The organism is Pedobacter rhizosphaerae (assembly GCF_900111155.1).
Taxonomy (GTDB): Bacteria; Bacteroidota; Bacteroidia; order Sphingobacteriales; family Sphingobacteriaceae; genus Pedobacter; species Pedobacter rhizosphaerae.
On sequence record NZ_FOGG01000007.1, the window covers coordinates 173,015 to 230,685 of the forward strand.

Genomic DNA, 57,671 nt, shown 5'->3' on the forward strand with positions numbered 1-57,671 from the left:
TGACCCGGAAGTATAAAATCTATCGTTTTATATTCCCTTCCTTCTACGGTGCTTTCTTTAATCTCTGCAACTGTAGGTTTGAGTGATTTGTCGTAAAAGAGGTTATTGAGTACAGATCTCAAAATATTACCTTTATCCATAGAGGCAGAAGTGTAAACCACCTTCACCGAATAGGCCTGCGAATTTACCTTTCGCTGTACATCAATCATGGCGTCGATATTGCCTTTTTCCAGTAGCTTGTCAAATTCAACTTTAGATTTTTCTTTTTTTAGCCGAATCATCCTGGTTTGCTCCAGCATGCCGATCACCGGATTGCTCATGTCTGACCCTGGCGCTATACCCACATCGATATGCGTTCCGCCACCACCTAAAAATCCAAATACCAGGATGAATATAAGTGGAAATGCAAGGGTGAAAATTACAGCAGATGGACTCCGCATAATGGAGCGGAAGCTGGCTTTCGCCAAGGCCAAGGTCGCTTTGGTATTGCTAAAGTTTACTGTCTCCGGATTTCCCTTCGCAGATTTGGTATCATTTTGCATATGTCTTGCCTGGTTATGATTTAAATTTTTCTATTTGGGTAGTTGTTAGATGTATTATTCTCGCCATTCCTGCCCTGTCAGGTTAATAAATACGTCTTCAAGATTAGCTTTTTTAACTTCTTTTTTACGCTCGAAGCCACTGTTAACCAGATTGTCGATCAAATTATCAGGCGTGTCTAAAGCGATAATCCGGCCGCGCTCTACAAAAGCTACCCGATCACAAAGCTGTTCTGCCTCATCCATATAATGGGTAGTAATAACCACAGTAGTGCCATTGTTTCTGATCTCCTTAATCAAATCCCAAAGGTTTCTCCGGGCCTGAGGGTCGAGTCCGGTAGTAGGCTCATCTAAAAATATAATTTTGGGTTGGTTGATCAAGGTCGTGGCAATAGAAAAGCGCTGTTTTTGTCCACCAGAAAGCGCCTTGTATTTCGCTTTTGCTTTATCTTGCAGGTTAACTTTTTCAAGCATCGCCATGGGCTTAATGTCTGCGCCATAAAGGCCGGCAAAGAGCTCTATCAGTTCAATAAGGTTAAGGTTAGGGTAATAACCGGCCGCCTGAAGCTGAACGCCTATAATCTGCTTAATTTCCTGTGCCTGCTTGTCAATTGAAAGGCCATCAACGGTAATCTCGCCAGAGGTTTTCTCTCTTAGGGTTTCTATAATTTCCAGCGTAGTGGTTTTTCCGGCACCATTTGGCCCCAAAAGGCCAAAAATCTCATGTTCATAAACATCAAAGGTTAAACCTTGAACTGCTTTAAAGTCATCGTAATTTTTTACCAGATTGTTAACACTGATAATGGCTTTTCTTGTTTCCATGTTGCGAATGTAAGAAGCTTAATATGAATAGAGAATGAATTTGGTCAGAATGAATAGAAAATGTCGGTTAAATGATCTTTTAATAGCTGAGGTAGGGCTTAAACAAAATCTGCGAATCAACAGCCTGAGTTTTGCTGTAGATCCGCAGATTTTATTATTTATGTTAGGCTTCAGCTCAGGATTACCAAACTAATTTACCTGTCATTACATCAACGAAGTCATCAAAAAGATAACGTGAATCATGTGGGCCAGGTGAAGATTCTGGGTGATATTGAACAGAGAATGCTTTTTTACCTTTTACACGGATACCTTCAATAGATTTATCATTTAGGTTAACGTGTGTAATTTCTACTTTATCAGAATTTCTAACTTCATCTGGAACAACACCAAAACCGTGGTTTTGTGAAGTCACTTCGCAGTGATCTTTAATGATATTTTTAACAGGGTGGTTTAATCCACGGTGACCGTTAAACATTTTCATGGTGCCAATACCGTTAGATTCTGCCAATAACTGGTGGCCTAAGCAAATACCAAATAAAGGCTTGTCTGCTGCTAAAATGGTTTTGATCGTTTCTACTGCATAAGGCATTACCGAAGGGTCGCCAGGGCCGTTAGAAATGAAGTAACCATCAGGATTGAATTTTTCCATTTCAGCAAAAGTCGTTTTCGCAGGGAAAACCTGAACATAAATGTCTCTGGCTTCGAAGTTGCGTAAAATGTTTTTCTTAATACCCAAATCTAAAGCAGCAACTTTTAAGCTTGCATTAGGGTTTCCATAGAAGTAAGGCTCCTTGGTGCTTACTTTTGATGAAAGCTCTAAACCTTCCATTGAAGGAACTTCGGCAAGCTTTTGTTTTAATTCTTCTAAATCTGTAATTTCTGAAGAAATAATGGCATTCATCGCTCCCTTATCGCGGATGTGACGTACCAATGCACGGGTATCGATATCAGAGATGGCTACCAGGTTATCATTTTGGAAATAATCCTGGATAGATTCTTTTGCTTGTTTACGGCTGTAAACGATATTATAGTTTTTACAAACCAAACCAGCGATTTTTATCGAATCCGATTCAATCTCATCGGCATGGATACCATAATTACCAATGTGCGAATTGGTGGTAACCATAATTTGACCAAAATAACTTGGGTCAGTAAAAATCTCTTGGTAACCTGTCATCCCTGTATTAAAACAGATTTCGCCTGTAGTGGTGCCAATTTTTCCGGCCGCTTTGCCGTAAAAAACCGTGCCATCAGCAAGTAATAGAATCGCAGGTAACTTGGTGTAGTTAGTCATGGTAATTACAATATGGATTTTTGATTAAAAAAGAGTTGAAAAAAGGGTAACTTTCGGCATTAAAGCCGTTTTTGCAGGGTGCAAAAAATGATGAACTAATCCCTTCCATTTCGGGGTACAAAGATAGAGTTTAAGATTGGTAATGTAAAATGAAATTTGAAATTAAAAATAGCTATGCCAAATAACCCCAACAGAAGCCATGCTGCATCAATAAACAAAATGACTTTTTATTAATAGGGTTTTGGCCTTTTAGCTAAAGCCATTCGGCTCGTTTTTAAAGAAAAAACAATACTTTTGGAGGCACAAAACAGATTATAATGTCGGTACACAAAGAAATAAAACGCGTTACCACGCACATTTTGCAAGAAATGAAACAACGTGGTGAAAAAATATCCATGCTAACCGCTTATGATTATTCCATGGCCACCATCTTAGATGATGCCGGATTGGATGTATTATTAGTTGGTGATTCTGCTTCTAATGTTATGGCAGGCCATGAAACAACATTACCCATCACCTTAGATCAGATGATATATCATGCTGCATCTGTAATCAGAGCGGTAAAACGTGCTTTTGTGGTGGTAGATTTACCTTTCGGATCTTATCAGGGGAATTCTAAAGAGGCCTTAAATTCTGCCATCAGGATTATGAAGGAATCTGGTGCTCATGGGGTAAAATTAGAAGGTGGAGAAGAAATTATAGAATCAGTTCAACGAATCATTACTGCTGGTATTCCGGTAATGGGACATTTAGGGTTAACACCACAATCTATCTATAAATTCGGAACCTACACGGTAAGGGCTAAAGAGGAAGAGGAAGCCAATAAACTTAAATCGGATGTCCTGGCCCTTCAGGCCGCTGGCTGCTTTGCTATTGTTCTGGAAAAGATTCCTGCTGCTTTAGGTAAAGAAGCTACCGATAGCTTAAACATTCCAACTATTGGTATTGGTGCAGGTCCGCATTGCGATGGACAAGTATTGGTGGTAAATGATATGATAGGTTTAACAAAAGGATTTAAGCCTCGTTTCTTGCGTCAGTATGTTAATCTCTACGAAGAAATTTACGGCGCTGCGCAAGCTTATATCCGCGATGTGAAAGGATTGGATTTCCCTAACGATAAAGAGCAATATTAAGATCATCTATGAAAAAAACGCTTCTCATAATTGCTTTTTTTTGTTTTTGTTTCCAGGCATTTAGCCAGGAGAATTTGGATCAGCAATCGGCAGCCATCATTAAAGAGGGGAAACTGCTCTACCGATCTGAAATGGCCTCCTGGTATGGAACTGATGTGTTCATGGAGAAATTTAAGGAGAAATCTGCCAATATTGGGGGATATTTATCTTATGCTGAAGGTGCGCAATATAAATGTGTATTCTTTTCGAAGGGAGAGGAACCAAAAGTAATCGCAACCATAAAATTTGATAGTACTTATAATGTTCAACAGGCCTTGGCTGATGGTAGCGAAAGAGTATTTGATAAAAATGAAGCGGATCTTTATTCCATTAGAAAGGCTGCGCTCCATGAAGTGAATACAGATACCATATTTAAGGTCGCTAAAAATATAAACTTAAATTTGGTTCCATTAATAATCGATGGACAAAGAAAAGTTTATATTTTATCCGGGCCACGCGAGAATGGATTTGTAATACTCGGTAATGACTACCTGATTACATTCGATAAGGACAATAAAATAATAGAGAAGCGAAAAATCCATAGAAATATGATCCCCATCGCTTATGGTAAGAAAGATGAGCCACCCATAACTGCTCATAGCCATTTGGCGCAAACGGGTGAGCTGATTACCGCTACAGATATTTGCACATTGATGTTATATGGTAAATTTGCAAACTGGAAACAACATTACGTTCTCACTCCTAAATATGTTTGCATATGGGATTTTGGTAAAAATGATCTCATCACCATTACCAGGGAAGCATGGGATAGAATAAATAAGGATCAGAAAGAACGCCATAAAAATTAAGAACAATAATGCCTATTACCGATAGAGATATTTTAGTTGAAGATAATCACCTCATTGCCATTAACAAAAGAGCTGGCGACATTGTACAGGTTGATGAAACCGGGGATGAGCCTTTGGATGAGCAGATCAAAAAATATCTTGCCCAAAAATATAACAAACCTAATGGAGCTTTTTTGGGTGTCGTACACCGGTTGGACCGTCCGGTAAGCGGGGTAATCTTATTTGCCAAAACCAGTAAGGCGCTAGAAAGGATGAATGCCGCTTTCAAAAACAGAGAGGTGAAAAAAACCTATTGGGCCGTTGTAAAGAACAGACCTGAAAACCCGGAGGGTAAACTCGTGCACTGGCTCATTAAAAATCCCAAAAAGAATGTAGTTACCCACTATAAAACGGAGGTGCCGAACAGCCAAAGGGCCGAACTTTCATACCGTTTAATTGCTCAGGTAGGAGAGTTTTTCCTTTTGGAAGTAGATCCTTTAACCGGTCGTTCACATCAGATCAGGGTGCAACTGTCATCTATGGGCTGTCCAATTGTAGGGGATAATAAATATGGCTACCCTCGGGGAAGTAAAAAAGGAAGCATCTGTTTACATGCACGCCGTTTACAATTTACCCACCCGGTAAAAAAGGAACCCGTAAATATCTTTGCCAAACTTCCAGTAGACGGTTTTTGGGAACGCTTTGAAAATTGTTAAGTCAACCACACTATTTACAGGATGTTTTTGAGAATACCAGGGCCTCGCCAAATTTTAAGGTACTGGTATTTTTGAATCTGGTTTTACCATCTACTTCCTCAACATCTCCAAAACCTTCCTGAAGTCTGTCTCCCTGTTTTAACCAGGCAACCTGGCGGGTAGAAGAACTGCCTTCCGATTGAAAGGTATATTCGGCAATCAAGGTATCTCCTTTAACGATGCCTGCAATATTGCCTGCATTCTTATCTTTCTCGAATAGGTTATAGCTCAAAGCGCCTGTAAATTGATCGCCGTCGATCTTTAAGGTCAAAAATGCTGAATCTCTGTTTTTAAGGTATTGGTAACATTCACTGGCAGAGGTGTTGTTTGTTTCACCGCTGGTAATGGTAGAGTCTATTTTAGATTTTGCTTCTTTAACCGAATTACTCTGGCATGCAGTAATAAACAATAAGCAAGCAGAGATAATGGAAACTAAGTTTTTCATATTTTACGATTAGGTATGTTATATTAAACAAAACCACCATTAAAAAGTTTAACCCAAAAAGAAAGCCCCGCAAAGCGAGGCTGACTTAACAATTAAACGAGATTTTTACCATACAAAGGTTGCAACCGCACCTTTTTCCAGGCTGCTGGTAACCATTTTTCCTTTGTACTTGATATTGAAGATGGTATTACTGTTGTTGCCGTTGCATACAATCAATACTATTTTCCCATCTGGCGTTTTATAGGCCACATTCTGCAGGTTATCTGTGATGTTTGAAGCTATCCTAACAGACCCTGTTTTCACAAATTTTGAGGCATGTGCAATTACATAATATGCTACATTTCTGCTAACGGCCGGTGCAATGGTAATGGCACCCAGGCATGATGTACAACCACCTTTATCGGTGTGGGGATTATAATTGGGATCTGCAGCCAGATTCCATTCCAATACATTTTTGCTCCAATTTCTTGGTGCACCAATCAGAAGCGTTGATACGTGCCATTTAAGGTCTTCAGCAAAATTACTTGGTCCGCCTACCCATTGCTCGGTAAAATACAGGTTCTTATCTGGATGGGCATCATGAACTTTGCTCAGTGCAGTGATACTTCCAGCATAGAGATGAAATGCTGATCCATCAACGTACTTTTTAGCTTCCGGATCGTTGAGAATAGTAATCGGGTATTCTGGCTTATCTGCATTGTGATCGTATACTATAATTTTGGTTGATATGCCAGCTTTCTCGAAAACAGGCCCTAGAGCCGTTTTAATAAAATTAGCCTGATCTAATGCTTCCATATACATACTTGGATTGTTTCCGGGATGTAATGGCTCATTCTGTGGCGTAATGGCATCGATAATAATGCCTTCAGCCTTCATGGCTTTGATGTATTTTACTAAATAGTTAGCATAGGCCTGATAATACTCTGGTTTTAGGCTTCCACCAATAAAACTGCCGTTGGTCTTCATCCAGGTAGGAGCGGTCCATGGTGAGCCTAGAATTTTGATCTTTGGATTAATCGCAACAATTTTCTTTAATACTGGTATTAAATCCTCTTGTTCTTTGGCAATGGAGAATTTTTCAAGATTTACATCCGTTTGGCCTGGAGCCAGATCATTATAGGTAAAAGGCGTAGCACTTAAATCAGAAGCACCAATACTGATCCGGAGGTAATTAATGCCAATGGCATGTTCTGCCGACCCGAATAATTCATTGATCAGTTTATCTTTTTCAGCAGCAGGCAAAGCATTAATTAAGCTTGCACTGCCCCCGGTTAAGGTATAGCCAAAGCCATCCATGGTTTGAAAGGTAGTATTGGGATCTACTTCAATGGTAGGATTGCTATTGCTTTCCTGAGTAAAGTTTAACGCAATATTTTGTTTTTGAAGAAGTGCTGTTTGATCTCCTTTGGTTAACCAAACATTTACATCTGTTTTAACTGGCGCTGAGGTTGTAGATGTGCCAGTTTCGTTTTTCTTTGTTTTTTGACATGCACAAGCGGCAAACAAAATACTTGTAGCCATGCAGATACTATAAATTGCTTTCATGAAAGGGTAGGGGATTGCATTCGCAGAAACTTAATTTCCCGAATATGGTTGATTAATGATCAATCCAATTGGATCTGTTTTTTAAATAAGGGGCAAACTAAGCCTGCCCCTTAATATATGGCTAACGAATGTTAGGGTTTCTGTCCAATTCTGCCTGCGGAATAGGAAATAACAATTTCGCACTGGTTACATTATAGTTTAGCGAATTACCTTTTCCATCTTTTTGCGCATTCATTACCGCTACTGCACGGTTTGTCCTTAACAAATCAAACCACCTGTGTCCTTCAAAAGCCAGCTCTAAACGGCGCTCTTTTTCGATAGCTAAGCGCATACTGGCCTGATCTGTAGCTGGGGTGCCGCCTAAATTTACACGGCCCCTGATCTGATCAACCAATGGCTTGGCTGTAGACCATCCACTTGCACTCTGCTCGTTCAAAGCCTCTGCCTTTAACAGGATAATATCTGCTAAGCGGATAAAATAAGAATCGCTCACATCATCTTTACGATATTTGTTAATGTATGGATAACTGGATTTCGTCCAGTAGTCATCAGACCATCCTTCGCTGCTGGCGTTATTAAAGGTCACGCTGGCGTTTTTACGGATCACATCGCCTTCAGCATCATATGCGGCTACTAAGTCGTTTGTAGGGGTGCAGAAACGCTTCCAGCCAGTCCCCACAATAACGCTTGGCATCCAGTTACCACGGCCATTAGGTCCGCCCCAACCATCATACTGCATTTCCCAGATGGCCTCGCTGTTATTTTTATGATTGCCATCAAATAACTGATCAAAAGATCCCATTAAACTGTAACCGCCTGAAATGGTTGCATCTGCATATTGCTGCACTTTAGCCCAATCTGGGTTAGGTTTGGAAGCATATACTTTGGCCAATAATGCATTTACAATTCCTTTGGTGATGATCCCTTTGTTTGCTGCGGTTGCGCGAACATTTGGTAAGGCAGATTCTAAATCTTTGATAATTTGTGCATATACCTCATCCACGGTTGAACGGGGCTTTTGCATCTCTTCCAGGCTGGTAGGCGATTTTAACACCAAAGGAACACCTCCCCATAATCTTACCAGATGAAAGTAGAAATAGGCCCTTAAAGCAGAGGCTTCACCCAAAATCTGGTTTCTTCTGCTATTAGCATCAAGAGTCGGATCCTGAATATTGGGAACATTTTCTAATACCTCATTGGCATTTTTAATGTTGGCATAAAGACCGCTCCAATCGCGACCAACGTTACCATTGGTAGAGTTGGTGGTAAAAAGATCAATCTGGATATTAGCCGGGTTATCTCCACCAGCATAGGCATTATCGGCGGTAACATCACCGTTAATCATATAATCCCAGATGTGGTAATCATTGTACATGCCACCATAAACTCCAGCCATTAATTTTTCTGCACCAGCAGCCGTGGTAAACGCTACATCACCGGTAACCTGGTTAAAGGGCTGCTTGTCCAGGAAATCTTTCTTACATCCGCTCTGCAAAGTAATGGTCAATGCTGCGGCTGCGACTAACGAATATATTTTTAGTTTCATTTTCTTAATTCTTAAAATCCAACATTGATACCAAATAAAAAGCTTCTGGATTGTGGATAGGTACCATAATCAACACCCATCGACGGCCCATTGGCATCATTCACATTCACCTCAGGATCTAAGCCCGAATATTTAGTGAAGGTTAACAGGTTATAACCTGTAGCAAAAACTGTTAATTTGCTTATTTTCAGCTTTTCAAGCGCAGAAGGGCTGAAACTGTAGGATAAAGTGGTTGTTTTTAAACGCAGATAAGAAGCATCTTCCACAAAGCGGCTAGAGGTTAACGAATTTTCGGAACTGCTCTTAAGTGCTTTAGGGATGGTGGTTAACTGACCTGGAGTAGTCCAACGATCCAATACTGCTGCCGATTGATTTTTCGAATCAAACATGCCTTCTAAATCAATTCTTGATGCATTAAACAATTGATTACCTTGTACGCCCTGGAAGAAAATATTCAGACCCCAGTTGCCCCAGGTTAAGTTATTGGTTACACCATAAATAAATTTTGGTTGGGCATTTCCAATGAATGTTCTATCACCAGGATCTGCAGAGCCAGTAACACCATTTCCATTAATATCTGCATAGGTAGCTGCACCATTTGCCGGATTAACACCTGTAAACACATAACCATAGAAACTTCCCAATGGTCTTCCTGTTACAATGCGTACGGCCGCATCTCTTTCATAAATACCTGCGAAATCTAAAGATTGAGTAGTGGTACCCAAATCGGTTACTTTATTGCGGTTAAGCGAAAAGTTTAAATCGGTACTCCATTTGAATTTCTCACGATCAAAGTTTTTTGTCGATAAAACAAACTCCAAACCTTTGTTTTCCATGGCACCAACATTATAAGCCTGGCTGGCAAAACCTGATGAAGGTGGCAATTGAACATTGATCAGCAAATCATTTGTTTTCTTCAGGTAAGCATCAGCAGTGAATGTAATGCGGCTGTTAAACATGCTTAGGTCTAAACCAATGTTGGTTTGAGTGGTTTTTTCCCATGAAAGTTTGTCGTTTGCAGGATTTTGAAGATTGTACTCGCCTTGTGCATTCACGCTGTAAAGCTTTAAATAGGCATAATCTCCAATACCCTCATCGTTACCAACCTTACCCCAACTTCCGCGAAGTTTCAAATCGTTGATGGTTTTACTGTCTTTCATAAAGTTCTCTCCAGAAATTCTCCATCCGGCAGAGAATGAAGGAAAGTAACCGAAACGGTTTTCTTTTGCAAATCTCGACGAACCATCTGCTCTAAAGTTCGAGCTGAACAAGTACTTGCTATCATAAGCATAAGTGATACGGGCAAGATAAGATTGCTTGGACCATTGCGCCCTTTGCGGTATGGTTAAGGCAATAGAGGGAGCAATAGGATTTCCTGATGTATCATAGAAACGCGTCTGCTCGTTGTTGTTATATTTCCAATCAGACGACTGAATGGTATAGCCACCCGTTGCAGTGAAAGCGTTTTTACCCACGTTTTTGGTGTAGTTTAAGATATTCTCATTCAGCCAAACCTGCTCATTGGTGGTGTTATCGCGATAAACACCTCTTTCCTGACGGCCATAGGTTGTTAAAAAGTTGTCGGTAAAGTAACGGTAGAACCTTTTGTTGTTATTGGTACTGATTGTCGACTTAAGAAATAAATCTTTAGTGAAGTTTACCTGTGCACCAAAGGCACCAATAAATCTGAAATTACGGGTTCTGTTGTCCGATCCATAAGCTAGCGCCAGTGGATTATCCCATCCACCCGCATTAGGGATAGTGGTATATTGCCCGTTAGGTTCAAAAATACCAATGGTTGGAGGAGTGGTTAAAGCGCCCAAAATTACACCTCCACGAGAAACACTGCTGTTGTCACCAACATCAATAGAATTACTGGAAGTTAAAACTGCATTTCCTGTTAATTTTAACCAGGGTGTGATATTTTGTGATCCATTGAAGTTCGCCGTAATGCGGTCCAGTCTGGCAGGAGAAACTACCCCTTTATCTTGCTGATAACCGGTAGAAAAGTAGTACTGACCACCTTTAACACCTCCAGATATAGAAGCCTGGTATTGATTTTGTGTACCGGTTCCAAAGGTTTCTTTTTGCCAATCTGTATTATAGTTACCGCCAAAGGTCGTGTATCCCAATTCTTTCATCAAGGCAATATATTGCTCACTATTGAGCACATCTTGTGTTTGCCAGAGATTTGAAAAGCCCGTAAATGCATTAAATGCCACTTTTAGTTTATCGGCAGATCCTTTTTTAGTCGTGATTAATACTACACCATTTGCACCACTAGAACCATAAATCGCCGCTGCAGAAGCATCTTTCAATATGGTCATCGATTCGATATCATTAGCGTTTAGGAAACTGGCATCTCTGGAAGTTACCCCATCAATTACATAAAGCGGGCTGTTTGAAGCAGTAATGGAGGTATTACCCCTAATGCTGATGGAAATGCCTGCTCCCGGCTTACCTGATTGTGAACTTACCTGAACCCCAGCCGCACGGCCCTGAACAGCCTGCAATGGGTTAGTGATAGGCTGATTTTCCAAATCTTTAGCAGAAACGGAAACTACAGCAGTGGTTAGATCTTTTTTAGTCGTGGTACCATATCCAATTACCACTACTTCATTAAGCTGCTGGTTATCGTCTGATAGGCTAACATTGATAGTCGTGCGGCCACCAATAGCTTCTTCAATTGTTTTGTAGCCGATAAAACTGAATTCTAATGTAGCATTTTGTGGCGCACTTAAACTGTAAGTTCCGTTGTCGGCAGTAGAAGCACCTTGGTTAGTACCTTTTACTTTTACAGAAACGCCCGGCAGGGGCAGACCTTGTTGATCTTTCACCTGTCCCTTTATGGTAATATTCTGAGCCACACTCAAGGAGATGTAGCATAAGAAACTCACCATAAGCAAAGTAAACTTTTTTCTCATAATTTTTGCTCTTGTTAAATATTATGATGTAAAGTTAACGCTGAATTAGTGTTAAAAGCAAGTTTTTTAGGTAAAAAATAATTCGTAACTTATTGATAATAAGGTTTTTGTGTTGTTTTTAATACGCTTTAATACCATTGTATAAATAAGCTGCTAAGGCCTGATAATCAGGGTTTAACTGCATAGTTTACTGAGTGTAGTAGCAGCATTTTGATACGGTTAAGTACCCTAGGCTTTCATGCGTTAAAAACATGCTTTTTTCTGCTTCAATGGCCAGGTTTTACTCAATTACCAGTTGGCTCCAGCCATTTTTAGAGTTTTTCTTCAGTGTTTTTTTCCTTTCCTCCATCACTTTTTTAATTCTGCTGCCAAATGTCCAGCACGTACTTTGTCTGATAGAAAGCAATTCTGAAAGCTTATGAGAAGATATTTTTCCTTTAGTAGAGTAAATCAGAAAAATCATATAGAAAGCCTTATTGATTGGTATGCGGGTATTGTGAAAAACAGTATAAGTGGTTACCGATTCTTCATATCCACATTTACTGCACCTCCGGCTGTGCAGGATATGACCATTAAAGAAATGATCGTTGTTACACTTACGGCAATGGTAGCCATTGGCCCATTTTAGCTGCGATAGAAACTCATAGCAGCTTTCCTTATCGGGATAAATCTTACTGAACTCTTCAAAATCCACATCGGTATTCATTACCCGGTCGCGGGTTACTTTCTCTACACTGGTTTGAAGCTCTTCATTATCTTGCTCTAAAAGCACATTCATCCGCGAAATTTCCTCTGCCTGCTGTTGTAGTAAGGCATTTGCTTCTTCGAGTGATTGATTTTTACTCTCAATAATAAGCGATTTATGGTAAACCTCTCTCGTACGTTCCTCCACCTTACTTTCCAATTCCTGGTTTAGCGTATCCTTTAACTTCGCATTAACAGCCATCTGGCGGATGATTTTTTGCTGCGCTTTATCTTTTTTAAGCTTCAGTATGCGCACTTTATCACCAATGGCAAAAGAAAGGAAGACCATTTCAAGAATAAAGCAAAAACTTAGGCTGTAATAACTCACCACACCAAAATTTAACCACGATATTCCCAGCATGATCAGGAATTTAAGGCAAAATCCCGCAAATAAAAAGCTATAACCCAATACAAAAAAACGAGCTGGCTGGTAACCATTTCTGTAAATGTAGATTCCGGTAAAGAAAGCCACAGAAAGCGGGATGGCTTCCAGAAATTTATAACTAAAGAGTTGTTGGTCAAATAAATAGCAATACAGAAAAAAAATAATTCTACCCGCAATTACCCATAAAATCAGCTTGTTAAGCTTTGGGGCTTTTGCTTTTACAAATAGAAGTTCTCTGGTAAATAGGAGGGCAAAGATACTCGTTGCACACAAGGCAAAAGCATATGATACCTGATTCCAGGCGGTTGCATTTGGCCATAAGTATTGATAGGCTATACCATCTGTACTCATTTCAAAAAAGCCCACACTTAAATTATACAGTACGTAATACAGGTATTGTTTTTGCCGTATGGCCACAAACATAATCAGGTTGTAGAAACTGAAGACCAGAATCATCCCATAGAAAATGCCAAAGTAAAAGTATTCATCCAATGCGTAGGAAATGAACCATTCGGCAGATCTAAGCACGATAATAATATCCGATATCTGGGAGGATTGTATTTTGAAGTAATATGTTTGAACGGAATTCCCTTCATTTTGTAAAGGGATTTCGAAGTTTTTATGATGGATTAGCCGCTTATCGAACGCATTTGCATCGCCCAGATGCTCTACTTTATAGGTATTGTTAGGCTGAGGGATGTAAGCTGTAATGTGATCGATGGTTTGATCGAAAAATTCCAATAGAAATGATTTTTGCAACAAATCATTGTGCTTAATCTTAATTCGGAACCAGTAGGTCTGATTTATTTTTTTAGTTTGAGGCGTACTGCTGCTGCTGGCTTTAAACTTACTGTCGAAAGCCTCGCTTTTAATATCGTCGAAAGAGAATTTTCCGGTAGAATCCTCAATTACTTCAATTTCTTTAAAGGTAAAGATGTGTTGAGCAACGGTATCCTGCATAGATACCACTTGCTGTGCCGATATTGGCAACCAAGCGAGTAACAGGCAGGCAATAGAAAGAAAAGACTTTTTGAAATGAATAGTAAGCATCTATCTGCAAAGGTACTAAATTGTTCATTGAGCATATGCAGGTTGCTTTACAGTGCTGGATAATCAGAATCTTATCCGAATTAATTTGTTACTATCCGTTAGTAGAGTCAACTCCAAAGATTAGCGAAATGCTGGTTCCTTTGCCTTCTTCTGATTGTACATCAATATCTATTTTATGGAATTTAGCGATACTATGTACAATGGCTAAACCAAGACCAAAACCATTCTCATCGGTGTTACCCCTTTTAAAACGGTCAAACGCATTATCCGCCAGTGCCTTGCTCATTCCAATACCCGTATCAATAATCTGAAGTACAAAACCCAGCGTGTTTTTTTGCCCCTTAATGGATATGCTTCCACCTTCCAGGTTATATTTTATGGCATTGTTAATGATGTTGATTAATAAGGTATGAATCAATGCTTTATTACCTGTAAACCTGAAATCTTCTTCAATATCTAATGAATATACAATTTTGCGATCCAGGATCCGATCTTCGAGATCTTCATAAATATCATCCAACTCCTGTATTAAACTGATTTCCTCTGTTTTTAAATATTGGTTATTCTCTACTTTGGAGATCAGTAAAAGGCTGTTGATAATGACCTTTAAACGGTTGAGCGTTTTCAATGAGGCATATATCTTATTTTCATGCTCTTCCGGGATACCTGGAGTATTAAGCATATTTTCAAAACGCGTACTCAAGATTGATATTGGCGTAAGTAGTTCATGCGATACATTGGCTATAAACTGCTTTTCAAGCGCAAATAATGTGTTTATTTTTCGCATTAACGAGTTTACACTATTATCGAGGATCTTAAAATCGTCTGTATTGGTAGGGATATTTTCGTAATTGAAATGCGCGGGATCATCCACACGGTTGATTTTTTTATCTATAATCAGATAAAAGGGTTTTAGCAGGAAGTTGGAAAACGTGAAATCAGCAATAAGTGTAATGAGTAAGGCAGCTACCAGAACGACCAAGGTATAGCCACGAATGGAGTTTTTAATTGAACCCAGTGCAGTCATGGTTTCACCAATCTCTAAGTTATACCAATTGGTGTGGTACAGGAACTTATAATTGAGGATCCGGTATACTTCAACATCGCCTTCAATTTCTCTCTTTTCCGTAAAAATTACCGCTTCAGATTTTTTCTGGTTATCCGGAATGTCTGTCAGGATAATAAACTCCTCCTTTAAAATGTTATAATCAGTGAAAGATTGTTCGTTATTTAACAGGCTGTCAATCTCTTTATCATTCAGATGTTCAATGATCTTATTTTTCTTTTTGAGAATTCGGTTATCGAGCTGGTTGTAGGCCAGTCTGTCCAATGAAAACAGAATAATCGCACCTAATACCAGAACAATTGTAATCTTGGTTATCGCATTGTACAACGAAAATTTGACCTGTAACTTCATTCAGCTGATTGTATTAGGGCCTTAGGTATAGTTAATCCTGTATCCAATACTTCTAACCGTTTCAAACCAATCTGTCGGACTAAGCGAAGAAAGTTTTTTCCGAAGGTTTTTAACATGAACATCAACGAAGTTAGAGTCTGAATTTACTTCCAGAATATCGCCCCATACATGCTCTGTTAAGCTCATGCGAGAGACTACTCTATTTTTATTCAATACCAGATAGTTAAATATTTCGAACTCTTTTTTGGTTAGATTTAACCTTTCCTCTTTAAAAGACACCGTTCTGTTCTGGATATTTAAGAGAAATCCATGGATATTGATCTCATTTTTCTCCAGTTTGTGTTTTCTTCTGGTGATGGCATGCATCCTGGCGAGGAGTTCGTTTAGGGAGAAAGGCTTTGGAAGATAATCATCTGCCCCTTCATCAAGCCCTTTTATACGGTCGTCTACCGCGCTTCTGGCAGTAAGGATAATAATGGCATCATCCCGGTCCTTTAAACTTTTCAGTTGTTTAAGCACTTCAAAACCATCCCCATCCGGAAGCCCTAAATCCAGAAGAATAAAATCATAATTGTTTACAAAGATCTTTTCCTCAGCGGAAGACTTTTTCCAGGCATGTTCAATAATAAATCCTTCGTTGCTTAAGAACTCATCCATTTCCAGGGCGAGGCTCTTTTCATCTTCAACAATCAGTACATTCATTATCGTAGGAGGGTTTGTTTTTAGGGTAAAATGCTATTAGTTATTGAGCCTTAAGCTGAAGCACTGAATTTACGTTTTTTAGGATAATGTTACAAGCCGCTTCAATTTCTTCTTTCGTAATGATTAGCGGTGGAGCAATGCGCATGGAATTGCTGCAGTGTAAAAACCAGTCAGAAATTACTCCATCTTCAATACAAGCATCGATAATTTGCTTGTTGGTTTCAAAATCTTCAAATTCTACGGCGAGCATTAAGCCTTTTCCCCGTATTTCTTTTATTGCCGGATGTTGTAAAAGATGTTTGAATAATTGTCCCTTTTCTTCAACCTGCCTAACAACATCTCCCTCAATTAAGGTGTTTAAGGTAGCTAAACCGGCGGCACAACAAACCGGATGGCCGCCAAAAGTTGTCATGTGCCCCAGGATGGGGTTGTTTGACAAAACTGACATGATTTCTAAAGAACTGATAAACGCTCCGATAGGCATACCGCCCCCAATACCTTTTGCCAGTAAAAGTACATCGGGAACCACGTTGTAATGCTCAAAGGCAAACAACTTTCCGCTTCTGCCAAATCCAGACTGGATTTCATCAAATATCAAAAGAGCGCCCACCGCTTCGCATCTTGCTTTCAATGCTTGCATGTACGCTAAATCTGCCACTCTGATTCCTGCTTCACCCTGTATGGGCTCAATAAAAACAGCTGCCGTTTCATCGGTTATTTTTTCCAGGTCAGCAGGATTGTTATGTTCAATAAAGCTTACATGTGGTAGAAACGGACCATAACCATTGGAATAAAAATCACTTTCCATTAAGCTTTCTGCGCCTTGCGTACTTCCGTGATAGGCATTTTTACAGGCAACAAACCCTTTTTTGCCCGTGTAACGCTTAGCTAATTTCATGGCTCCCTCAACAGCTTCTGCTCCGGAATTTACAAAATAGGTACTGCTTAAGCTTTCCGGTAAAACATCAGCAAGCGCTTTGGCAAAATTAACCTGTGGATTTTGAACATATTCTCCATAAACCATCAGGTGCATGTAGGTCTCTGCTTGTTGCTGAATGGCTTTTACCACAGCAGGGTGGCAATGGCCAACATTGCTTACACCGATGCCGGCAATAAGGTCCATGTATTTTTTACCTTCTGCATTATAGATGTAAATTCCTTTTGCGCTCACAAATTCCAATAAAAGTGGAGTAGGTGAAGTTTGTGCATTGTGTTGTAAAAACAACTGACGTTGAGTAAGCATGGTACAAAAATACAGAAAGGATGACTGCTATGGAAAAAAGAACTCAATTATAAATAATTCAAAAACTGTTCTTTGTTCGCGATTTGCGAACAAAGAACAGTTTTCAATATTTTCTTGCCTCCAAAATTGAGGCTTCTAAAAATCGTGGAGGTAATGATGGACGGTGGAGTACAGATTTTGAAGATATTACCTATCTACTCAATAATAGAAAAACAATATGGAAAGAAATAATAGAAATTAATTCGTCTGTGGCAGATTATCTGCATGATTTTTTCCTTTTATTGCTTAATAATAAATATTTAGACGAATACATCAGTGTTCATCTTGGGTATAGTGAACAACAACGAACAGACACCATCATAAGCAATATAGTTGAGCTTGTGGAAACAATGAAGCAAAGAAAAACAAGCCGGTAAATCGGCTTGGGATTTATTTCTCTAATTTCTCGGTCTGCCTTTAAACCTGTCGAGCAATTCTCTTTTAAATGCTTCCTGAGCCCTGTAAAACTTACCTACAGTTTTAATTGGAAGTGAAGATTTCAGTTTGTTATAATACTTTTTTTCCAGATTCAAGTCTTTCTGTCTCATTTCAAACTCACTGGAAATTAGACTTTGTATTTGAGAATCGCTTAAATTATCAATTTCGGTAGTTTTTTTGAAAGAAATCATTTTTTGGAAACGTTCCTTTCTAAGCGCATTTTGCTCTGCCTGCATATCATTGTATATTGGCCAAAAGACTTTTGCTTCCTCTGGTGAGAGATCCAGTTTTTGAGTAAAAAAAGCAATTTTTAATGATTCAATCTCTCCCGATTTTGGTCTTTGCGCCCAAAGCATACCCGGTAATGAAATCATTAAAACGGCAAAAAATAGGTTTTTCATTTTATCATTAATTTTTAAATTCCTGAGTTAAGTCATTCGAAGAGAAATTGTTCAGGATATAGTTTTCCATTTCTGTATCTGAGGCAGAATTAGTTTTTAATACTGTAGCTTCTTGAGTTTCTAAATGCTCGATAATGGTATTTTCGTCAATATCATATAACATCTGGTCACTAGCCATATCGGAAGCATGAAGCTGTGTATCTGTATTTTGATTGTTTTGGTATACGTATACCCCGAAGGTAGATACGAGTAAAAAGCAGGCTGCACTTGCATATTTAACCATTCCTCTTTTCCAAAGCGGAACAATTTTAGCCTCTTTTTTAGGTTCGGCGGCAACAATTTTGGCGTTTATTCTGTCTTGCAGGCTTTCGAAATATCCGGCAGGAACCTCAAAGCTATGGTTTACTTCTGGTAATTCACTTAGTGCAATTCTGGTTTCTATGCGTTCGCTTAAATCTTCAAAATAACCTACAGGTACTTCAAAACTATTATGGTTGGTTTTGTTTTTCAAGCCTTCCATAAATATAGCAGCCGAAATATTTTCATTGCATTGCTGAAAATACTGCTCTGGTACAGCAAAAGGATTTCTTCTACTCATCGCCGAGAGGGTAGGAGCTTCATTTTTCCAATCGTTATCTTCTATATTTTCGTTCATCACAGATATATGATACAATTAAGAGCAAAAGGTTTAATACGTAATATCATCATTTGTAATAAAAGCTTCGATTTTTTTTGCTGCAATATGAAAAGAAGCCTTTAATGCACCAACCGATGTGCCTAAAACCTCCGATATCTCCTCATACTTCATATCATCAAAGTATTTCATGTTGAAAATAATTCTTTGTTTTTCTGGAAGGGTGAGGATGGCTTTCTGGAGTTTCAGCTCTAGTTTATCACCGTTGAAGTACGAAGAAGCCACTAAATTTTCAGCAAGTTCTGTCGAAACTTCATCTAGTGGAGTGTTGTTTTTCAACTTTTGTTTGTTGAGAAAAGTGATGGACTCGTTGGTGGCTATGCGGTAAATCCAGGTGTAAAGTTGAGAATCGTTTCTAAACTTATCTAAATTCTTCCAAACCTTAACAAAAACCTCTTGCAAGAGGTCATCACAATCATCATGGTTAAGCACCAATCTGCGAATATGCCAGTAAATTTTTTGCTGATATTTTTTTAAAAGCAAGTTAAAAGCTTCATTTCGAGTTTTCTCGACAGCAAACATGGCCAATATTTCCGAATCTTCAACTTGTTTCATTAAGGCTGATTTTAAACTTAGCTAATGAAAGAATTAAAAATTTGTTCCATTAGTTTTAGTATTTAACCACAAAGGCACTAAGCCCAACAAGATTAACCTGCTGTTCCTGGTGCCTTTGTGGATTATTCTATTTAATATTAGGATTTTTTCCTTGCAATCACTTTTTGAACAGCTTCAACAATGTTTACTGCATCAAGACCATATTTCGACATCAACTGATCAGGAGTTCCACTCTCGCCAAATGAATCGTTTACAGCAACAAATTCTTGAGGTGTTGGAAGTTCTGTTACCAAAAGGCGTGAAACGCTTTCGCCCAAACCACCAAATTTGTTATGCTCCTCGCAAGTTACCACACATCCTGTTTTCTTTACAGATTTTAAGATGGCTTCATCGTCTAAAGGTTTAATCGTGTGGATATTTATAATTTCTGCATCAATACCCAATTCTGCTAATTTCTCTCCAGCTTCAATCGCTTTCCAAACCATGTGGCCGGTAGCAATGATGGTCACATCTGTACCTTCGTTTACCATCCAGGCTTTACCAATTTCAAATTTTTGATCAGGATCTGTGAAAACAGGAATTACCGGACGACCAAAACGTAAGTAAACAGGTCCTTCATATTCGGCAATAGCCACAGTTGCTGCTTTCGTTTGGTTATAGTCGCAAGGATTGATTACCACCATTCCTGGCAACATTTTCATCAAACCGATATCTTCTAATATCTGGTGAGTTGCCCCATCTTCCCCTAAGGTTAAGCCTGCGTGTGATGCACAGATTTTAACGTTTTTGTTTGAATAAGCAACAGATTGACGGATTTGATCGTAAACACGACCTGTAGAAAAGTTAGCAAAAGTTCCTGTGAAAGGAATTTTACCACCGATTGTCATACCAGCAGCTATACCGATCATATTGGCTTCGGCAATACCTACTTGTGTAAAACGCTCAGGAAAATCTTTAATGAAAGCATCCATTTTTAATGAGCCAACTAAATCAGCACATAAAGCAACTACATTTTCGTTTTTCTTACCTGCCTCATGTAAGCCAGCACCAAAACCCGAACGTGTATCTTTTTTTTCTGTATATGTATATTTTTTCATTGTTTTTTAGATATGAGATATGAGATTTTAGATCTGAGATTGATCGACAAACTGCCGCAAATCTCCCGTCTGTTGTCTCTAATCTGTATTAGTAATCCCCTAAAGTTTCTGGTAATTGAGCCAATGCCGCAGCCAGTTGCTCATCATTTGGAGCTGTACCATGCCATTTGTGCGTACCCATCATGTAATCAACACCCGCACCCATTTGTGTGCTCATTAAATTTAAGATTGGTTTACCTTTTCCTGTCAAAGTTTTTGCATAGTGTAAACCTTCAACAATAGCCTGCATATCATTACCATCTGTATTGATTACATGCCATCCGAAAGCTTCAAATTTAGCCTGAAGGCTATCTAAAGAAAGCACTTTGCTGGTAGGACCATCAATTTGCTGACCGTTGTAATCAACAGTTGCAATTAAATGATCAACTTTATTAAATGGAGCGAACATGGCTGCTTCCCAGTTTTGTCCTTCTTGTAATTCTCCATCTCCTAGTAATGCAAAAATATAAGATTTATCGCCGTTTAGTTTTTTCGCCAATGCAGCACCAATAGCAACAGATAAGCCTTGTCCTAATGAACCTGAAGCAATTCTGATTCCCGGTAAGTGTTCGTGCGTAGTTGGATGACCTTGCAATCTTGAATTTAACTTACGGAAAGTTGCCAACTCACTTTTATCGAAATAACCAGCATGAGCCAATGTGCTGTACCAAACTGGAGAAATGTGACCATTAGAAAGGAAGAATAAATCTTCACCAGCCCCTTGCATTGTGAAATCGGTTTTGTGGTTCAATATTTCAAAATACAAGGCAGTGAAAAAATCTGTACATCCAAGCGAAGCGCCAGGGTGGCCAGATTGACATCCATGAACCATTCTTACGATATCTCTTCTGATTTGAGAGGCAATATCTTCTAATTCTTTAATTGTATGTTTCATTAAAATTATAAAATAAGAGGTTGTGTTACTTAGCAAAGGTAATATTTTACCTGCTATAACCTAATTAGTTATTGATTAAATCGAGTACCTGTTGAGTGGCGTTTTTAGTATCTACTTTTTTGATAATATGGCTGATTTTACCTTCTCCATCAATGATAAAGGTAGACCTTACCGTACCCATATATTTCTTGCCATACATGTTTTTCTCCGCCCAAACTCCATAATCATTTACAATTTGTTGTTCGGTATCTGCCAGAAGTGTAAAAGGCAAACTGTGCTTGGTTACGAATTTCTGATGTGACTTTTCATCATCAACGCTTACACCTAAAACCACAATGCCTTTAGCTTGTAAACCTTGATAGTTATCTCTAAAATCACAAGCCTCAGCGGTGCAGCCAGGGGTATCATCTTTTGGATAAAAATACAGAACTACCGTTTTTCCTTTAAAGTCACTTAAAGAAACAGTATTACCATTCTGGTCTTTTGATGTAATTGCAGGTGCTTGATCACCTTCTTTTAGCTCTGCCATATTATTTTGTTGATTTTTAACGCGTATTACTATAAGCTAAGTTACTAATACATCTTGCATCCTGATAATAATTGGTCAATTATTGGATTAATTTTACCTAAAAAAGGAAATAGTATATTTTCTCTCGTTGTTTTTGATGTCAGAAACCACCAATTCCAGCGTATGTCTTCCCGGACTGGTTCGCTCATCGAAGTTATGCCAAAGTGTTGCGCTCTTTGTATCAAATTCCATGAGTATCCATTTTCCATCCAGAAAGCCATTAAAGCTTTTAATTCCAGATAAGTTATCACTGATTCTAAAGGCCATTTTTGGCAAACCTGCCATACTTTTGCCATTTGCAATATTTAAAGGAACAATTCTTGGTGCAATGGTATCGGCCGCAATGTAAAAACTACCGAAATTTCTAGGCGTTGCTTTGATGTAACCATTGTCAAAACTACCGCCTTGGGAAGAACCGTTTGAATTTACAATCAAAGCTTTATCTCTAAGGTTTTCAGGCAAAGCATCCGCCTTAATCCATAAATCGAAGCCAATATGTAGTGGAGTAAACCTGTTATGGATTTGATGAAGGGCTGACCATGCATTGCTGCTGGCTGGCTTGGGGAGCTTTTTGTAATTAAAGTTTAAATCATTGTACAGGGTGCCCTTTGGAAAAACCGCTTTAATTTCATCGGTGTTAAACTCGTTAACCTTATTGTAGGTCAGTATAGTACCTGCCGGAATAGCAGGTGTAACTGAAGGTGCTGAACCCGCGTTTACCGTAAAAGGCAAAACAGAGGAGTTACCCTTGGCATCAGTAATGATATACTTAAGCTGATGCGGTTGGCCGTCATTAAAGTTAATCCTACCATTATTGACCAGACTGCTGTAGATTTTTAATGGGTTACCAGGGTCGACAAAGCTTTTTTGGATACTTCTTTTGCTACTCATATAAGCTGGGTAGTCTATGTGAGCATTGATGGCCTTGCTGTCTTCAAAAGCAAAACGCTCCAAAGCGGAGGTGTAAATGGTTTTTCCATCTAATTCTAACTGGATAGAATATACTCCGTTGGTACCCGACATGCCATTGTGCCTATCGGTAGTGATTACGCCAAATCCCACTTCTCCGGTTAAACTGATAGGGGCAGTAGTTTTGTAATTGCCGCCAGCTCCTGTAATGGCGATAGCTTGCTTAGGCGTGTTTTCGTTAAAAGCTTTGCCATTTAGGCGATACACATATAGTCCGTGAATAATAGGAGGTATGTTATCTGGAATGGCGATACCAAAAAACTGTGGGTTGATGGTTTCCTCTGTCTTCGTATCTCGAATTTCGAAGTGGAGATGTGGCCCGCCTGAGCTTCCCCTGTTTCCAGACCAGGCAATAATTTCTCCTTTATGTACAGGAATTAATGTTGCATCCGGAAACTCATCTATCTCAAACGATTTTTTCTGGTATTCCAGGTTCTTAACAATCGTAGCAATTTTTGGAGAGAATCGCTGTAAATGCCCGTAAACAGTGGTGAAACCGTTAGGATGGTTAATGTAAAGCGCTTGCCCGAAACCGCTGTTTTGAACCCGTAACCTGGAAATATACCCATCAGCCACTGCATATACAGGGTAGCCCTCCCTTTGGTTAGTCCTGAAATCAATACCAGAATGGAAATGGTTGCCTCGAATTTCACCAAAAGATCCTGCTAAAGCGGGAGGGGTGATATCCAGAGGCTGTCTGAAGTCAGTTATCGGGTATTTATTAGTACTAAATATCTGCTGTGCCTGAACGGCTAAACTTGAAAAAAGTAGGAATGATAAAAATGCAAATTTGGTAATGTGTTTGGAATTCTCGTTTTTCTGCATCCTTATTTTGCTTCAAAATTTAATAGTTGTTTTCCTTCTAACCAGGCTTCTAACTTATCTCCTTTATTAATTTTCCCTACACCTTCAGGGGTGCCTGTAAAGATAAGATCTCCTTTTTTGAGGGTGATATATTGAGAAACAAAGCTGATTATTTTTTCAAACGAGAATAAGAGGTCTTTGGTATGGCCTTTTTGTCTGCTTTCATTATTAATTTTCAGTTCGAAGTTTAAATCATAAAGATTTTCATAATCAGTTTTCGGGAAAAAGACACTAATGGGAGCAGAATTATCGAATGCTTTGGCCAGTTCCCATGGTAAACCTTTTTCTTTATGCTTGCTTTGAATGTCGCGGGCAGTAAAATCAATCCCCAATCCGATCTCATCAAAATAATTGGCTGCAAATTTTTCTGCAATATGCTTACCTTCTTTACAGATTTTCAATACCACTTCTAATTCAAAATGAACGTCATCAGAAAAATCGGGTATATAAAAAGGTTTGTTGTCTTTAAGAACTGCGGTATCTGGCTTTAAGAAAATGACAGGGGTAGTAGGTACTGGATTGTTAAGTTCTTTGGCATGTTCTGCGTAATTACGTCCAATAGCAATGATTTTCATTCTTTTATAATTTTGAATATGAGGAATTAGATTTGACAGCGATCAAATCCTTTCAAAAATAGAAAAGAAAATGGTGTTATAAAACTGAGATGCGTTTTACCTGGCTTTCAGAGCCTGCTACAACGCGCAAAAAGTAAATTCCCGCATTTAATCTGCTTGGGATTGTAAAACTTTTGGTTTGTTCACCGGCATTAAGACGTTCATTGGCCAGTGTAACTACTTCATTGCCCAATAAATCAATTATTTTAATGGTGGTTTGCGTACCGTCTTTACCAATGCTTAAAATAATATTTAATTGATCCTCAACTGGGTTTGGATAAATTTTTACGATAGATAAAAGTTTATCTTTTCCGTTGGCTGTGGTTGCACTTTTAGGAATTGTAGAATAGGTATTGAACATTCCCGATCCACCGATAGACATGTAAGAAGGTTTGTACGGCTGGATATTGGCTTTAATTTCGGGCACCCTACTTACTTTTTTTGTTCTTGATTTTAGGGTAAGGCGTATAGAGTCAGTTTGTTGAGACCAAGAATTGCTGTTGCACAACAAAACCATACACAGAATGCATAGGATTTTAGTGAGTAACGTTATCTTAGTGTAGAGTTTCATCAAATTGTTATACAAATGTATTAATTTAAAACAAAGAAATTAAACATTTTGTTCAAAAGCCATATTTTAACACAATTTAACAATAATTTTTAAAAAACAAAGTGTTAAAATTAACACAATAATTTGGTTGTTAATTTGTTATAGTTAGTTTACTTTTGCCGCACTAAATATCATAAAGGTGTCAAGTCATAAAAATGTCAATGCATTAACCGCCGGTGGGGTTCTAATTAGTTTAGGAATTGTGTTCGGCGATATCGGTACTTCTCCGTTGTATACGCTAAATGCTATCTTTACTACTATTTTAGGCGGGAAACAGGATATCAATCCTTTGAATGTACTAGGAGTTCTTTCTTGTATTATCTGGACTTTAACGCTACAAACAACAGTTAAGTACGTAATTATTACTCTTCGTGCGGATAATAAAGGTGAGGGCGGGATTTTCTCTCTTTTCTCTCTTGTACGGAAAAAGGCCAAGTGGTTGGTTTTGCCTGCCATAGTAGGAGGATGCGCGTTACTGGCCGATGGTATCATAACCCCCAGTATTACTGTGACTTCGGCTATTGAGGGTTTAACGAAAAAATTCGACGTGCCGGTTATTCCAATCGTGCTCTCGATCTTAACGGTTTTATTTATCATCCAGCAATTCGGAACCAATTTGGTTGGCAAGTTATTCGGGCCTGTTATGTTTGTTTGGTTTGCTGTGTTGGGTACATTGGGGCTCAGCTTTATTGTTAAAGATTTTACGATTTTAAAGGCCTTTAATCCATATTATGCCATTCACCTGTTAGCAACTAACAATCTGGCTTTCTTAATTCTGGGAGGCGTTTTCTTATGTACAACCGGAGCTGAAGCACTTTACTCTGATTTAGGTCACTGCGGAAGAAATAATATTCGCATCAGCTGGATTTTTGTGAAGCTAACCTTAATCCTCAACTATCTCGGGCAGGGGGTATGGATTTTACAAAACAGTTCCTCTTACGTTCCGGGAGCCAAGATGAATCCATTCTTTCAAATTGTACCCGATCAGTTTCAGATCCCAATGGTGCTTTTGGCTACGATGGCGGCAGTAATTGCAAGTCAGGCGCTAATTAGTGGCTCTTTTACGCTAATCTCAGAGGCTGTTAGACTCAATCTTTGGCCGAAAATCAGGATCGTTTATCCATCGGTTTCCAAGGGGCAATTGTATGTGCCTTCTATTAACTGGATGCTATGGATAGGTTGCTGTGGCATTGTATTGCTTTTTGAGAAATCAGAAAGTATGGATGCTGCTTATGGTTTATCTATTACCATAGCCATGTTAATGACCACTATTCTGGTTAGTTTTTATTTAAGGAGTAAGCGTTTTCCTAAATATATTGTCGCAACATTCTTCTTTACGTACGTTATTATTGAAGGAACGTTTTTGATCAGTAATTTAACCAAATTTCTTCATGGAGGTTGGGTAACCGTACTTATCGGTTCACTTCTTTTTACCATTATGTGGAGCTGGTTTGTAGCACGTAAGATTAAAAACAGGTTTGTTAAATATGTGGAGATCGAAGATTATTACGAAATTTTAAGTGAATTAAGTGGTGATGAAACCGTACCAAAATACTCATCACAATTGGTTTATTTAACCAGTGCCAACTTCAAAACTGAAATAGAATCCAAAATCATATATTCTATTATCCAAAAGGAACCTAAAAGGGCTGATGTATATTGGCTGGTTCACGTAGATGTGATGGATGAACCTTATACCATGGATTATAAGGTAGAATTCCTTATTCCTGGTAAATTGATTCGAATAGACTTTAAACTAGGATTCAGGATCGAACAAAGGGTAAATCTACTTTATCGTAAAGTGGTTGAAGAACTGGTAAAAAATGGAGAGGTAGACATTACCAGTCAGTATACTTCCTTAAATAAACATAAGATTGCCGGCGATTTTAGGTTTGTACTTTTAGAAAAGCATCTTTCTAAATTTACCAATCTAAGCTTCTACGAACGCACCATTATGGATTACTATTTTGTGCTGAAGCGCTTGAGTTTATCTGAAGAACGAAGTTTTGGACTAGATAGCAGTTACGTAGATGTAGAGAAGGTTCCATTAATTTTTGTCACTCCTGATGCCATAGAGCTAAACAGGCTTCCGGTTTAATATGAGAAGTGTACTGCTGATTATAGCCATCTGTTTGTTTTTGATAGGTCCTGCCGCGAAGATTTACCAATGGAACAATGCTGATAAATATTTATTGGTCTCGGGACTGGGCCTGGTAATTATTACAGCCATGGCATTTATTAAAAAAGACTGATTTTTCGACTAATCCAGGTAGATAAAAGTAACCCACTTAACAAACGAGTTAAGTGGGTTTTTTATTGGAAATGATTGTCCTCTTTTTTAGTTTCATTATCTTTTCAATGCTTACTGCTGTTGTAATTTTTCTTTGAGTGCTTTAATTTCTTTTTCTAATGTATCGATGTATTGCTTTTGTGGCTCAAGGAGCTCTCTTATTTCCTCTACAGTATATTTCGGGTTGATATGTTGCGGGCAATTCCAATCGTAGGCATTAATTTTAAAAAGGATCATTCTTTCTGGCTTAAACTTATAGTCCTTCGGGCGTAAAAAATCGTAAAGATTGTTGTCTTCGCTGAGTTCCACAATTTCAGCCTCGGCATAAATTTTTAACCGGGTGCGTAAGGGGTAGGAGAGTAAGATCAGTGAAACCTTAGGGTTCATAGAAATATTTCCGGCAGAAATGTACTGTCTGTTTCCAACAAAATCTACTATGCCTATGGTAGATTTGTCTATTACCCTTATAAATCCCTTAGGCCCACCACGATGTTGGATATAGGGATAACCATTTTCACCGAACGAAGCGAGGTAAAAGCTATCGATCTCTGCGATAAAGTCTGTTTCAGCTTCGGTTAAGCCATCAACATAACTCGATTTTTCCATCCGTTCGTAACTCAGGCGGCTTCCAAGCCTTTCCTGTAAGTTTTTGATGACATCAGTAAATGCCAGTTCAGCATAATTCATCTTTTTTAGAATTAATTCTTTATTGAAGATAGTTTATGTTTCTCAAATTTTAATGTAAATACCCCCGAATGGGAAAATATGTATGCTGAATGTTTTATTTGGTAATAAATGCTACAATAAAAAATGATTATTGATAGATTTATATCAAAAGATAGATTGTGCTCTTAAATTTAAAATAAAGCAATTATGGAACAAAAACTTCCTCTTCCACCCTTTAATTTTGAAACTGCAACACAGAAAGTGCAGCTGGCAGAAGATGCCTGGAATAGTCAGGATCCTGAAAGAGTTTCTCTGGCATATACCAAAGATACAGAATGGCGTAACCGCTCAGAATTTATTAATGGGAGAGAAGAGGTGGTTAAATTTCTTTCCGCAAAGTGGAAAAAGGAATTGAATTACAGACTTAAAAAGGAGCTTTGGGCTTTTACAGATAATCGGATTGCAGTGAGATTTGAATATGAATATTGCGATGTTAATAGCCAATGGTTTAGGGCATACGGAAATGAAAACTGGGAGTTTGATGAAAATGGCCTGATGCAGAAGAGATTTGCCAGTATAAATGATCTTGCTATACAAGAAAGCGAACGGAGAGTAAAATAGGGCCTCTGTTTGTTTGGAACAGGCATTTCAGCGTCATTAACCTTGTAGTATATTTCTATCAGTACGAGGGCATATAAATATCAAAGATATTTGGTATACATTTGTAATCGTATTACTAAATGTAGGTATGTCATGGCAGAAGAAAGTAGATTAAAATTAGCCAAGGAAGTATTGTCTGATCCGAGAAATCAGAAGGAAGAAGTACAAGCTTTACAAGATACTTTATACGTTTTGGGGGGTAAATGGAAATTACCCATTATTAATTCCATTTGCAATGGTAACCGTCGGTTTAGAGATATCGAACGCAGTATTCCCGGCATTACTACGCGAATGCTTTCCAAAGAACTTAAAGAAATGACTGCAAATCAACTCATCAAGCGAACGGTTATTGATGATACCCCTGTTGTGGTCGAATATATTTCAACCGATTATTGCGAATCTTTTGGAGATATTATCCTGGAAATGATAAAGTGGGGCAAAGAGCATCGTAGCCGTTTAAAGGGAAGCAAAGGAGAGTAATAGTTTAAAGTTAAAAGTCGAAAGTGAAAAGTTTTGATTGTCACTATTAGATTATTGGCAAGTATTGGAGTATAATTTTACCATGTAATTTTAGATCCTAGCTTTAATCTTTCCATATTTTGCTTTCCGCTTATCCCTTCAGTCTTCCCCTTTTAATTTTCATAGCGCTCACCGTCTATTTCCCGATCTTATTTGTCCATTACAGCTATTTGTTAATGGTTCAGCAGGCTATAGGCCAGTATTTTTGATGAAAAAGAAATACGAATTATGAAATCATTTGGAAAAATAGCACTCATAAATGCGATCATTATTGCAGTTGTTGCACTAACATCGTTTATCTGGACAAGCTCTGCCACAAAGAAAGTTGTTCAGCAACCCATTAACGGAAAAAGTTTTGTGGTACTCGAACTGTTTACTTCAGAAGGATGTTCAAGTTGCCCTCCTGCAGAAGAACTTTTGGCTAAAATAGATCGTGAATCTAAGGGTAAGCCAGTTTATGTTTTAGGTTATCATGTAGATTATTTTGATAATCTGGGTTGGAAGGATGTTTTTGGAAGTCCAGAGAATACCAAGAGACAGCAAAGATATAGTAGCTGGTTAAATTCCCAGGTTTATACACCTCAGCTTGTGGTTAATGGTGCCGAAGAATTTATTGGTTCTGACGAGCCGAAAATTAGTAAGGCGATCAATGGGCAGTTGCTTGTAAAACATGCCGCAGATTTATCGCTTAGCAGTCAGCAAGATGATAAAGCGGTAACTGTAAAATATGAAGCGAAAGATGTTCAGCCTGGTGAAGACTTAGTATTGGCATTGGTGCAAAAAAATGGGCATACAGATGTTATACGTGGAGAAAATGAAGGACGTAGTCTTTCGCACATTCAAATCGTTCGCAAAACTGCAATGGTTGCTTTGAAAGAAGCACACGCTGGTACTGCAACATTAAGCTTTCCTAAAGATGCAGAGAAACAGGATTGGGAGGTAATTGGAATGATCCAGAATACCAAAACGGGCGTAATCTCTGCTGCAGCAAAGATTGAGGTAAATCCTTAAAATTTAAAACAGACAACTAATGGCAAATCGAAATAGAAAACAGGTTAATAGTCTGCTGGTTGGACTGGCGAGGCTTATGTCTGAGGTTTTTCCGATCAGCCCTCCATTGAATAAAAATATTGGACAAGCTGGTGAGATGAAGGGAACGCTCAGGAAAGAGAAAAGTTCATCCTCCATAACTTAAATCAATAAAATATAGATGCAGTTTTGCAGTCTATTGAACTAAGATAAGCGATAAATATTGAGCCTTGCAGGATAACTGCAAGGCAATTATTGTAAAGAAAATACGAATCTTTGTTTTATAGGTTTAATTAAACCTTATTTAAATCTGCTTTAGCTAGCTCCAGGTCCTCTTTAATGAATATCCATTCCTTACACATTAGGCAGATTGGGTCAAAGTCATTATCTGCAGAAGTAAATTGAGTGAGATTTTGTAGGATTAGTGATCTGTCGTGTGTCCACTCAAACCGCTTCCGGTGAAGTTCAATCATGGTGGCTAAGTCATAACGGTCAAGCAACTGATGTAAATCCCAAAAATCTTTCTTTCTTCCCAGACGCTGAATCACATCAACCTTCATCGCAATTATCTTTTCTACCGTGGCAAGTCTAATCCCTTCTAAATTAATAACATCCTGAAAAAACGGATCCATGGAATAGTAAATATCCAACTTAAGCACATTATCTTTATCTGAGCCTATCAAAAAGGATTTACCCATGGTAGGACTACAGCCAAAATCCCCAGAGACAAATGGAAAATTATTTTTTAGAAGATTTTCTATTGCTATAAAATCAATTGAACCATAAGCAGCATCGGTAAATAGATCAATGTCTACTGACATCCTGTGGCCCATGTGCAGGCTTAGTGCTGTGCCCCCAACCAAACGAAATTCTTGCAATTCAATGGCCTTCATTAGTATTAGCAAGTAGTTCTTCAGCTGCTTACTAACTGTATTCCAATAGAGCATTTCTAATGTGGTTTGTTTGGTTGCATAATCGGTAAATTATTATTGATTATACGCTTACTTCCGGTAACCTCCTGTATCTTATCTTCCCCATAAAAATCTAATAGGGCCTTCTTCTCTTGGTTATTTCCACGCTCAAATATCCTTTTGATGATAGAAACATATTGTTTCTGCCAGTCAAGCTTTTCCATGTCTGTATCCCAGAATAGAACCTTACGAAAAAGATTTAAGTCTGGATGTACCTTAACTTGCTCTTTATGAATTTCTTGTTTGATATTGTAATAAGCCTGGAGCAGGTACATCGTGCCTTCTTCAAATCCTAAGGCCCTGTCTATCTTCAGCGAAATCTCTGTCGTTAGCGCCCGCCTTCCCTTCGTTATCGCAGTAATTGTCTGTGGATATTCTGGCAACATAAGTGCAAAAGGCCCTTTCTTAAGCTTTCTTTTTTTTAGTTCGCGCTCCAAAATCAAGCCTGGATGAATTCCCCTATATTTTTCGAGTGATGCTTCCATTATACAAAAGTAAACATTTTTGTTTATTTTTTCTTGTTTAGTCAAGTTTGTTTATTAGTAATAATATTGTAATCACCAGACGAGGCAATTTTCAGATCGTTTGCTAATATATTGGTCGATCGAAAAGTAAGAAATCGATTAATTTAAAGGAGATAGGGCAAAAAGCCGAGCAAAAAAATGAGATAAAATATTGAAAAATCGATACACTTAGGGTAGGTACTCCTCAATTTTATACTCTTTCTTTGTGAACGTCAATTTTCTTTAAACAACCAAATGCCTCTAACCAAAGTCACCGGGCCTACATTAAATACCCGACCACATTTTGCCATTTTAGATGGCCTTCGAGGAATAGCTGCCATTGCAGTGGTTATCTACCATTTTATGGAGATAGCTGTGCCTGATTATCACCAAAGTTTTATTGCTCATGCGCATTTGGCTGTAGATTTTTTCTTCTGCCTGTCGGGATTTGTAATTGCCTATGCCTACGACCATAAATTGAAACAGTTAGGTTTAGCTCTATTTATGAAGTTAAGACTCATCCGTTTACATCCCTTGGTTATCATCGGATCGGTTATTGGTCTCTTAGTATTTGTTTATGATCCTTTTAGTAATCTTTATCAGGCTTATGCCGATCGTACCCCCTTGATGTTTATTACTTCATGCCTGATGATTCCCTATCCATTGGTTCATGAGCGTTATTTTAATTTGTTTCATCTCAATCCGCCTACCTGGTCGCTTTTCTGGGAGTATATTGCCAATATGGTGTACGCTTTAGTTTTGATCAGATTACGGAATAAAGCGATGTGGGCATTGGTGGGAATTGCTGCTGTGGCTATTTGTTATGAGTCTTTTCATGCCGGTTCTCTCGCCGTAGGGTGGGGAGGTGATAATATTGTAGGTGGTGGAATAAGGGTAGCTTACTCTTTTCTCGCAGGAATATTGGTTTATCGTTCTAACTGGGTAATCAAATCTCGATTGGGTTTTTTATCTATTGGACTTTTCTTAATAGCTGTGTTTGTCATTCCATTTTCGGAAAAAACAAATGCAGTGGTGGATATACTCCTCGTGCTGTTTTATTTCCCTTTTCTTATTGCTCTTGGGGCTGGTGCTCAGCTCAAAAAAAGGTTTTCAAAAATCTGTAAGTGGTCTGGAGAGATTTCTTACCCACTGTATGTTATACATTACCCATTTATATGGTTATTTATGAGTTATGTGGAGCAGACTAAGCCCAATATGCAACAGATGAGTGGTATGATAATTTTTGGAGTACTTGCATTAATTACTCTAGCTTATGGAATTCTAGTTTTTGTAGATATTCCGATTCGTAATTATCTTAAAAAGGTGTGGATAAAGGATTCGCCGCGAAAAACAGAAAAAAGTGTAGTGGTTTTTTCTGTTGGTAGGGAACCGATTGATAGTTAGGTGTTTTTCTAAGCTGATTTAAGAATTGTTTAGGTTGCTGAAAGCCCAAAGCAATAGCATTATTCTAGAGTTTTGAAAAAATACAATACCCTGCGGCACTGTGAACCACAAACCAGCGGGGTATTGATAAGGCCATTAATTACCGGCAGTTGCCAGTTTACTGTGTCTGTAACCATAGGCAAAGTAAACAATTAGTCCGATCACCAACCATACGCCAAAACCAATCCAATTGGTAATGCCCAGTTCGCACATCATATAAAGGCAACTAATTAATCCCAATACAGGAATTAAAGACAGGTTCTTGGTAATACTATAGTAGGTGATGATTACGCAAATGATCAGGAAAATCCACATCGGGATTTTATGTTTGAACAGTCCCCAACCACTTTCATATTTTTTTTCGACTGATATTTTGGAAGAAGAAATAAACTGCTCATAACGATCGGCAGGGAGATTACTTAAGTAAGATTCTGCATCTACCTTATCTGTTAGGATTAACTGAGGGGCAGCATCTTTAATGATTTCTTCTTTAACGATTTTAAGTTCATCACCGTTTAGGGAGGTTACAAAAGTTACGGTTTGAATGGTTTTTGGACTGTTAAATAGGAAAGCTTTAGTTTCCTTGCCATATTGTGTAAATGCAAATACAATAGCGGCTATAAATAAAACAGGAATAATAAATTTACTATTTACATAAGGAATTTTAAACTTTCCTCGTTGTACGTCAGGACGGTTTTGAAGCACCAATACCCCAGCGCATACCAACACGAAAGCAAATAGTGTCCCGATAGAACATAGATCGGTTACAATTGTTAAATTCATGAATAATGAAGGTACAGCCACAACAAAACCTACTACAATCGTAGCAAAGGAAGGAGTTTTATATTTCGGATGGATCTTGGAAAACGATTTGGGTAATAAACCATCACGGCTCATGCTCATCCAGATACGGGGTTGGCCCATTTGGAAAACCAGTAATACGCTGGCCATGGCAAAAACGGCACTTACAGCAATAATTCCACTCATTAGCTTAAGGTCAATCTGATCAAAAACAAATGCTAAAGGATCACCTACAGCTAAGGTATCTGATTTAACAATACCGGTTAAAACGAGTGCTATAGCTACATATAATATCGTACAGATAATAATGGCCCACATCATGCCTCTGGGAAGATCACGTTGAGGGTTTTTACATTCTTCGGCAGTTGTAGAAATGGCATCGAAACCGATATAAGCAAAGAAAACCGCCGAAACGCCCTTTAAAACTCCCGAAACCCCATTGGGGGCAAATGGGTCCCAGTTTTTGGTGTCTACATAAAACACACCCACTGCCAATACCAACATAATTACTGCTAGTTTAACCACTACCATGGCATTGCTGGCATTGCGGCTTTCTTTCATGCCACGATAAATTAACCAGGTAATCAGAATGATGATACCTAAAGCAGGGATATCAGCTACAAAGTGAAAGCCTAAAATCTGTGGCGCTGTAATCCAGGCATTGTTTGCCAATGAAGTTGCGGAATCTAAATTTGATATATTTTTGCCAGCCGCCAATAGCGCCTCAGCATGCTTATGCCCGTTAAAAGCGGTGAGGTAATCCATGGTCATCCAATCGGGAACATGAATACCATTTATGCCTAAAAAGGGTATTTTTATAGTAGATAGCAGCCCGGTAAAGTAATCGGACCAGGAAATGGCGACTGTAATATTGCCTATAGAGTATTCCATAATCAGCGACCAGCCAATAATCCAGGCCACCAGTTCGCCAAAAGCCACGTAGGAATAAGTGTATGCACTTCCTGAAACCGGAACCATAGAGGCGAATTCTGCATAGGCAAAGGCGGCAAAACTACAGGCCACAGCTGTAAAAATAAATAAGAAGATTACCGCAGGCCCACCATCAGCACTTGCTTTTCCAATCGTGCTAAAAATCCCGGCTCCGATAATGGCGGCAATACCAAATGCGGTTAAATCGCGTATCCCCAGTGTTTTATGTAAAGAACTTTCGTGGTCGCCATAACCCTTGGCTGCATCCTGTAATATCTTTGAAATGGATTTCTTTCTAAAAAGCTTTTCGAACATCTGTGTTTCGTTGAAGTATTCTTCAAACTTAAAAAAATATCGGCTAAAAACGTTTAACGCCTCATTAAAAAATAAGATGCCTTTAGCAAAACCGGGATTTTTGAGCCCTTCTTCCCTCAGGTTTGTTGCGACTGGGTCATTATATCGATTTTATGACCTCAGGCATTGCCAAAGTGCTAATTTTGCATCCCATTCCAATCTGCCAACCTTTTAAGGGTAGATTTTTTACAGAATAATTCCATATGAATACCAGCATTATATCTCCCTCGAACATAAAAGAAAAAAATCAAAAAATAGCCACCATTCTCGCTTTTGCCTTGATCCCATTATCTGGATTTGCAACTGACATTTACATTCCATCTTTGCCAACTATGGCAGGAGAGATGCAGGTAAGTAGCGTTCAGGTGCAACTAACCCTGAGTATATTTTTGATCAGCTATGGGGTTGCACAACTATTTATTGGAAGTATTCTAGATAGTTTTGGCAGATATAAGATCGGGTTGTACTCTTTGTTAATCTTTGCAGCTGCAAGCGTTGTTATTGCCATTACCCATAATATTTATCTCATTTATTTGATGCGAATTATTCATGGATTAACTGTTGGAGCTATTGTAGTAGCCAAAAGAGCTTATTTTGTTGATCTCTTCGAAGGTGAACAACTCAAACATTATTTAAGCCTGTTTTCAATCATCTGGTCTACCGGGCCAATTGTAGCGCCATTTATTGGAGGCTATCTGCAGAGTGCTTTTGGTTGGGAATCTAACTTCTACTTCCTCGGCGGATTTGCCATCGTTTTCGCCGCTTTGGAATTTATTTTTAGCGGAGAAACCTTAAAACATTTTACTGATTTTCAATTGAAAAAAATAGCCAATATCTATCTGGATATGATTAAAACTCCCAGTTTTACATTGGGGATAGTAATGTTGGGCTTAGCTTATTGTATGGTAATGGTGTATAATATGACAGGGCCTTTCATTATCGAACATCATTTGCACCTTTCGCCTATAATTGCTGGCTATAGTTCTTTAGTGTTAGGTTTTGCCTGGATGGTGGGAGGCTTTATTGGCAAGGCAACCATTAACAAGCCATTTTTTAAAAGATTGGCCATCAATACAATATTACAATTGGCTTTTGTTATTGTGATGATACTGAGTCTTAATTTTGTTAGTAATCTTTATTCGCTAATCTTTTTTGCCTTCATTATTCACATTGGTGCAGGTTTTACATTCAATAATTACTTTACTTTCTGCTTAAGTAAATTCCCAAAGAATGCGGGAATTGCAGGAGGTTTAACAGGTGGTATTACTTACGTGATTGTTTCCTTTTTAAGCTATGGCATCGTAAATGTTTTTCCGGCCAAAGATGAAGGTAATTTAAGTTACAGTTATCTGATTATGATTTTGCTGTCGCTTGTCGTGATGTATGCCATTCTGAAAATTAGAAATAAAGAGCAAAGACCGATAGCAGATTAATTGCTTCCCAACGTTAAGCGGTATATTGAAATGATTGTCGCCTTGCATCATATCAATATATAAGAAACAAAAAGAGGCTGTGCCATAAAGTTAATTTCGATCCTAACCAGTCACGAACCAACATTTATGATACAGCCTCAAATTACCTTTAAGATAAACCGGATTTTAACCCAGTTTATCTAGTTCTTCCTTTACAAATGCAGCCAATTCCTTCACATACTCTGCGCTGAAATCAAATTTGATTCCTGCGGTTTCATAAATTTCATTCATCGGCTTGGTGTAGCCTAAAGAAAGTGCTGCAAGATATTGCTCTAATGCCTTTGCAGGATTTTCCTTATAGTTTTTCCAAACGGCAATTGCACCTAATTGAGCAATAGCATATTCGATATAATAGAAAGGCACTTCAAATAAATGAAGTTGTTTTTGCCAAACATTTCCAAATTCTTTTTCCAAGCCCTCCCAATCGGTAAAACCTGCTCCAAACCGGCTATAAATTTGTTTAAAAGTTTCTTCCCTGTCTGCTGCGGTATGATTGGGATTGGTATAAATCCAATGCTGGAACTGATCGATAACGGCTACCCAAGGTAAGGTTTTAAGTACGTCAGCCAGTTGCTCTTTCTTAGCCCGGTTAAGTTCCTCCGGATTATCGAAATAAACATCCCAATTATCCATAGAAATGAGTTCCATACTCATAGAAGCCAGTTCTGCAACCTCAGAAGGACAGTGTTTAAAATCGTTAAGTTCGAGGTTTGCGGTTAAAAAAGTATGTATAGCATGTCCACCTTCGTGTACCATGGTTGTCAAATCCCGCAAGGAATTAGCAGAGTTCATAAATATAAACGGTGCCCCTGTTTCTGCCAAAGGATAGTTGTATCCGCCTGGTGCTTTTCCTTTTCTACTTTCTACATCAAAAAGATTATTGGCTTTCATTGTAGCAAGCTTTTCGCCAAGCTTCGGGTCGATCGCATTAAAGCAGGCAATGCTTTTATCAATGAGTTCAGCGCCATTGTTAAACGGCTTTAAAGCCGGTTTTCCACTTACACTCACCTCCATATCCCAGGGTTTTAAAACGGTTAAGCCCAAAGCCTCCCGTCTTTTTTCTGCCTGCTCTTTTAAAATGGGTACGATTTCCTTTTCTATTGCACTGGCAAAATCATAACAATCGTGCGGAGTATAGTCAAAGCGACCCAATGCCTGGAACATATAGTCGCGGTAGTTTTCAAAGCCGGCATTTAATGCAACCTGGTTACGTAACCGAACCAGTTCATCAAAGAGGATATTTAAATCATCTTTATCAAGCAATCTACGCTGCTGTACCGTTTTCCATGCCTGTTCGCGCAATTCCCGGTTCAGGTCTTTTATCAGCACAGAGGCTTGCTCTAAAGTATATTCCTGCCCGTTAATTTCTACGCTCATGGCACCGGTAATACCCTGATATTTTTGTTGCTTAACCTGTAGTGTTGTGAAAAGTTCTATGTTCTCCTCTCTGTAAATCTCCAAAGCCTTTTTAATGGCCCTGCTGTAAACAAAATATTTTTGTTTATCCAAATGATCCATGTAAGGACTATCTACAAATTTTTTATTCAATTCATTAGATAGGGGAGATACTTTTGGTTCGATCTCTGTAGCAAAATATTGAAAACTTTTAACGAGTTCCTCATTGGCTGTATCGCAACTCATTTTAATGTATCGCCAGGCAAAATCTTCCTCTAAAGCTGCTTCCAGCTCAGAACGATCTTTTAACCATTTCTCCAGTTCATCAGCATTGCTGATTTCGCGTGATTTTAACTCGTTAAAAAGAGGCTCGAGGTTTTCCCAGGTGATGGTTAAATCGGCAGGGATATAGGTTCTTTGTTTTTTATTTATAATTAAGCTCATAGTAATAGTTATATTCAAAAGACAGATCAGCGAAGTATTAGAACGCTGTATTGTCTCCGCGCTTTTATCTTGTTCTTAAAAAAGTATCAATCAAATAACAAAGGGCAAAAACAACAGATGCCATCCCATTTGTAGTTGCAAAGGCCTTGTTAACTTTGCTGATATCGGTTGGTTTAACCAATAAATGTTGATATATCAACGCAAAGCAGAAAAATACTACTCCTAAGTAATATACCCAGCTAAAGGCATCAGGCATTAAAAATATAGGGGCGATTACGCATGCAGCTGAAAAAATATGCAAAATCACAGATACGTTTAAAGCATTTTTTATGCCAAGTGCAGAGGGGATGGAGTGTAATTTCTCTTCACGATCAAAGTCTTCGTCCTGAAGGGCATAGATAATATCAAAGCCACTTACCCAAAAAAGAACAGCGAAAGAGTAAAGTACTGGTACAATTGAAAAATGGCCGGTAACCGCAATATAAGCGCCTATTGGAGCCAAAGATAAACCTAAACCTAAAACCAAATGGCACAGTGCGGTAAATCTTTTGGTATAGCTGTAAAATAAAACTACAAACAATGCAACTGGTGAAAGATAAAGGCAAAGTGGATTAATGAAAAAAGTGGCAACCACGAATAACAAGCAGTTGATAATTACAAATGTTAAGGCCTCTTTGGCTGAAACCTTTCCTGCGGGGATGTCGCGCATTTTGGTGCGTGGGTTCTTAGCATCAATATTTCTGTCTAAGTAACGGTTAAAGGCCATAGCAGCGTTACGGGCAAAAACCATACAAAGTAATACCAATACCAATTTATGCCACATAAAAGGACTATCGGTAGTGGTTACCCCTAAAAAAAAACCAATCATAGCGAATGGCAAAGCAAATATGGAGTGCGCAAATAAGACTAGTGAAAAATATTTCTTCATTTTTAGAATAATGTCAGGTATTGAGTATCAAGTATCGAGAACCAAGTAGCAAGTATCGAGTAGTAAGTATCGAGTAGCAAGTATCAAGACTGATTTTTAGCTTTTAAGTATTAAGAATAGGTTTTACAAAATCCTTATTTACTTCCTGAATAAAGTGTAAAACATCATCTTTTCCTAGACCTTTTTCTGCTGAAGTAACAAACGTAGCAGGGATCTCTTCAAACCACTGGCTTAACGACTTTTTAAAGGCGGCCACATTGTTCACCGTAACGTTCATGCCTTGTTTATCTGCTTTGGTAAAGATTAATGAAAATGGAATTTGTTTTTCCCCTAGCCAGTAACAAAATTCAAGATCAATTTGTTGTGGCTCAAGGCGGCTATCAATCAGTACGAAAACACACTGCAAACTTTCTCTCTTGGTAATGTATGCACGGATAAATTTCTCCCATTTCTCTCTGCTTGTTTTAGAAACCTTCGCATAACCATAACCGGGTAAATCGACAATATACCAGGATTCATTGATCAGAAAGTGATTAATTAACTGGGTTTTGCCAGGACGCTGAGAGGTTTTAGCTAAACCATGTTTGTTAACCAACATGTTGATTAACGATGATTTACCTACATTTGAACGGCCAATAAAGGCATATTCGGGCATAACTGCCGGTGGTAATGCCGAAACCTGTGTGTTGCTGCAAATAAAATTTGCCGTTTTTATAACCATATTACAAAGGTAACAATTAGTTTTTAGTCTTTTGCTGATGGAGCTGGCCTTGAAATTTAGTTGAAATGTCAAATTCGGCAGATGCGATCTCAGTTCTGGGTTCAGACTACTCACTTCCGACTTTTTCTCTATCTTTGCCATGTATCATGAATCAGAACATCACTCCTTATCAAATCGAAGATGCAACCAAAAAAGAGCAGGTTGCAGATATGTTTAATAACATTTCTAAAACTTACGACTTTTTAAATCATTTCCTTTCCTTAGGAATCGATGTATTGTGGCGAAAAATGGCAATCAAGGAATTGGTGTCTATTCATCCGCGTATTATGCTCGATGTAGCTACAGGTACTGGTGATTTTGCTTTCGAGGCCATTAAAAAATTGCGCCCTGAGAAAGTTATAGGCGTAGATATTTCTGAAGGTATGCTGGAAGTAGCCAAGAAGAAAATCAATGAACGCGGCCTGAGTGAGGTTTTTACGGTTCAGCTTGGTGATTCTGAGGGACTTCATTTTGAAGACAACACTTTCGATGCCATTACTGTTGCCTATGGCGTGCGTAACTTTGAACATTTAGAAAAAGGTCTTTCAGATATGTTTAGGGTATTAAAACCGAATGGGAAAATTGTGGTATTGGAGTTCTCTAAACCCCGTGTTTTTCCAGTGAAACAACTTTATAATTTTTACTTTAAACAGATTACACCTTTTTTTGGAAAACTTTTTTCTAAAGATAGCAGAGCTTACACTTACTTGCCAGAATCAGTAGCGGCTTTTCCTGATGGAAAGGATTTTACCGATTTAATGCAAAAAGTTGGATTCAAAAGTACCAAACAACGAATTTTAACGTTTGGAATAAGTTCGATTTACACCGGAACTAAATGATAAAAAAATTAAGCCTCATCATCATCCTTTTTACGGTATCAACAACTGCTTTTTCCCAAAACTGGGGCGGCGGAGTTGATGATGAAGATTGGAGCTGGGGTTTTAATTTTCAATACATATCAGCAGAATACAAAATTCTTAAAAAATCAGATTGGAGATCTCCCTTTTACGAAGTTCCCAATACTTTGGGCGTGTCAAGAGATCCTGCATCAGGTGATTTAGTGGCCAATTCTCTTAATTCTATTTCTAGCCCTCCATCACAGGGATTTGGTTTGGGCTTTGTAATGAACAGGCGAGTGGCAGAGAATTTTGATATCCGTGCAACACCTTCTTTGATCTTTAGCGATCGCGTGGTTCATTACGAATATGAACCTACACCAGCTGTTGGTCTTCCCAACGGACAAACCAAAAACTATCAGACGGCAATAGACCGAAAAGTACAGGCTACGATGTTCGAGTTCCCTATAGGTATTAAGGTGAAATCTAACCGGATGAACAATTTCAGGGCCTACTGGCTTGGAGGTGCCAAGTATTCTATTGATATCGCTTCCAAAAAGAAAACCTTCGACGAAGGCGAGTCTCCAATGAATAAGTTCCTGAAAAACAAACGGAACTATTTATCCTACGAAACAGGAATTGGCTTTGATCTTTATTTTGAATACTTTAAAATGTCGCCCGAAATCAAACTATCTTATTCTATTGATGACTTACTGCAACACGACAATACGGTATTTGCAACGCCAATAGATAAGTTAAAGCTGCGTCAATTAACGTTCAGTTTGATATTTCAATAGTCTTAAAAAGCCAAAAAAACTTACCTTTGCTTACAATGACAAAAGTCTTTGATGACGGTTGTCAGAACTTAATTTCATAGAAATGTCCAAAATAGCACTCATAACAGGAGCCACATCAGGTATAGGCGAAGCTTGTGCACATACCTTTGCACAACAAGGTTATAACTTAGTTTTACTTGCCCGCAGAGCAGAAAAATTAGCTCAGGTTGCTCATCACCTGGAAGATAAATATGCAATAACGATTAAACAACTTATTGGAGATGTTCGGGATAGAAAGCAAATTACTGAAACACTGGAATCTTTACCGGAAGAGTGGAAAAAGATTGAGGTTTTGGTAAATAATGCCGGGCTAAGTCAGGGTTTAGAGCCGATTGACAAAGGAAATGTTGATGATTGGGACAACATGATAGATACCAATGTAAAAGGGCTGCTCTATGTAACCAAAGTGGTTTCTAACTGGATGATTTTAAATCAATCCGGACATATTGTTAATATTGGTTCAATCGCAGGAAAGGAAGTTTATCCGAATGGAAACGTATATTGTGCCAGTAAACATGCAGTTGATGCCTTAAACCAGGCCATGAGAATAGATCTTTTACCCCATGGTATTAAAGTTACAGCGATCAATCCTGGCATGGTAGAAACGGAGTTTTCTTTAGTACGCTTTAAAGGCGATGAAGAACGGGCAAAGAAAGTATACGAGGGCGTGGAGCCGCTTATTGCTGATGATATTGCTGATGCAATCTGGTACGTAGTAAGCAGACCAAAGCATGTAAATATTAATGATATGCTCATTATGCCAACGGCACAGGCCAGTGCGACACAGGTAGTGAGGAAAGGGTAATAGCGTCCTAAGTCGAGAGACTGAAGTCTTGAGTTCAACTCAGCACCTCACCAACTTGCCAATTAACCAGCTCACCAATAGAACAATTAAACCATTAAACATGATATCAACTACAATAGATCAGGAAATAAAAAAAGCCATGTTGGCTAAGAACAATGCGCAGTTAAGAGGTTTAAGAGCCATAAAAGCGGCCTTACTTTTAGCTAAGACAGAAAAGGATGCCAGCGAAGAAATTACAGAAGAAGGGGAGTTGAAGATTCTTCAGAAGCTGATTAAGCAACGTCGTGAATCTGCGGATATTTATAAACAGCAAAACAGAGAAGATCTTTTTCAGGTAGAGCAAGAAGAGATTGATGTAATAAATCAGTTTTTACCTAAGCAGTTAGACAGAGAAGAAGTAGCTGTAATTATTGAGCAGGTAATCAAACAATCGGGCGCAACATCAGTTAAAGATATGGGGAAAGTGATGGGATTGGCCAATAAAGAACTCGCTGGGAAAGCGGATGGCAAACTGATTGCAGAAATAGTAAAAGAGAAATTAGCTTAAGGAGCTGAAAGGAGTTAGGAGTTGTAAGTTAAAAGTTAAAAGTGAAAAGTTGAAAGTGAAAAGTTTAAAGTAGAAAGTGAAAAGTAAAACGGTTAAAGGGATTGCAGTGTTTAAATAATGTTCCACACGCCAATCTTGATACTTGCTACTTGGCTCTTGCTACTAAGATCTTGCTACCTGGCTCTCGCTACTAAGATCTTGCTACCTGGCTCTTGCTACTTGATACTTTACATGAGCATCTTGATACTTGATTCTAACTTCTTGATACTTATAGAAAGGTTTTTGTACCGTTTTCGTTTTTATTTCAATAAAATGGCAAAGAAATGCAAAAATTTAACATTACTCTATTAACTTAGTAGCACAGTACCATCTAGAATATATATGACACACCAGATAAAAGAAGAAGACGGATTTAAATACATCGAAGCTGGAAAAGGCGAAACCCTGGTATTGCTGCATGGCCTAATGGGCGAATTAAGTAATTGGGAGCAGGTAATTGATCGTTTCAAAGACCGTTACCATGTTGTTGTTCCCATTTTGCCTATTTATGAATTGCCTATATTAACTTTAGGAGTGAAGGCACTTTCAAGATACGTTCATCGTTTTTTAAAATATAAAAACTTTAACCAAGTTGTTCTCGTAGGTAACTCTTTAGGAGGGCACGTAGGTTTAGTGTTTACAGTGGCGCACCAGGAATTTGTTAAGGCGCTGGTACTTACCGGAAGTTCTGGTTTGTATGAAAATGCTTTTGGAGGCTCTTTCCCACGTAGAGAAAGCTACGATTATGTAAGGGAAAAGGTAGAATTTACTTTCTATGATCCTGCAACAGCAACAAAAGAATTGGTAGATGATGTGTTTGCTACCATTAATGACAGATCAAGGGTGATTAGAATCTTAACCATGGCAAAGTCTGCAATCAGACATAACATGGCCAAGGAATTATCTAAAATTACTATCCCCGTTTCATTGATTTGGGGCAAAAACGACAAGGTAACACCGCCAGAAGTGGCTGAAGAGTTTCATGAACTGCTTCCCAACTCTGAGCTGAACTGGGTAGATAAATGTGGGCACGCACCTATGATGGAGCAGTCTGAAATATTTAATAATTATCTGGAAAAATTTTTAGATAGAATATTGCTTAAATAATGTTTGCTGAAGAAATCATATCGAATGGTATACTTCCATTAAGAACCGATGACTCGGTGCAAAAGGCTTTAGATCGTATGAACGAATTTAAACTAAAGCACTTGCCTGTTGTTAACGAAGGGGCTTACTTGGGCTTAGTTGCCGAAGATGATTTAATCACCATTCAGGATCATGAAACTGATCTGGCACATGCCGGATTGAACCTATTGGCAGTTTTTATCCTCAATGATGCGCATACTTATGATGTAATTCGGTTATTGAGCCAGTTGAAACTAACGGCCGTAGCTGTTCTTGATCAACAAAAAAATTATAAGGGGCTTATCTCCATAAATAATATGATTAACGCTGTTGCGCAACAGTATGCAGTGAACGAACCTGGCGGGATTATCGTATTAGAAATCAGTAACCGTGATAATTCTTTAGCGCATATTGCACAGATTGTTGAGGCAGATAACGCTCAGATCTTATCTTCTTATGTGAATTCATTTGAAGATTCTACCAAACTAGAGGTAACCCTTAAAGTAAATAAAACAGAAATAACTGGCCTTGTGGCTTCTTTTGAAAGGTATGATTATCAGGTAAAAGAAGTTTATAACAATACTCAGGTTGATAACGGAACGCAAGAACGTTACGATTCCTTTATGAACTATCTAAATGTATAAAACCAACGTATGAGGATTGCAATTTACGGAAGAGACTTCAATGATACAGTTTTGCCCTATGTACAAGAGGTTTTTAACCATTTAACAAATCACAATATCCAACCCGTAATCTATTCAAAGTTTAAAAAATATCTGGATGGAAAGGTAGAGTTACCTCATCATACGGTTGTTTTCCATAATCATGAAGAACTTAAGGCATCTGCAGATGTATTGCTGAGTTTAGGTGGAGATGGAACCTTATTAGATACCCTTTCATTGATCAGAAACTCTGGTATCCCCGTAATCGGGATTAACTTTGGTCGTTTGGGATTTCTGGCCAGCATCAATAAAAATGAAATTGAATCTGCCTTAAATGCACTTATTCAAGGAGAATATACACTGGATAGCAGATCGCTGCTTACATTAGAATCAGATAATGGATTGTTTGGCGAAGAGAACTTTGCTTTGAACGACATTACCATTCACCGCCGTGATAATTCGGCGATGATGATTATTCATGCCTCTATGAATAATGAGTTTATTAACTCCTATTGGGCTGACGGATTGATTATTGCAACGCCAACAGGATCCACTGCTTATTCGCTAAGCTGCGGTGGCCCGATTATTTACCCAGATTCGGAAAATTTTGTGGTCACACCAATTGCCCCGCACAATCTTAATGTAAGGCCAGTGGTATTGCCCGATGATAATACTTTATCTTTTGAAGTAGAGGCCAGAGAATCAAAGTTTTTGGTTTCTTGCGATAGCAGGACCGTTACAGTAGAGCGTTCGGTAAAGATTAGCATAAAAAAAGCCGATTTTTGCGTAAATCTTGTCCGTCTAAACAATGAAACATACTTAAACACGTTAAGGAATAAATTATTATGGGGCATTGATACCCGTAACTATTAATTATGACGCTAAACAAACTCCTTGTAATCCCCTTATTTATCCTTTTTTCTAACCAGTATCTTGCCGCGCAAGAGGCAAACTGGGAATTGGGTATTATGGCAGGGGGAGCGGGTTACATGGGAGATTTGAATCAAAATAATCCTTTGCAAGTTAGTGGTTTATCGGGCAGCTTGTATGCCAAAAGAAACTTTAATCAATATATTGGTATCAGGTTAAATTATACCTATGGGAAAATTAAGGCCGATGATGCTGCATCAAGTAATGCCCAGTTCAGGGAACGGAATCTAAGGTTCAAAACATCCCTTAATGAGTTAAGTACCTTAGTAGATTTCAACTTCTTTAATTACAACCTGGGCGGTGGCACCAGGCAATTTACACCCTACCTGTTTACCGGAGTAGGTTTTGTTGTTTTTAGACCAACTGCAGAGTATAATGATACAAAATATCGGTTAAATAGATTTTTAACTGAAGGGCAACAGGAGAGTTATAGTAATGTAGCTTTAACCATTCCTTATGGTGTTGGACTGCGTTATAATTATAAAGGAGCATGGAGTGTTTTCTCTGAAATTGGCTACAGAACCGCCTTCACAGACTATTTGGATGATGTTAGTGGTCTATATCCTGTAGAACAACGCATTGTGGGAGATTCACCTAATCAAATTAATTTATCTGACCCCTCACTGCATCAAACGGGGTATCCGGGCACACAAAGAGGCGATTTTAGAAAAAGGGACACTTATCTATTTGTTAGTGTTGGCATATCTTTTACCTTTGTATCCTCAAAATGCTATTCCTTTTAAGCTGATTTTGACATAATTAATGGGATTTAAAGAACAAATAGATTATAATCGTTTGCCAAAACACATTGCCGTAATCATGGATGGCAATGGTAGATGGGCAAAAGGACAAGGTAAGGTAAGGGTTTTCGGACATGAACAGGGTGTACTTTCTGTGAAAGATATTGTAGAAGGTTGTGTTGAAGTGGGTATAGAATACTTAACACTTTATGCCTTTTCTACAGAAAACTGGAACAGGCCCAAGGAAGAGGTAGATGCCTTAATGCAGATTCTGATTTCTACCATCAACAAAGAAACCGAAACCCTTAATAGAAATAATATTAAGCTTAACGCAATAGGCAATATCGAATCGTTACCACAAGAGTGTATTAATGATTTGAAAGAGGCCATGGCTAAAACAGCACATAACGAAAAATGTACGTTAACTTTAGCTTTAAGTTACAGTGCAAAATGGGAGATTGTGGAAGCGGCAAAGAAAATTGCTGCTGCGGTTAAAGCCAATGAAATTGACTTAAATGATATCAACGAGGAGCTCTTTTCCTCTAAATTAACTACGGTAAATGTTCCCGATCCAGAACTAATGATCAGGACCAGCGGAGAGCACCGCATCAGTAATTATCTGTTGTGGCAAATGGCTTATACCGAGTTTTATTTCACCGATGTTTTATGGCCGGATTTCCGAAGAGAAGATCTTTTTGAGGCCATTGTAGACTTCCAAAAACGCGAACGTCGTTTTGGAAAAATTAGCGAACAATTAAACTAATTTTTCTTTTAACACTTTTTAACAAGCGTTTAAACTAACTTAGCACCACTTTTATACGAAAAATGAAATCAAGGTAAGGAGAAATAAAAAAGGAAATTGTATCCCATTTTCCGTTACCCTGAACATTACTGAACAAATTATTTTGATGAAAAGAATATTTCAAGTTTTAATCCTTCTAGTTTTAGCCGCTCCGGCCTTCGCTCAGATTCGCCCTCAAGGTCAGGCACCGGCAACTCCCTCATTAAAGGTTGGTGGCTTGGATGTCGATTACTTTAGTCCTAAAGAATATATTATTGGTGGAACCACCGTTACCGGAACACAATATTTAGATAAAGATGTATTGGTAACCCTATCTAAATTAACTAAAGGAGATAAAGTTGTTCTTCCGGGCGATGCGACTTCAGATGCAATTAAAACCTTATGGGCTCAAGGCTTGTTCGATGATGTTAAATTGAATATCGAAAAATTTGTAGGTGATTCTGTTTTCTTTGAGATAGAGGTGGTAGAACGCCCAAGATTAAGCTCTATTGATTTAAAAGGAGTGCGTAAATCTGAAAAAACAGCTATTCAGGAAAAACTTAATGATAAAACCGGAAAAATTGTAAATGATAACCTTTACAATACTACATCAGCGGTTGTAAAAAAGTATTTGCTGGATAAAGGTTTCTTCTTTACTAAAATTGATTATAAAACACGGAAAGATCCAAATGCAGAAAACAGTGTGGTTTTAGAGGCCAACATTGATAAAGGGCATCGTGTTAAAGTTCAGCATATCGATTTTACGGGAAACAAAGAATTTAAATCAGCAAAGCTTAGAAAGTTTTTGAAAAGTCCTAAGCAATTTGCCTGGTGGCGTTTTTGGGGTTCTGGAAAGTTCTCTAAAGAAAAATACGAAGAGAATAAAATTAAGATGATAGCTAAACTTCATGAAAAAGGCTATCGCGATGCTGAATTATTGAAGGATACCATCTATCAGCATAATGCCAAGAAGGTAAACATCAGAATGGACATGTATGAAGGTAAAAAATACTATTTTGGTAATATTACCTGGGCAGGAAATGCGATTTATCCAGACAGTATCTTAAGAAAAGTATTAACCATTGAAAAAGGTGATGTTTTTAGTGAAGAACGCTTAAACAAGAAATTAAACGGTGGTGGTGAAAATGGCGGAGATATCAACAGTCTTTATACTGATAATGGTTACTTAACTTTTAACATTGATCCGGTTCAAACCCGTATTTACGGTGATACCGTTGATGTGGAATTGAGAATGTATGAAGGACCTCAGTATACCAACAACCGCATTACTTTAAAAGGTAACACCATTACTAATGATAAAGTTGTTTTAAGAGAGATCCGTACCAAGCCGGGACAGAAATTCAATAAGAGTGATTTGATTCGTACCATTCGCGAGATTGGTCAGTTAGGTAATTTTGACGAATCTAAAACTGTTCCTACCCCTCGCCCTAATCCGGCAGATGGGACCGTAGATATCGAATATGCGGTAGAAGAAAAACCTTCAGATCAGATCGAGTTATCGGGTGGTTTCGGTGGTGGCCGTATCATTGGTACTTTGGGCTTAACTTTTAATAACTTCTCTTTACGTAATTTATTTAACCTTAAAGCTTACAAACCACTTCCTAAGGGGGATGGACAGAAATTAAGCTTGCGTGGTCAAACCAACGGTAAATATTACCAGTCATATAGCTTCTCTTTTTCACAACCTTGGTTTGGTGGAGAGAAACCAGTTAGTTTTGGTATCAGTGCATTTACTTCACTACAATCAAACGGCTTAAGTTCTGACAATGCACAGTTCATGAAAATCCGTTTAAATGGGGTTACTGTAAGTTTGGGTAGAAGATTAAACTGGCCAGATAACTACTTCCAGTTAAGCCACGCCATTAACTTGCAACAGTACATCTTAAATAACTATACTGGTTATTTATTCCAAACCGGTACTTCATATAACTTAAACTTGTCGCAAGAGTTAAGCAGAGACTCAAGAGATTCGCCTATCTTCCCTAAATCGGGTTCATTTATCCGTTTTACAGTACAGGCTACCCCTCCATATTCATTGTTTAATAAAATCAACTATTCAACAGCATCTGATAAAGAAAAATATCGCTTCACTGAATATCACAAATGGAAATTTGATTCGCAATGGTATCAACGTGTTGTAGGTAACCTGGTTGTTAAGGCACAAGCTCAATTCGGTTTCTTAGGTCAGTATACTAAAGCCGTAGGTCAGTCTGCTTTTGAGCGTTTCAAATTAGGTGGTGATGGTATGCAAGGTTTTGACTTCTTACAAGGTTCAGAATTAATCGCTATGCGTGGATATGCAAACAATACGGTTATCCCGGTAGGTTCAGATCCAAGCATTGCACAGCAATCTGGTAGCCCAATTTATACCAAGTATGTTTTGGAGGCGCGTTACCCGGTAATTGCTAGTCAGCAGGCAACAGCATTCGTTCTTGCTTTTGCTGAAGGTGGTAATACGTGGAACAGATTTAGCGACTTTAATCCATTTAACATTAGAAGATCAGTAGGTGTAGGTGCCAGAATCTTCTTACCAATATTTGGTTTGTTAGGAATTGATTACGGATATGGTTTCGATGCTATCCCAGGTTTGCCAAGCTCTAACAAAGGACAGTTCCACTTTAGTATCGCACAACAATTAGGTGGATTTTAATTGATAAAGAGTAAAAATTTAACTAATTATGCAATAAAACATGGCAAGTTGAGTTTAAAGAAAGCTTAGGTTATTAACTAAATCATTAAAACACACACACAATGAAAAAGTATCTTTTTATCGCATTTCTACTTTGCACAAGCTTTGGTGCTTTTGCCCAAAAGTTTGCTTATGTAGACACAGAGTATATTTTAAAGCATTTACCAGAATATAAATCGGCCCTGAGTCAACTGGATGTTGCTTCAAAACAATGGCAACAGCAAGCTGATCAGAATTTCTCAGAAATCGACCGTATGTATAAGGCCTATCAGGCAGATCAGGTTTTATTAACTGATGATATGCGTAAGCGACGTGAGAACGAAATTATCGAAAAGGAAAAACAAGCTAAGGAATTCCAGCGCCAGAAATTTGGTCCGGATGGTGAATTATTCCAAAGCAGAGGCAGATTAATTAAGCCTATTCAGGATAAAGTAGCAGAAGCCATCAAGCAAATTGCTAAATCTAAATACTTAGACTTTATCTTTGATAAAAGCAGCGAAGCAACCATGATGATTTATGCCAGCAGCAGCTACGATTTAAGTAATGATGTTATTGTTAAATTAGGCTATAAACCTGGAGCGGCAAATTAGTATATTCGCCCATTGATCAAAAAACAATTAGAAAAAATAAAAAAGTAAAATAGAAAAGATGAGAAAGTTAATTAACGTATTCTTTGTAGCAGCAGGGTTATTGTTTACAGCGAATATGGCAAGTGCACAACAAAAGGTAGGTCACATTAATTCTGAAGAGGTTTTTGCTAACCTTCCTGAAGCTAAAACCGCTCAAACAACATTAGAAACTTTGGGCAAAACTTTACAAACAGGTATTGATGGTATGATTAAAGAATACCAAACCAAGTTAGCAGCAGCCCAAGCTAAAGAAAAAACTTTAAGTGAGGCTAACAAAGAAGTTGTGGGTAAAGAATTACAAACTGCAGGACAAGAATTACAAGATTTAGAAAAACGCATTACTGATGCACGTACAAAGGCATCTCAAGATGTAGGTACTAAACAAGGTGAGTTATTTCAACCTATTCAAGCTAAAGTAGCAACAGCTATCTCTTCTGTAGCTAAAGAAAAAGGTTTGGCTTACGTTTTCGATATTGCAAACGGTCAAGGTGGTAACAACTTAGTTTTCTGGGAAGGTGGCGATGATATCACTGCTGCGGTTAAAACTAAACTAGGTATTACAGCTACTGCTGCAAAACCAGCTGCACCTAAAAAATAGTCAGAAGCCTTGAGTCATTTACTCAAGACAACACGATAATAATTGCGGAAATAAGTTTATCTTATTTCCGCTTTTTTATTTTAAAGCGGTTATATTGCCAGTGTTTAAAACAAGCATATTAGCCGGAAATATTACCGCATAATAATGGAGAACACATCACCTATTGGTATTTTCGATTCAGGTTACGGTGGTTTAACCGTGTTTCGTGCAATTGCAGAGCAGTTACCCGAGTATAATTATATTTATTTGGGAGACAATGCGCGTTCTCCTTATGGGGATCATTCTTTTGATACAATTTATAAGTATACACTGGAATGTGTAGAATGGCTTTTCGCCAAAGGATGCCATCTGGTAATATTGGCCTGTAATACCGCTTCTGCAAAAGCGTTGCGTACCATTCAACAACGAGATTTACCGGTAAAATATCCTGGTAGGAGGGTGCTTGGTGTAATTAGACCGACTGCTGAAGTGATTGGTAGCTATACCCAAACCAAGCATGTAGGGGTGATGGGAACCAGAGGTACTGTAAATTCAGAATCATATCTGCTAGAGATCAATAAGTTTTTTCCAGAAGTTAAAGTTCATCAGCAAAGCTGTCCGATGTGGGTTCCGTTAATAGAGAATAATGAACATCTACAGCCTGGCGCAGATTTTTTTATTCAGGAATACTGTGGTCAGTTGATGCAGCAGTCAGATGATATAGATTGTGTTTTATTGGCCTGCACACACTATCCTTTATTACTTCCTAAATTAAAAAAGACTTTCCCCGACTATATTAAAATATTGAGCCAGGGTGAAATTGTAGCGGATAGCTTAGTTAATTATCTGGAAAGGCATCCAGAGATTGAACAATTACTGGGTAAAACAGGTACTAAAGCATTTTTTACCAGTGGAGATCCAGATGCATTCGATGCACACGCTTCTATATTCTTTGGAGAACCTTTAAAATCGAGTAAAATGGGATAAGGGAGGAGGTAAGATGGCTTGATGTAAGATGGATTGCATAGCGTTCGCGAGAACCATCGTCCATTTACCATCCATACATCTTACATTGAGTCTGTAAGTGTTTTATTGAAGGTTGCCATGCCCATCGTCCATTTTCCATCCATTCATCTTCCATTAAAAACTAAAATGGTTCAATGTCAGCCTAACCTCATCATTATAAAAAGAAAGCATTTTTATCTAGGTTGTGATTATTTAAAAGGATAACTTTGCGGCTTCAAACCCACACAATGAGTGATCAGATAAAACACGAATGCGGAATCGCGTTTATTCGCCTGTTAAAACCACTTTCTTACTACCAGCAAAAGTACGGTACAGCCCTTTACGGCCTAAACAAGTTATATCTCTTAATGGAAAAGCAACACAACCGGGGCCAGGATGGCGCAGGTATTGCTACCATTAAACTGGATATGAAACCAGGCAGTAGGTATATTAGCCGATATCGTAGCATGGCTTCGAACGCGGTGGCAGACATTTTTGAGTATGTACAAGGTAAGTTTGTAGATATTCAAGAGAACACGCCTGAACTAATGCAGGATACAGAGTGGCTCAAAAACAACGTTAGCTTTATAGGCGAAGTGTTATTGGGCCATTTGCGTTATGGTACACACGGTAAAAACAGCATTGAAAATTGCCATCCCTTTTTACGTCAGAACAACTGGATGACCCGGAATTTGGTAATTGCTGGTAACTTCAACATGACTAATGTTGATGAGTTATTAGAGCAATTATATGAGTTGGGCCAACATCCAAAAGAAAAGGCGGATACCGTAACGGTATTGGAAAAAATTGGTCACTTCTTAGATGATGAGAACCAGGAGCTTTTCGATGAGTACAAAAAAGAAGGTCACGATAACGTTGCCATTACTCATAAAATTTCTGAACACCTCAATATTGCAAACATCCTTCGCCGCTCGGCTAAAACCTGGGATGGAGGATATTCAATCTGTGGTATGGTAGGGAATGGCGATTCATTCATTATGCGTGATCCGGCAGGAATTCGTCCGGCTTATTACTATTATGATGATGAAATTGTAGTTGCTGCATCAGAGCGCCCGGCATTACAAACCGCTTTTAACATCCAGTTTAAAGATATTAAAGAAATTGATCCAGGCCATGCATTAATCATCAAGAAAAACGGTGAGGTAAGCATGGAGCAGTTCCGTGAGCCTACAGAGCGTTTATCTTGTTCTTTCGAACGTATCTACTTCTCTAAAGGAAGTGATGCAGAGATCTATCGCGAACGTAAGCAATTGGGTAGGTTATTAACCGATAAGATACTGGAAGCTGTTGGACACGATTTAAAAAATACAGTGTTCTCTTTCATTCCAAATACTGCTGAAGTAGCCTTTTTTGGAATGGTAGATGGCGTTAATCAATACGTGCGTAAGTTACAAAAGGATACGCTGCTACACAAAAAGGAACAGTTAAACGATGAACAATTGGAAGAATTGTTGTCATTGGCTCCTCGTGTAGAAAAACTGGCAGTTAAAGATGTGAAGCTCCGTACTTTTATTACGCAAGATGCGGATAGAAGTGAAATGGTTGCCCACGTATATGATACTACCTATGGTATTATTAACAATCATCAGGATACCCTGGTTGCACTGGATGATTCAATTGTTCGCGGTACCACCCTAAAACAGAGTATAATTAAGATTGTAGATCGTTTACATCCTAAAAAAATTATAATTGTTTCTTCTGCACCTCAAATTCGTTATCCTGATTGTTATGGTATCGATATGAGCAGAATGGGGCAGTTCGTAGCTTTCGATGCCGCTATACAATTGCTTACTGAACGTGGCATGTGGCAGGTAATTGAAGATGTATATACTAAATGTAAAGCATCCCTTTTGTTGCCTAAAGAGGAGATTGTTAATCACGTAAAAGATATTTATAAGCCTTTTACCCCAGAGGAAATCTCAGCGAAGATTGCACAAATTATTACACCTAAAGGTACGGTAGCAGAAGTAGAGGTAATTTACCAAAGCTTAGAGAACCTGCATGAGGCTTGTCCGAAAAATAAAGGTGACTGGTACTTCTCCGGAAATTATCCAACCCCTGGAGGTAATAAGGTCGTAAATAAAGCCTTTATCAACTGGAAAGAAGGAAACAACCAAAGAGCATATTAATCAAAAAGCCCCGAAATTTTCGGGGCTTTTTGATTGTTGTGGGTTACGGGTTGTAGGTTACAGGTCTGTGTGCATTAGCGAAATCATTAACTTTTCTCCATTCTTTTAATAGGTTTGGCCAGGTGTACAATTTACAACTGGATTTTAACCACAAAGAGCATCAAGTTTAGCACACAAAGATAAAGTGGAATGGTTAGGCATCCAGACTTATAACTTACCACCTACAACTTAAAACTAAATGTTCAGACACCCAGCTTTACAACCAGCAACTCAACTAAGAATAGAATTTCAGATACGTTTTAACAATCAGCCAGATGGCAAAAAAGATAATTACTACCCCGGCTATTTTGTTAAGCTTTTTAAGCGCATCTTCCTTTATTTTATAGCGCAATTTACTTGAATAAAAGCTTTTTGCCCCGTCTATACTGAGCTGAGTAGCCATGGCAATAAAGAAACATACTAGTTTCTCGTTAAGCATATTGTTAAGTTTAACCGAGATAATCCCACTTACAATAATCCAGAACATGAGTGTAGAAGGGGTAAGGATACACATTAAGAACCCCTTTAAAATATAATTACGCTTACTTACCTTTTGCAAGGTAGTATTGTCATAATGTACAGTAATTTTAGATACGAGATAGTAGATACCTACTGCCAACAAAAAAGCACCGCCAACGGTGCCTACATATTTATCAAATTCAGATTTGTACTCGAAAAACTGACTGCCAAAAAGCACGAGGCCAATTAATACCACATCGCTGATAATGACACCAATGGCCAGAGAAAAGCCCGCTTTAAAGCCTCTTTCTATACTGGTTTTGATCATTGCAAAAAATACCGGACCTGTTAAAAACGACGAAATAATCCCTGCCCCTATACCTAAAATGATGGCTTCAAACATGCATTGTATTGTTTATGATATGCGAATATGCAATTTTATACCTAAACATCTGACATTTATTTTTGTTGGATCTGGTTGCACAAAAGTTACCCGATTTTAATTTTTTTTTATTTAAGTTTAGCCCCACTAAAACTAAATTTAAAAAATGAATTCAGAGCAAACACAAACCAAATGGGGGCAGTTCATTCCCCTCGTTACGGTTTTCTTTTTTTGGGGCTTTGTGGCCGCAAGTAACGACATCTTGATTCCTGTATTTAAGGAAGCATTTAAACTTAGCCAATCTCAAAGCCAATTGGTTTCTTTAGCATTTTATATTGCGTATACAGTGGGCGCATTAATTTACAACGGGATTTCTGTCGTAATGAAGCAGGATATTGTAAACAGGATTGGTTATAAAAACGGTTTAGCTCTCGGTTTAGCCATATCTGCTGTAGGTACTTTGCTATTTTACCCTGCTGCAAATACAGGTTCATTTGCCTTAATGCTCTCGGGACTATTCATAGTGGCATTAGGTTTTTCTCTGCAACAAACAGTTGCTAATCCTTTGGCTATCGCCTTAGGGCCTATCACTACCGGATCTCAACGCTTGACTTTAGCAGGTGGTATTAACAACTTTGGTACAACTATCGGCCCATTGATTGTAAGTTTTGCCATTTTTGGTTCTAATACCGGTGCAGCTTCGAATATCAGTATTGAAAGTGTTAAAATTCCATATTTAATATTGGGGGCGGCCTTCATCGCAGTTGCTATTTTCTTGAAATTTTCATCATTGCCTGATAGACCGGAATTATCTGAAGCTAATGATGGTGAAGCCAAAATAGAAGGATCTGCATTAAAATTCCCGCAATTGGTGTTGGGTATGATTGCCATTTTCTTGTACGTAGGTGTGGAAGTTTCTACAGCAAGTAATTTACCTGCTTACATGGAAAAAGATTTAGGATTTGCTATTGCAGATGTTGCTCCATACATCTCTTTATATTGGGCCAGTTTAATGATCGGAAGGTGGACCGGTGCAGTTGAAGCTTTCACCGATAACATGAGTACACAAAAAATATTAAGGTTTATTGCGCCTTACCTTGCTTTTGGGGTATTTTTAATCGTAAACGCTATAGCAAATCATGATTTACGTCCGTTTTATGTATATGCTTTGATTATTTTAGTCTTAATCGGGGCGGATATGGCGAGTAAAGGTAACCCGGCAAGAATGCTGTTAATCTTTTCCGGTTTCGGTATTCTGGCAACGTTAATTGGAATGTTTACTACGGGTATGGTGAGTGTATATGCCTTTACCAGTGTTGGTTTATTCTGCAGTACATTATGGCCATGTATCTTCACCTTAGCGGTTAGTGGCTTAGGTAAACATACCAGTCAGGGCAGTAGTTTCCTCATCATGATGATCATGGGCGGCGGAATTATCAGTTGGTTACAAGGTTTCATATCCGAGTTTACAGGCATTCAATACAGCTATATTATTGGTGTATTGTGTTTTGCCTACCTTGCGTTTTATGCCTGGAGAGTAAGCAGCATTTTAAGAAGCCAGGGAATCAATTTTGATAAAAAGATTTCTGGCGGACATTAATATTTAAAGCATTAATTTTACGGCCACAGGATTGTTCCTGTGGCTTTTTTATTTTAATATCATGGATAAACCGAGTTTCGATACCATATTTATGAATTTGGCTACTGATTTAGCTGCCCGCTCACACTGTGTGCGCGCACATGTTGGTGCTGTTTTAACCAAAGATACCCGTATTATTTCTATAGGATACAATGGACCGCCGGCAGGTACACATAATTGCGATGAAGAGTGGCCTGAACACGGTTGTGCAAGAGATAGTAAGGGAAGCTGTTCTTTAGCTTTACATGCAGAAGAGAATGCGATTTTGTATGCTTCAAAAAATGGATCTAAAATAGAAGGCTGCACCTTGTACACTACATTATCACCTTGTATCGCATGCGCGAGATTGATCTTATCTTCAGGTATTAAGTTAGTATACTATTCTAAATCTTATGCCGCATATAAAGGTTTGCCGAGCGATGAAGGTGTGGATTTTTTGAGGAAATTTGGAGTGGAAGTGA

Annotated in this window: 54 protein-coding genes (2 of these 54 running past the window's edge); 26 read left to right on the forward strand and 28 right to left on the reverse strand. The window is 38.3% G+C overall.

The genetic code is table 11. The annotated features are described in order from the left end of the window. The 3 genes from BMX11_RS07915 to carA all read right to left on the reverse strand — a co-directional run. Positions 1-542, reverse strand: the 5' portion of a protein-coding gene (locus BMX11_RS07915; protein ID WP_090883219.1) for an ABC transporter permease. Its footprint begins 574 nt before the window's first position; the window shows 542 of its 1,116 coding nt (coding positions 1-542); the start codon lies at positions 540-542; its stop codon lies off the left edge, out of view. A gap of 54 nt (positions 543-596) precedes the next feature. Beyond that, the gene (locus tag BMX11_RS07920) at positions 597-1,361 is read right to left on the reverse strand and encodes an ABC transporter ATP-binding protein (protein WP_090883221.1); all 765 of its coding nucleotides are present in this window, start codon (positions 1,359-1,361) and stop codon (positions 597-599) included. Positions 1,362-1,542: 181 nt separating this feature from the next. After that, positions 1,543-2,655: a glutamine-hydrolyzing carbamoyl-phosphate synthase small subunit gene (carA, locus tag BMX11_RS07925; protein ID WP_090883222.1), complete on the reverse strand. Its 1,113-nt coding sequence runs from the start codon at positions 2,653-2,655 to the stop codon at positions 1,543-1,545. Positions 2,656-2,972: 317 nt separating this feature from the next. On the opposite strand from carA, the gene panB reads away from it, so the two are divergent. Genes panB through BMX11_RS07940 form a run of 3 tightly spaced genes read left to right on the forward strand, consistent with a single transcriptional unit; the run spans position 2,973 to position 5,331 of the window. Then, on the forward strand, positions 2,973-3,788 hold the full coding sequence (panB, locus tag BMX11_RS07930; protein WP_090883224.1) for a 3-methyl-2-oxobutanoate hydroxymethyltransferase: 816 nt from the start codon (positions 2,973-2,975) through the stop codon (positions 3,786-3,788). An 8-nt stretch (positions 3,789-3,796) separates the two neighbouring features. Then, positions 3,797-4,636, forward strand: coding sequence for a hypothetical protein (locus tag BMX11_RS07935; RefSeq protein WP_090883226.1), 840 nt, complete (start codon positions 3,797-3,799; stop codon positions 4,634-4,636). Positions 4,637-4,644: 8 nt separating this feature from the next. Continuing rightward, positions 4,645-5,331, forward strand: coding sequence for an RluA family pseudouridine synthase (locus tag BMX11_RS07940; RefSeq protein WP_090883229.1), 687 nt, complete (start codon positions 4,645-4,647; stop codon positions 5,329-5,331). A gap of 10 nt (positions 5,332-5,341) precedes the next feature. On the opposite strand, the gene BMX11_RS07945 is transcribed toward BMX11_RS07940, so the two are convergent. The 17 genes from BMX11_RS07945 to BMX11_RS08030 all read right to left on the reverse strand — a co-directional run bounded on the left by BMX11_RS07945 (position 5,342) and on the right by BMX11_RS08030 (position 24,971). Then, positions 5,342-5,815, reverse strand: a complete 474-nt coding sequence (locus BMX11_RS07945) for a hypothetical protein (RefSeq protein ID WP_245738609.1) — start codon at positions 5,813-5,815, stop codon at positions 5,342-5,344. A gap of 105 nt (positions 5,816-5,920) precedes the next feature. After that, positions 5,921-7,336 carry a glycoside hydrolase family 30 protein gene (locus BMX11_RS07950; protein WP_245738610.1) on the reverse strand — a complete coding sequence of 472 codons (1,416 nt, stop codon included), beginning with the start codon at positions 7,334-7,336 and terminating at the stop codon, positions 5,921-5,923. A gap of 145 nt (positions 7,337-7,481) precedes the next feature. Next, on the reverse strand, positions 7,482-8,906 hold the full coding sequence (locus BMX11_RS07955; RefSeq protein WP_090883233.1) for a RagB/SusD family nutrient uptake outer membrane protein: 1,425 nt from the start codon (positions 8,904-8,906) through the stop codon (positions 7,482-7,484). Positions 8,907-8,917: 11 nt separating this feature from the next. Then, positions 8,918-11,830 carry a SusC/RagA family TonB-linked outer membrane protein gene (locus BMX11_RS07960; RefSeq protein WP_090883235.1) on the reverse strand — a complete coding sequence of 971 codons (2,913 nt, stop codon included), beginning with the start codon at positions 11,828-11,830 and terminating at the stop codon, positions 8,918-8,920. Between the two features lie 280 nt (positions 11,831-12,110). Next, a complete protein-coding gene (locus BMX11_RS07965) occupies positions 12,111-14,009 on the reverse strand; it encodes a 7TM diverse intracellular signaling domain-containing protein (protein ID WP_090883237.1) in 1,899 nt (632 codons plus the stop codon). 91 nt (positions 14,010-14,100) lie between these two features. Further along, the gene (locus BMX11_RS07970; RefSeq protein ID WP_090883239.1) at positions 14,101-15,426 is read right to left on the reverse strand and encodes a sensor histidine kinase; all 1,326 of its coding nucleotides are present in this window, start codon (positions 15,424-15,426) and stop codon (positions 14,101-14,103) included. A 21-nt stretch (positions 15,427-15,447) separates the two neighbouring features. After that, positions 15,448-16,128 carry a response regulator transcription factor gene (locus BMX11_RS07975; RefSeq protein ID WP_090883242.1) on the reverse strand — a complete coding sequence of 227 codons (681 nt, stop codon included), beginning with the start codon at positions 16,126-16,128 and terminating at the stop codon, positions 15,448-15,450. Positions 16,129-16,168: 40 nt separating this feature from the next. Further along, positions 16,169-17,371 (reverse strand): aspartate aminotransferase family protein, encoded by a 1,203-nt coding sequence (locus tag BMX11_RS07980; protein ID WP_090883244.1) that lies wholly within the window; start codon positions 17,369-17,371, stop codon positions 16,169-16,171. A 437-nt stretch (positions 17,372-17,808) separates the two neighbouring features. Beyond that, entirely contained in the window at positions 17,809-18,249 is a 441-nt protein-coding gene (locus tag BMX11_RS07990; protein ID WP_090883248.1) for a hypothetical protein, read from the reverse strand. 7 nt (positions 18,250-18,256) lie between these two features. Further along, the gene (locus BMX11_RS07995) at positions 18,257-18,904 is read right to left on the reverse strand and encodes a hypothetical protein (protein ID WP_090883250.1); all 648 of its coding nucleotides are present in this window, start codon (positions 18,902-18,904) and stop codon (positions 18,257-18,259) included. A 33-nt stretch (positions 18,905-18,937) separates the two neighbouring features. Continuing rightward, positions 18,938-19,498 carry an RNA polymerase sigma factor gene (locus BMX11_RS08000; protein WP_090883252.1) on the reverse strand — a complete coding sequence of 187 codons (561 nt, stop codon included), beginning with the start codon at positions 19,496-19,498 and terminating at the stop codon, positions 18,938-18,940. Between the two features lie 137 nt (positions 19,499-19,635). Then, positions 19,636-20,595: a transketolase family protein gene (locus BMX11_RS08005; RefSeq protein WP_090883254.1), complete on the reverse strand. Its 960-nt coding sequence runs from the start codon at positions 20,593-20,595 to the stop codon at positions 19,636-19,638. Positions 20,596-20,683: 88 nt separating this feature from the next. After that, the gene (locus tag BMX11_RS08010) at positions 20,684-21,529 is read right to left on the reverse strand and encodes a transketolase (RefSeq protein ID WP_090883256.1); all 846 of its coding nucleotides are present in this window, start codon (positions 21,527-21,529) and stop codon (positions 20,684-20,686) included. A 64-nt stretch (positions 21,530-21,593) separates the two neighbouring features. Continuing rightward, entirely contained in the window at positions 21,594-22,058 is a 465-nt protein-coding gene (bcp, locus tag BMX11_RS08015; RefSeq protein ID WP_090883258.1) for a thioredoxin-dependent thiol peroxidase, read from the reverse strand. A gap of 93 nt (positions 22,059-22,151) precedes the next feature. After that, complete coding sequence (locus tag BMX11_RS08020; protein WP_090883260.1) at positions 22,152-23,891, reverse strand: M23 family metallopeptidase; 1,740 nt, start codon at positions 23,889-23,891, stop codon at positions 22,152-22,154. Between the two features lie 2 nt (positions 23,892-23,893). After that, on the reverse strand, positions 23,894-24,505 hold the full coding sequence (locus tag BMX11_RS08025) for a fumarylacetoacetate hydrolase family protein (protein WP_090883262.1): 612 nt from the start codon (positions 24,503-24,505) through the stop codon (positions 23,894-23,896). 76 nt (positions 24,506-24,581) lie between these two features. Then, positions 24,582-24,971, reverse strand: a complete 390-nt coding sequence (locus BMX11_RS08030) for a T9SS type A sorting domain-containing protein (RefSeq protein ID WP_245738611.1) — start codon at positions 24,969-24,971, stop codon at positions 24,582-24,584. 322 nt (positions 24,972-25,293) lie between these two features. On the opposite strand from BMX11_RS08030, the gene BMX11_RS08035 reads away from it, so the two are divergent. Continuing rightward, the gene (locus BMX11_RS08035) at positions 25,294-27,252 is read left to right on the forward strand and encodes a KUP/HAK/KT family potassium transporter (RefSeq protein WP_090883266.1); all 1,959 of its coding nucleotides are present in this window, start codon (positions 25,294-25,296) and stop codon (positions 27,250-27,252) included. Positions 27,253-27,516: 264 nt separating this feature from the next. Here the strand turns inward: BMX11_RS08035 and BMX11_RS08040 are convergent, their stop codons facing one another. After that, positions 27,517-28,131 (reverse strand): pyridoxamine 5'-phosphate oxidase family protein, encoded by a 615-nt coding sequence (locus tag BMX11_RS08040; RefSeq protein WP_090883268.1) that lies wholly within the window; start codon positions 28,129-28,131, stop codon positions 27,517-27,519. 186 nt (positions 28,132-28,317) lie between these two features. Between BMX11_RS08040 and BMX11_RS08045 the strand changes: the two genes are divergently transcribed. From BMX11_RS08045 to BMX11_RS24265, 4 genes are all read left to right on the forward strand, one after another. After that, positions 28,318-28,731 carry a nuclear transport factor 2 family protein gene (locus BMX11_RS08045; RefSeq protein ID WP_090883270.1) on the forward strand — a complete coding sequence of 138 codons (414 nt, stop codon included), beginning with the start codon at positions 28,318-28,320 and terminating at the stop codon, positions 28,729-28,731. Between the two features lie 132 nt (positions 28,732-28,863). After that, on the forward strand, positions 28,864-29,250 hold the full coding sequence (locus BMX11_RS08050) for a winged helix-turn-helix transcriptional regulator (protein ID WP_090883272.1): 387 nt from the start codon (positions 28,864-28,866) through the stop codon (positions 29,248-29,250). 267 nt (positions 29,251-29,517) lie between these two features. Then, a complete protein-coding gene (locus tag BMX11_RS08055) occupies positions 29,518-30,300 on the forward strand; it encodes a DUF1223 domain-containing protein (protein WP_090883274.1) in 783 nt (260 codons plus the stop codon). A gap of 19 nt (positions 30,301-30,319) precedes the next feature. After that, entirely contained in the window at positions 30,320-30,484 is a 165-nt protein-coding gene (locus tag BMX11_RS24265; RefSeq protein ID WP_175474506.1) for a hypothetical protein, read from the forward strand. Positions 30,485-30,611: 127 nt separating this feature from the next. Here BMX11_RS24265 and BMX11_RS08060 read toward each other — a convergent pair whose 3' ends face one another. Together BMX11_RS08060 and BMX11_RS08065 are read right to left on the reverse strand one after the other, a co-directional pair. Continuing rightward, a complete protein-coding gene (locus tag BMX11_RS08060; RefSeq protein ID WP_245738612.1) occupies positions 30,612-31,211 on the reverse strand; it encodes a nucleotidyl transferase AbiEii/AbiGii toxin family protein in 600 nt (199 codons plus the stop codon). Positions 31,212-31,267: 56 nt separating this feature from the next. Then, on the reverse strand, positions 31,268-31,819 hold the full coding sequence (locus BMX11_RS08065; protein ID WP_245738613.1) for a helix-turn-helix transcriptional regulator: 552 nt from the start codon (positions 31,817-31,819) through the stop codon (positions 31,268-31,270). 228 nt (positions 31,820-32,047) lie between these two features. Here BMX11_RS08065 and BMX11_RS08070 point away from each other — a divergent pair, with 228 nt between their 5' ends. Continuing rightward, positions 32,048-33,196 (forward strand): acyltransferase family protein, encoded by a 1,149-nt coding sequence (locus BMX11_RS08070; RefSeq protein WP_090883280.1) that lies wholly within the window; start codon positions 32,048-32,050, stop codon positions 33,194-33,196. Between the two features lie 135 nt (positions 33,197-33,331). Here the strand turns inward: BMX11_RS08070 and BMX11_RS08075 are convergent, their stop codons facing one another. Further along, positions 33,332-35,281 (reverse strand): amino acid permease, encoded by a 1,950-nt coding sequence (locus BMX11_RS08075; RefSeq protein ID WP_090883282.1) that lies wholly within the window; start codon positions 35,279-35,281, stop codon positions 33,332-33,334. Between the two features lie 242 nt (positions 35,282-35,523). On the opposite strand from BMX11_RS08075, the gene BMX11_RS08080 reads away from it, so the two are divergent. After that, positions 35,524-36,753: an MFS transporter gene (locus tag BMX11_RS08080; protein WP_090883284.1), complete on the forward strand. Its 1,230-nt coding sequence runs from the start codon at positions 35,524-35,526 to the stop codon at positions 36,751-36,753. A 165-nt stretch (positions 36,754-36,918) separates the two neighbouring features. On the opposite strand, the gene BMX11_RS08085 is transcribed toward BMX11_RS08080, so the two are convergent. The 3 genes from BMX11_RS08085 to yihA form a co-directional block, all read right to left on the reverse strand. Further along, positions 36,919-38,631, reverse strand: coding sequence for a M3 family oligoendopeptidase (locus BMX11_RS08085; protein WP_090883287.1), 1,713 nt, complete (start codon positions 38,629-38,631; stop codon positions 36,919-36,921). A gap of 64 nt (positions 38,632-38,695) precedes the next feature. Beyond that, positions 38,696-39,559 carry a UbiA-like polyprenyltransferase gene (locus BMX11_RS08090; RefSeq protein WP_090883289.1) on the reverse strand — a complete coding sequence of 288 codons (864 nt, stop codon included), beginning with the start codon at positions 39,557-39,559 and terminating at the stop codon, positions 38,696-38,698. Between the two features lie 103 nt (positions 39,560-39,662). Further along, on the reverse strand, positions 39,663-40,280 hold the full coding sequence (yihA, locus tag BMX11_RS08095) for a ribosome biogenesis GTP-binding protein YihA/YsxC (protein ID WP_090883291.1): 618 nt from the start codon (positions 40,278-40,280) through the stop codon (positions 39,663-39,665). 146 nt (positions 40,281-40,426) lie between these two features. Between yihA and ubiE the strand changes: the two genes are divergently transcribed. The 14 genes from ubiE (at position 40,427) to BMX11_RS08165 (ending at position 54,691) form a co-directional block, all read left to right on the forward strand. Next, positions 40,427-41,158, forward strand: a complete 732-nt coding sequence (gene ubiE, locus BMX11_RS08100; RefSeq protein ID WP_175474509.1) for a bifunctional demethylmenaquinone methyltransferase/2-methoxy-6-polyprenyl-1,4-benzoquinol methylase UbiE — start codon at positions 40,427-40,429, stop codon at positions 41,156-41,158. Beyond that, a complete protein-coding gene (porT, locus tag BMX11_RS08105) occupies positions 41,155-41,952 on the forward strand; it encodes a type IX secretion/gliding motility protein PorT/SprT (protein WP_090883293.1) in 798 nt (265 codons plus the stop codon). Before ubiE ends, porT begins: the two co-directional genes overlap by 4 nt. A gap of 82 nt (positions 41,953-42,034) precedes the next feature. Next, positions 42,035-42,796, forward strand: coding sequence for an SDR family NAD(P)-dependent oxidoreductase (locus BMX11_RS08110; RefSeq protein ID WP_090883295.1), 762 nt, complete (start codon positions 42,035-42,037; stop codon positions 42,794-42,796). A gap of 100 nt (positions 42,797-42,896) precedes the next feature. Further along, positions 42,897-43,343 carry a GatB/YqeY domain-containing protein gene (locus tag BMX11_RS08115; protein WP_090883297.1) on the forward strand — a complete coding sequence of 149 codons (447 nt, stop codon included), beginning with the start codon at positions 42,897-42,899 and terminating at the stop codon, positions 43,341-43,343. A gap of 381 nt (positions 43,344-43,724) precedes the next feature. Continuing rightward, complete coding sequence (locus tag BMX11_RS08120; RefSeq protein ID WP_090883298.1) at positions 43,725-44,489, forward strand: alpha/beta fold hydrolase; 765 nt, start codon at positions 43,725-43,727, stop codon at positions 44,487-44,489. After that, the gene (locus tag BMX11_RS08125; RefSeq protein ID WP_090883300.1) at positions 44,489-45,151 is read left to right on the forward strand and encodes a CBS domain-containing protein; all 663 of its coding nucleotides are present in this window, start codon (positions 44,489-44,491) and stop codon (positions 45,149-45,151) included. Before BMX11_RS08120 ends, BMX11_RS08125 begins: the two co-directional genes overlap by 1 nt. A gap of 9 nt (positions 45,152-45,160) precedes the next feature. Next, positions 45,161-46,042 (forward strand): NAD kinase, encoded by an 882-nt coding sequence (locus BMX11_RS08130; protein ID WP_090883302.1) that lies wholly within the window; start codon positions 45,161-45,163, stop codon positions 46,040-46,042. 2 nt (positions 46,043-46,044) lie between these two features. Beyond that, positions 46,045-46,842: a type IX secretion system protein PorG gene (porG, locus tag BMX11_RS08135; protein WP_090883304.1), complete on the forward strand. Its 798-nt coding sequence runs from the start codon at positions 46,045-46,047 to the stop codon at positions 46,840-46,842. Between the two features lie 19 nt (positions 46,843-46,861). Beyond that, the gene (locus BMX11_RS08140; RefSeq protein WP_090883306.1) at positions 46,862-47,602 is read left to right on the forward strand and encodes an isoprenyl transferase; all 741 of its coding nucleotides are present in this window, start codon (positions 46,862-46,864) and stop codon (positions 47,600-47,602) included. A gap of 145 nt (positions 47,603-47,747) precedes the next feature. After that, positions 47,748-50,291, forward strand: coding sequence for an outer membrane protein assembly factor BamA (bamA, locus tag BMX11_RS08145; RefSeq protein WP_090883308.1), 2,544 nt, complete (start codon positions 47,748-47,750; stop codon positions 50,289-50,291). Positions 50,292-50,392: 101 nt separating this feature from the next. Next, complete coding sequence (locus BMX11_RS08150) at positions 50,393-50,920, forward strand: OmpH/Skp family outer membrane protein (RefSeq protein ID WP_090883310.1); 528 nt, start codon at positions 50,393-50,395, stop codon at positions 50,918-50,920. A 58-nt stretch (positions 50,921-50,978) separates the two neighbouring features. Beyond that, entirely contained in the window at positions 50,979-51,557 is a 579-nt protein-coding gene (locus tag BMX11_RS08155) for an OmpH/Skp family outer membrane protein (protein ID WP_090883312.1), read from the forward strand. Between the two features lie 144 nt (positions 51,558-51,701). Next, positions 51,702-52,523 (forward strand): glutamate racemase, encoded by an 822-nt coding sequence (gene murI, locus BMX11_RS08160; RefSeq protein WP_090883314.1) that lies wholly within the window; start codon positions 51,702-51,704, stop codon positions 52,521-52,523. A 266-nt stretch (positions 52,524-52,789) separates the two neighbouring features. Next, complete coding sequence (locus tag BMX11_RS08165) at positions 52,790-54,691, forward strand: amidophosphoribosyltransferase (protein WP_090883316.1); 1,902 nt, start codon at positions 52,790-52,792, stop codon at positions 54,689-54,691. Between the two features lie 274 nt (positions 54,692-54,965). Here BMX11_RS08165 and BMX11_RS08170 read toward each other — a convergent pair whose 3' ends face one another. Beyond that, a complete protein-coding gene (locus BMX11_RS08170; protein WP_090883318.1) occupies positions 54,966-55,592 on the reverse strand; it encodes a LysE family translocator in 627 nt (208 codons plus the stop codon). 145 nt (positions 55,593-55,737) lie between these two features. On the opposite strand from BMX11_RS08170, the gene BMX11_RS08175 reads away from it, so the two are divergent. Then, positions 55,738-57,171 carry an MFS transporter gene (locus BMX11_RS08175; protein WP_090883320.1) on the forward strand — a complete coding sequence of 478 codons (1,434 nt, stop codon included), beginning with the start codon at positions 55,738-55,740 and terminating at the stop codon, positions 57,169-57,171. Positions 57,172-57,232: 61 nt separating this feature from the next. After that, a protein-coding gene (locus BMX11_RS08180; RefSeq protein WP_090883322.1) for a deoxycytidylate deaminase crosses the window boundary here: on the forward strand, positions 57,233-57,671 show its 5' portion. It continues 17 nt past the right edge of the window; only the first 439 of its 456 coding nucleotides appear in the window; its start codon is at positions 57,233-57,235; its stop codon lies beyond the right edge, outside the window.

Coding starts and splice junctions, on each gene's coding strand:
- BMX11_RS07920 (WP_090883221.1), bottom strand. CDS start 1,361: ATGGAAACAAGAAAAGCCATTATCAGTGTTAACAATCTGGTAAAAAAT.
- carA (WP_090883222.1), bottom strand. CDS start 2,655: ATGACTAACTACACCAAGTTACCTGCGATTCTATTACTTGCTGATGGC.
- panB (WP_090883224.1), top strand. CDS start 2,973: ATGTCGGTACACAAAGAAATAAAACGCGTTACCACGCACATTTTGCAA.
- BMX11_RS07935 (WP_090883226.1), top strand. CDS start 3,797: ATGAAAAAAACGCTTCTCATAATTGCTTTTTTTTGTTTTTGTTTCCAG.
- BMX11_RS07940 (WP_090883229.1), top strand. CDS start 4,645: ATGCCTATTACCGATAGAGATATTTTAGTTGAAGATAATCACCTCATT.
- BMX11_RS07945 (WP_245738609.1), bottom strand. CDS start 5,815: ATGAAAAACTTAGTTTCCATTATCTCTGCTTGCTTATTGTTTATTACT.
- BMX11_RS07950 (WP_245738610.1), bottom strand. CDS start 7,336: ATGGCTACAAGTATTTTGTTTGCCGCTTGTGCATGTCAAAAAACAAAG.
- BMX11_RS07955 (WP_090883233.1), bottom strand. CDS start 8,906: ATGAAACTAAAAATATATTCGTTAGTCGCAGCCGCAGCATTGACCATT.
- BMX11_RS07960 (WP_090883235.1), bottom strand. CDS start 11,830: ATGAGAAAAAAGTTTACTTTGCTTATGGTGAGTTTCTTATGCTACATC.
- BMX11_RS07965 (WP_090883237.1), bottom strand. CDS start 14,009: ATGCTTACTATTCATTTCAAAAAGTCTTTTCTTTCTATTGCCTGCCTG.
- BMX11_RS07970 (WP_090883239.1), bottom strand. CDS start 15,426: ATGAAGTTACAGGTCAAATTTTCGTTGTACAATGCGATAACCAAGATT.
- BMX11_RS07975 (WP_090883242.1), bottom strand. CDS start 16,128: ATGAATGTACTGATTGTTGAAGATGAAAAGAGCCTCGCCCTGGAAATG.
- BMX11_RS07980 (WP_090883244.1), bottom strand. CDS start 17,371: ATGCTTACTCAACGTCAGTTGTTTTTACAACACAATGCACAAACTTCA.
- BMX11_RS07990 (WP_090883248.1), bottom strand. CDS start 18,249: ATGAAAAACCTATTTTTTGCCGTTTTAATGATTTCATTACCGGGTATG.
- BMX11_RS07995 (WP_090883250.1), bottom strand. CDS start 18,904: ATGAACGAAAATATAGAAGATAACGATTGGAAAAATGAAGCTCCTACC.
- BMX11_RS08000 (WP_090883252.1), bottom strand. CDS start 19,498: ATGAAACAAGTTGAAGATTCGGAAATATTGGCCATGTTTGCTGTCGAG.
- BMX11_RS08005 (WP_090883254.1), bottom strand. CDS start 20,595: ATGAAAAAATATACATATACAGAAAAAAAAGATACACGTTCGGGTTTT.
- BMX11_RS08010 (WP_090883256.1), bottom strand. CDS start 21,529: ATGAAACATACAATTAAAGAATTAGAAGATATTGCCTCTCAAATCAGA.
- bcp (WP_090883258.1), bottom strand. CDS start 22,058: ATGGCAGAGCTAAAAGAAGGTGATCAAGCACCTGCAATTACATCAAAA.
- BMX11_RS08020 (WP_090883260.1), bottom strand. CDS start 23,891: ATGCAGAAAAACGAGAATTCCAAACACATTACCAAATTTGCATTTTTA.
- BMX11_RS08025 (WP_090883262.1), bottom strand. CDS start 24,505: ATGAAAATCATTGCTATTGGACGTAATTACGCAGAACATGCCAAAGAA.
- BMX11_RS08040 (WP_090883268.1), bottom strand. CDS start 28,131: ATGAATTATGCTGAACTGGCATTTACTGATGTCATCAAAAACTTACAG.
- BMX11_RS08045 (WP_090883270.1), top strand. CDS start 28,318: ATGGAACAAAAACTTCCTCTTCCACCCTTTAATTTTGAAACTGCAACA.
- BMX11_RS08050 (WP_090883272.1), top strand. CDS start 28,864: ATGGCAGAAGAAAGTAGATTAAAATTAGCCAAGGAAGTATTGTCTGAT.
- BMX11_RS08055 (WP_090883274.1), top strand. CDS start 29,518: ATGAAATCATTTGGAAAAATAGCACTCATAAATGCGATCATTATTGCA.
- BMX11_RS24265 (WP_175474506.1), top strand. CDS start 30,320: ATGGCAAATCGAAATAGAAAACAGGTTAATAGTCTGCTGGTTGGACTG.
- BMX11_RS08060 (WP_245738612.1), bottom strand. CDS start 31,211: ATGAAGGCCATTGAATTGCAAGAATTTCGTTTGGTTGGGGGCACAGCA.
- BMX11_RS08070 (WP_090883280.1), top strand. CDS start 32,048: ATGCCTCTAACCAAAGTCACCGGGCCTACATTAAATACCCGACCACAT.
- BMX11_RS08075 (WP_090883282.1), bottom strand. CDS start 35,281: ATGTTCGAAAAGCTTTTTAGAAAGAAATCCATTTCAAAGATATTACAG.
- BMX11_RS08080 (WP_090883284.1), top strand. CDS start 35,524: ATGAATACCAGCATTATATCTCCCTCGAACATAAAAGAAAAAAATCAA.
- BMX11_RS08085 (WP_090883287.1), bottom strand. CDS start 38,631: ATGAGCTTAATTATAAATAAAAAACAAAGAACCTATATCCCTGCCGAT.
- BMX11_RS08090 (WP_090883289.1), bottom strand. CDS start 39,559: ATGAAGAAATATTTTTCACTAGTCTTATTTGCGCACTCCATATTTGCT.
- yihA (WP_090883291.1), bottom strand. CDS start 40,280: ATGGTTATAAAAACGGCAAATTTTATTTGCAGCAACACACAGGTTTCG.
- ubiE (WP_175474509.1), top strand. CDS start 40,427: ATGAATCAGAACATCACTCCTTATCAAATCGAAGATGCAACCAAAAAA.
- porT (WP_090883293.1), top strand. CDS start 41,155: ATGATAAAAAAATTAAGCCTCATCATCATCCTTTTTACGGTATCAACA.
- BMX11_RS08110 (WP_090883295.1), top strand. CDS start 42,035: ATGTCCAAAATAGCACTCATAACAGGAGCCACATCAGGTATAGGCGAA.
- BMX11_RS08115 (WP_090883297.1), top strand. CDS start 42,897: ATGATATCAACTACAATAGATCAGGAAATAAAAAAAGCCATGTTGGCT.
- BMX11_RS08120 (WP_090883298.1), top strand. CDS start 43,725: ATGACACACCAGATAAAAGAAGAAGACGGATTTAAATACATCGAAGCT.
- BMX11_RS08125 (WP_090883300.1), top strand. CDS start 44,489: ATGTTTGCTGAAGAAATCATATCGAATGGTATACTTCCATTAAGAACC.
- BMX11_RS08130 (WP_090883302.1), top strand. CDS start 45,161: ATGAGGATTGCAATTTACGGAAGAGACTTCAATGATACAGTTTTGCCC.
- porG (WP_090883304.1), top strand. CDS start 46,045: ATGACGCTAAACAAACTCCTTGTAATCCCCTTATTTATCCTTTTTTCT.
- BMX11_RS08140 (WP_090883306.1), top strand. CDS start 46,862: ATGGGATTTAAAGAACAAATAGATTATAATCGTTTGCCAAAACACATT.
- bamA (WP_090883308.1), top strand. CDS start 47,748: ATGAAAAGAATATTTCAAGTTTTAATCCTTCTAGTTTTAGCCGCTCCG.
- BMX11_RS08150 (WP_090883310.1), top strand. CDS start 50,393: ATGAAAAAGTATCTTTTTATCGCATTTCTACTTTGCACAAGCTTTGGT.
- BMX11_RS08155 (WP_090883312.1), top strand. CDS start 50,979: ATGAGAAAGTTAATTAACGTATTCTTTGTAGCAGCAGGGTTATTGTTT.
- murI (WP_090883314.1), top strand. CDS start 51,702: ATGGAGAACACATCACCTATTGGTATTTTCGATTCAGGTTACGGTGGT.
- BMX11_RS08165 (WP_090883316.1), top strand. CDS start 52,790: ATGAGTGATCAGATAAAACACGAATGCGGAATCGCGTTTATTCGCCTG.
- BMX11_RS08170 (WP_090883318.1), bottom strand. CDS start 55,592: ATGTTTGAAGCCATCATTTTAGGTATAGGGGCAGGGATTATTTCGTCG.
- BMX11_RS08175 (WP_090883320.1), top strand. CDS start 55,738: ATGAATTCAGAGCAAACACAAACCAAATGGGGGCAGTTCATTCCCCTC.